Genomic DNA, 52282 nt, shown 5'->3' with positions numbered 1-52282 from the left:
ACGGCTTCGAGTTATATGAGACCCTCCGCCGCGTCAACGAACATTTAGCGCGGTGGCTCATACGTAAATATAAACGACTGCGCCGCAGCTATCGGAAAGCCTTCGCACTGCTCTACAAGGTCAGTCAGACCTATCCGGGCATGTTCAGGCACTGGCGCTGGGGAGCAAAACCACATCCGATCGGGCAATAGGAGCCGTGTGACGCGAGAGTGTCACGCACGGTTCTCGGAGAGCCGGACGGTGCAATCCCGTCCGGCTACTCACCCGTTGAACCAGTGCGCGGAATCTTCGCGCGGGTTGGGCCCGTTGCGCAGGTACCAGCCGTTCAACTCTGGCGGGATGGAGCCGGTCACGGGCAGGTCGTAGGCCGTCAGCTCGTCGGTGACGGGTGCGTAGTTGCCGCGAAGGTGGAACGACGTCGTGGTCATGACACCGCCCGCTCCGCGCGCTCCCGGACGAGGGCCGAGTAACGGATGGTGAACACGACAGGCACCGTGAACGCGGCGACCCGCAGGACGACGACGGGGGCGACCGCGTGCGGCGCGAGCGCGGTCACGACCGCCACCGCGATGGCCTCGACGGTGAAGCTGCTCGCCCACACCGCCGTGATGATGACGTTGGTGCGGCGGAAGATCGGGTTGTGCCACAGTTCCCGCTCGACCATGGTCCGGGCGATGCCCAGGGTGAACGGACGGCCGATGGCCAGCGAGCCCCACGCGGTCAGCGCGAGCCATGCCGACGACAGCGCGAGGATGTCGTCCCGGAACGGCGAGTCAGGGGCGACGAACGCGATCACGCTCACCACCGCGAAGTAGGCCGCCCCGCTGAGTTCGATCACCGTCGAGTCCAGCGGCGCGCCGGTGGAGAGCTCCCAGATCACCAGTGCCACGGCGATGCCGAGCCCGATCAGCGCGCTGGGGCGCCAGTCGAGCTGGGTGGCGAGGACCGCGAAGACGATCCACGGGGCGAAGCTGCGTAGGTAGTTCATTGACTCCTCATCTCCCACATTCCAACTGTGACAGGTCGAAGTTAGAACATCTACTAGAGACCTGTCAATCATGGAAGGTAGGATGGCGGCATGAGCCTTAGATACGCGATGCTTGGCCTGTTGGCCGATGAGCCGGCCAGCGGCTACGACCTCCTGCGCCGGTTCAACGACTCGCTGGCCAACGTGTGGCCTGCCACGCAGAGCCAGGTCTACGGAGAGCTGGCCAAGCTCGCCGACAGTGGCCTCACCACCGTCGGCGAGGAGGGGCCGCGGGGCCGCAAAGAGTACGCGATCACCGACGAAGGCCGCGCTGAACTGAGACGTTGGCTCCTGGAGGTGCCAGTGCAGCGCTCACGGCGCAACGACATCCTGCTGCGTGTGTTCTTCCTCGGCACGGTCTCACCGGACGAGGCCCGCGGGTTCTTCGAGCGCGCCGTGCGGAACGTGACCGCGTACGAGGACGAACTGCGCGCCGTGGAGAAAGAGACCGAATGGGGCGACGGCCCACTGGCGGTCTACGGGCGGATCGCGTTGGAGTGGGGACTGCGGTTCACGGCCATGCACCGCGAATGGGCCGAGTGGGCGCGCACCATCGTGCCCGAGGAGTAGGCGCCCTTTCGCGCTTGCCGGGAAGTGCCGCGAATGAACGATCCAAGCGGTTCCGGCCACTGTTTCCAGCGTGGCCGGAACCGTTGGTACTACGCGGGTTCAGTCGATGTCGGACGGATGCTTCGCCAGCGGCGTGACGTGGATGTCCATGTACGAGAACAGCGGTAGCCCCGACAGCAGGGTGTGCAGTTCGTCGTTCGACTCGACGTCGAAGATCGAGAAATTCGAGTATTCGCCGACGATCCGCCAGATGTGGGGCCATTTCCCGGCCCGCTGAAGCTGTTGGGAGTACTCCTTTTCCCTGGCCACGATCCCGGCGCGGACCTCCGGGTCGAGATCGTGGGGGAGGCGGACGTCCATCCGCACGTGGAACAGCATGGTCAGCCCTGCACCGGGTCGAGCACGAAGCCGTAGTCGACCTTGGCGCTGCCGTCGTCACCTGCGACGGGCGACAGGATCAGTTCCGGCTTCACGGCGCTGGCGATGTCGTCGTCGTTGTGCGGGTCGCCAGGGAAGTAGAGCTGCGCGGTGAGCAGCTCGTGGCCGGGCGCGGAGACCTTGACGTGGAGGTGCGCGGGACGCCAGGCGTGCCAGCCGGCGGCGGCGATCAGCTTGCCGCAGGGGCCGTCGGTGGGGATCTGGTACGGCGCCGGCTGGATGGTGCGGATGCGGAACTTTCCGTCCGGGCCGGTGGCGAAGGTCCCACGCAGGTTCCACTCCGGAATGCCGGGGGCGAACTGGCTGTAGTAGCCGTCATTGTCCGCGTGCCACAGTTCCACCGTGGCGGCCAGCGGGGTGCCGTCGGTGGAGGTGACGCTGCCCTCCCACAGCAGCGGAGTGCCGGACTCGCCGTCGCGCATCGGAATGGTGGCGTCCGCGCCGAGCTCGGGGGCACCCGGGACGTAGTAGGGGCCTTCGATCGAGCCCTTGTTGCCGTGACGGTGGGCGGTGGCGACGTCTTCGACGACGTGCTCGACCCAGACGTCGAGGAAGAGCGGCCACTCGCCGGCCGCGCCGACCTGGATCAGCCACGCCTTGAGGGCGTTGTACTCGTCGTAGGTGACCTTGTGCTTGCGGATCGTCTCGTGGATCGCGCCGAGGACCTCGCGGGCGAGCAGGTCGACCCGCTCCTTCGGGGTGTCCTTCACCGCGTCGAACGGCGACTTGTCCTGGTGGAAGCGTTCGGTTGCGGCGGACCCGGACGCGGCGGCGGTGGCGACTTCGTTGGCCATCTGGTTTCTCCTGTAGTTCGGACCTACTTCGTGTCTTTGCGGTAGCGGGCCAGCTTGTCCGGGTCGATCTCGACCCCGAGTCCGGCGCCAGGGCGGACGTGCAGTTCGCCGCCGGAGATCTGGAGCGGCTCGGTGAGCAGGTCGTCGCGCATGTCGAGGAAGTTGGACAGCTCCCCGGCGCGGCGTGCGGTCAGCTGGTAGGCCGCACCGAAGGCGACCGCGCAGGCGGTGCCCAGCTGGCCGTCGACCTGGTTGCCCAGCACGATTTCGAGGCCGAGCCCTTCGGCGAGGTGGTGGGTGCGCTGGGAGCCGGTGAACCCGGTCCGCGCGGTTTTGATGCTGATCGCGGTGGCCGAACCGCCGAGCACCTCGCGAGTGACGTCGGCCTGGGTGACGGCCGACTCGTCGGCGATGAACGGCACGTTGAGCTGGCCGACCAGCCAGCGCCGGCCCAGCACATCGTCGGCCGGGCAGAGTTCCTCGGCGAAGAGCAGGTCGAGGTCTGCCATCTGCTTCATCGCCTGGAGGGCTTCCGACGCCGTCCAGCCGCGGTTGCCGTCGACGTACAACTCGATGCTGTCGCCGAACTTCTCCCGCAGGGCTCGCACCACGGCGGTATCGAGGGTCACCGGTCGGCGGCCGACCTTCACCTTGAACGTGCGGATGCCGTAGGTCTGGATGATCCGTTCGGCCTCGGCCACCATGCTGGCCGGTTCGTCGAAGCCGAGCATGTGGCTGACTCGCATCCGGTCGGTGTATCCGCCGAGAAGATCGGTGACGGGCAGCCCGACGGTCTTGCCGAAGGCGTCCCAGATCGCCATGTCGATGGCGGCCTTGGCGGTCGGGTTCCCGACCGTGCGCCCGAGGCGAGCGTGGACGGCTTCGCGCTCGACGAGGGTGAGCCCGACGATCTGCGGAGCGAAGACTTCCCCGATGACGGCGACGATCCCGGCCTGCGTCTCGCCATAGGTGAACGGTCGCGGTGGCGCCTCGGCCACGCCGACGACGCCGTCCTCGGTGTGCACGCGGACCAGGACGTGCTCGGCGGTTCTCACCTCACCGGAGGCGAACTTCAGGGGCTTGGTGTAGGGGATGGCGAACGGGATCGCCTCCACCCGTGCGATCTTCATGCGAGTCCCTTGGCCAGGTCGTCGGCGAGCAGGCCGGCCTCGATCGCGGCCACGACCGCCGCCACGGCGGGGTTGCGGTCGTCGCCGCGCCAGGCCAGCGCGAGGTCGATGGAGATGGTGTCGAGCAGGTCCCGGAAGACCACGCCCGCGAGCGGCACGGCGCGGACGCCGGCAGGTACGAGGGCGAGGCCGAGGCCGGCGGCGACGAGCGCGAGGAGCACGGCGGTGCCCTGCGCGGTGTGGGCGCGGTGCGGCACGAAGCCGGCCGCGTGGCAGCCGCGCACCACGGCCTCGTTCACGGTCGAGCGCGGGGCGGCGTACATGATGAAGTCCTCGCCCTTGAGCCGCGTGATCGGCACGATCCGCTCGGCGGCGAGCGGGTGGCCGGCCGGGAGCGCGAGGGAGAGCCGCTCGGTCTCGAGGGTGCGCAGCTCGATGCCGTCGCCGACGGCCGGCGGGCGCAGCAGGCCGAGGTCGAGGGTGCCGTCGCGCAGCCGATCGCACTGCGCCGGGGTCAGCAGGTCGGCGTGGATCTCCAGCGCGATGCCGGGGAGTTCCTGTTTGAGTGCCCGCGCGATCCGGGGCAGGTGCGAGTAGGCGGCGGTGCCGGTCAGACCCAGCCGGACCAGGCCGAGCCGGCCGTCCGCGATCCGGCGGACGCCCCGGACTCCCGCGTCGACCGAGTCGAGGATCCGCCGCGCCTCGGCGAGGAAGAACTCACCGGCCGGGGTCAGCGCGACCTGGCGGGTGGTGCGTTCGAACAGCGGGGTGCCGAGGTCGGCTTCGAGCTGGCGGATCGCCTGCGACAGCGCCGGCTGGGCGACCCGGAGCCGCTCGGCGGCGCGGCTGAAGTGGCAGGTCTCGGCGACGGCCGTGAAATAACGCAGGTGCCGCAGCTCCATTGCTCACTCCTTCCGGCGCGCACCGCCCGCCGGTGGGCTGCTGTGCGCTCCCTCTCACGGTAAGGACCAGCATCCATAAGCGCAAAGACGAATTTGGCCGTTATTGATAGGCAACAGATCTAAATCATGGCCAGCGCCGGGTGGTGTTTCAAAGCGGCGGAGCCGCTTGCGGTGGGCCGTCAGCTTGCACCGCTACCCGCACCGTCACGCAAGCCGCTTCGAACAGTCTCTAGCACGATGTCGAATTGGACCTTCGACCATGTCCCGTCGACCACGCGCCCATCCGGGGTGGAGGTACCCGCGGGTTGCCGCTCGAAGCCCTTCACCAGCGACTCCCTGACCCCGAACACGGTGTCGGAGTCGAGCAGCTCGTCACCGCGCACGAAGATGTGGGTGATCAGCCTTCGGCAGCCGCGGTGACTCACCATGAAGTGCAGGTGCGAGGCCCGCATCGGGGACCGCCCGGTCGCCGCGAGCAACTGGCCCACGGGCCCGTCGTGCGGGACCGGATACGGCGTGGGCGTCACGGCCCAGAACGAGTAGCGGCCCTGGTCGTCCGCGTACAGATGTCCCCGCGCGGCCGTCCGGTCGTCGTCGTATTGCACGTCGTAGCGCCCGTCCTCGTCGGCCTCCCACACCTCGATCAACGCGCCCGCGAGCGGTTTCCCGTCGGTGTCGGTGACCGTCCCCTCGACCCAGCACGGCTCGCCAGGCGCACCGCCGGAGATATCGCCGCCGAGCGGTACCTCGGGAGACCCCTCGACGAAGAACGGCCCGAGGACGGTCGCTTCGGTGGCGTCGCCGTATGCCTGGTGGTTGACCGTGATCGTCTGCATCGACGCGCCGAGCACGTCGGACAGCAGGATGAACTCCTGCCTCTTCTCGTCGGTGATGTGGCCGCAGCGGGTGAGGAAGTCGATGGCCTGGCCCCACTCCTGTTCGGTCAGGCCGACTTCGCGGATGTAGGCGTGCAGGTGGCGCACCAGGCCGGCCATGAGTTGCCGCAGCCGAGGGTCGGGGCATGCGTCGAAGGAGCGCACCACACGCTCGACCAGTTCCTCTTCGCGGGCTCGCTGCTCGATCGGGTTGTTCATCGCGGTAGGGCTCCTTCCCAGGCCGCACGCCGTCGTGCGGTCACGGTCATACCGTAGTCGCGCGGCGCCCTCGAAGCGTCCAAAGTGGACATTAGGCCCCGGTTGCGTTCACGCGGGTGTTCATCGCGGGAGGTCGCCTTCCCAGGCCGCACGCAGTAGGGCGGTCAGGTTCTCGGCGGTCACGGGGGCCGGGTTGCCGGCGGGAACGGCGGCGAGCACGGCTTCGACCACCGGCGCGATCACGTCCTCGGTCATACCGTAGTCGCGCAGCGCGGTCGGAGCGTCCAATGTGGACCGCAAGGTGGCCAGGCCCCGGTTGGCCGACGGCGCCTCGAAAGCCGCGGCGATGCGCTGCTCGGCGTCCGGTGCGGCGGGGCCGTTGAAGGCCAGCACGTGAGGGAGCACAACGGCGTGGGTCTGCGCGTGGGGAAGGTCCAACATCCCGCCGAGCACATGGCAGATCTTGTGGTGCAGGCCCGAACCGGCGGAGGCGAAGGCGACGGCGGAGAGGTAGGCGCCGTACAGCGCGTGTTCGCGCCCCGTCAGCCCGGTCGGGTCGGCGGCCACCTTGGGCAGGCCGGCGTTGAGGGCACGAATCCCTTCGCCCGCCAGTGCCGCGCTGATCGGGTTCGCCCGCGGTGCCCACATCGCGTCGATGGAGTGCGCCAGGGCGTTGAGGCCCGACGCCACCGACATCGCCACCGGCAGCGTGAGCATGAGCGACGCGTCGTACACCACCGTCTGAGGAAGCACTCGCTCGTCCATCCCGGTGGTCTTGCGGCCGGCCTCGGTCAGGCCCCACACACTGGTGGCCTCGGACCCGGCGTAGGTGGTGGGGACGGCGATGATGGGCAGGCCGGTGGTCAGCGCGATCGCCTTCGCCAGCCCGGTGGTGGAGCCGCCGCCGACGGCGACCAGGACGTCCACGTGGTGAGCCGCCGCCACCTCGCGGCCACGGGTGGCCAGGCCGGCCGGCACGTGCATCGCGACCTCGTGGTGCCACACCGCGACCGGCAGCTCACCGAGGATTCGCTCGGCAAGCGCTTTCTGTGACTCCGTCGCGATCACCATCAGCCGGGAGTACCCGCGCTCCCGGACCTCCTCGGCCAGTTGCCCGGCCGCCTCCCCGGAGGCGAACCGGACGCGTTGGGGCAGGGTGTCGTGGACGAAACGCATCAACTGTTCCCCTCGCTGTGCGGGGCCGCCGGGCCGATTCATAACCGCGGGCGCTCGTTTGTGACCAGGAACTTATATCTCAAACTATCCGATTGACAAGTTTATCCGCCGCATGGAGCCTGGTCCAGGTCATGGGCGTGGAGGCGAGGTGGCGGAACACCATTCAAAACGCATGATCAGCACCCATGGTGACAGACCGGGATGCTGCACGGGGGCGGGGAGGCAGGCCGCCGCAGTGATGACGGGCAGCCGACAACGGATGTCAAGGTCTGGCTACCCGCACACGTTCTGAAGAACAAGGTGGAGGCGCTCAGTGTCGAACGCGGTAGACCCCCGAAACACCTTGAAGACCAACGCCGTTGGCGTGCCCGGTGTGCTGTTCTTCGTTCTCTCCGCTCAGGCGCCGCTGACCAGCATCGTCGGCGCAGCGGGCCTTGCGGTGGCGCTCGGCGACGGCGCGGGAGCGCCCGGCGCATACCTCGCCGTCGGACTGGTCGTCATCCTGTTCGCCGTCGGCTTCACGACGATCACGCGCCACGTCGACACCCAAGGTGGTTTCTTCGCCGTCATTCGTGCCGGACTCGGCCTACGGACCGGCGCGGGCGGCTCGTTGCTGGCCCTGTTGTCCTACAACGCCGTCCAGTTCGCGATGTACGGCCTGTTCGGGGCGAGTATGTCCGGACTGCTTTCCCACGAGCTCGGGATGAACTCGCCGTGGTGGCTGTGGGCGGTCGTGGCGATCGCGCTGGTGTGGTTCCTCGGCTCGCGCAAGATCGAACTCGGGGCCCGGGTCCTCGCCGTGCTGGTCGCGTTCGAGTTGTTGCTGTTGCTCGGCTTCGGCCTCGGCGAGCTGTTCACCCGAGGCGTCTCGGCCCTGGACCTGCGGGCGAGCTTCAGCCCGGGCGCGGTGCTGGCCGGTGCGCCCGGCGTCGCGATCATGTTCGCGATCGCCTGCATGTTCGGGTTCGAGTCGACGGCGATCTACTCGTCCGAAGCGAAGGACCCACGGCGCACCGTGCCGAGAGCCACCTACATCGCCGTCGTCGTCATCGCGGCGTTCCTCGCCTTCGTGACCTGGATGCTGGTCTGCTACTACGGCGCCGCGCAAGTTCAGGACGCGGCCACGCAGGCGCTGGGCGACGATCCCGCGCTGTTCGCCCTCACCCCGCTCAACAGCGTGCTCGGCCCGTGGGCGGGAACCGCCGCCAACGTGTTGCTCTGCACGTCGCTGTTCGCCGGAATCCTCGCGTTCCACAACATGATCACGCGGTACTTCCACGCGATGGCCGGCAGCGGTCTGCTGCCAGCGGCTCTGCGGCGCACCAACCGAAACCAGGCACCAGCGACCGCTTCGCTGACGCAGTCGCTCATCGCGGTGGTCGCCATCGCGCCCTTCGCGATCCTGGGCCTCGACCCGGTCGGCCGGCTCTTCAGCTGGTTCAGCGGGCTCGCCGTCGCGACACTGATCGTGCTCTACGCCCTCACATCGACGGCGGTGATCCGATACTTCCGTCGTCACCGCGTCGAAAGGAATCCCTGGACCACGCTTGCCGCACCGGCCTTGTCCGGCGTCCTCATGCTCGTGATCCTGGCGTTCGTGGTCAACAACTTTGGAGTCCTCACCGGCGGCAGCCCGCTCACCAGCGGACTCCTGCTCGCGACCGTCCCGCTCATGTTCTTGATCGGCTGGTTCCGGGTCCGGCGCGGAGCCCGAGAGGCCGCATTACCCGTTACCGCCGCCGAAGCTGCCGACCTCACGTGACCATCCGCGATCTCGACCAAGGAACCGCAATGTCCTTCCCCGCTACGCCCGAGTCCGCCACCGACGAAACCGCCGTGCGTCACCCGCTCGCCGTGCTCACCGCCGAGGAGATCGACGCCGCCAGGCGGATCCTGGACTCGTCGGGACTGATCACCGAGCACACCCGGTTCTCCTACGTCATGCTCCGCGAGCCGGACAAGGCGGACGTCCTTGCCTGGGACGGAACCGAACCGCTGCCGCGTGAGGTCACCCTGCTGGTGACCGAAGTGGACACTCTGCAGCTCAGCACCGTGATAGTCGACCTGACCACGGAAAAGCTTGTCTCACAGGTCTTTCTCGACCCCGCCAAGGTCGGCTTCGGCCCTTGCCTGGACGAGGATTACGAGCTGGTCGACCAGATCGTCAAGTCCGATCCGCGGTGGCTGGCGGCCATCGCCAAGCGGGGAGTCACCGAGGTGGACAAGGTCCGCCCGGTCCCGCTGTCGGCCGGCGTGTTCGGGTACGACGACGAAATCGGCAACCGGGTCTACCGGGTGCTCTCCTTCTACCAGGAGTACCCGACCGACGCCGCATGGGCGCACCCCATCGGCGGGGTGATCGCCCACGTCGACATCAGCGGCCGGAAGGTCCTGCGGGTCGTCGAGACGCAGGTCGAGCACATGCCCGAGGAGTCGGGCGACTACCTGGACCCGGCCGTGGCCGGGCCCCAGCGCACCGATCTGAAGCCGATCTCGATCACCCAGCCCGAAGGTGTCTCCTTCACCGTCGATGACGGGCTCCTCGAATGGCAGAACTGGCGCGTCCGCATTGGTTTCAACGGTCGCGAGGGCCTCACCCTCCACCAGGTTTCGTTCACCGACGGCGGTGTCGAGCGGCCGATCCTCTACCGTGCCTCGGTCGCGGAAATGGTGGTCAACTACGGCGACCCCGGCCCGACCCATGGCTGGCAGAACTACTTCGACCTCGGCGAGTACCAGTTCGGTCGCCTCGCCAACTCCCTCGAACTGGGCTGCGACTGCCTCGGGGAGATCACCTACCTCGACGCGGTGGTGGTCGACGATTTCTGCCGGCCGGTGACCATCCGGAACGCCATCTGCATCCACGAGGAGGATTTCGGTGTCCTGTGGAAGCACAGCGACATCTTCTCCGGCTCGTCGGAAACCCGCCGCCAGCGCCGGCTGGTCGTCTCGTTCTTCGGCACGGTCGGGAACTACGACTACGGCTTTTACTGGTACCTCTACCTCGACGGCACCATCGAACTCGAGGTCAAGGCAACCGGTATCCCGTTCCCGTCCGGTTACGACGGCGAGGACCCGTATTTCACGGAAATCGCGCCGGGGCTGGGTGCTCCGGTGCACCAGCACCTCTTCTCGGTCCGCCTGGATCTCACCGTGGACGGGGTCCGCAACCAGGTGGACGAGCTGGACGCGGTAGGAATGCCGGTCGGCGAGGGCAATCCGTGGGGCAACGCGATCGGCCGGAAGCGGACCCGCCTGCGCACCGAGCAGGAGGCGCAACGGATGGCGGCGAACCACCTCAACCGAGTCTGGGCGATTTCGAGTGCGGAGCGGACCAACCGCCTTGGCCAGCCGACGTCCTACGTGCTCTACCCGGAGGGCCAGCCGGCCCTGCTGGCCGATCCCTCCGCGCCCATCTCGCAGCGGGCCGCCTTCGCGCGCAAGCACCTGTGGGTCACCCGATACGACCGCGACGAGATGTGGCCCTCCGGTTACACGGTCAACCAGAACCCCGGCGGCGACGGACTTCCGGCCTACACCGCCGGGAACCGGTCCGTGGACGGTACGGACATCGTCGTGTGGCACACGCTCGGCCTGACGCACTTCGTACGCCCGGAAGACTGGCCGATCATGCCGGTGGACTACGCCGGGTTCAAGCTCAAACCGCACGGCTTCTTCGACCGGAACCCCACCCTCGACGTCCCGGACCTCAGCGGGCGATGCCACTGCGGCACCGGCGAGTGCGCCTGCGGACATTAATTCAGCGATAGCAACGAAAACTCACGGAGAGCACATGGTCGACGTACCGACTCTGCATACCGATCTGTTTCTTGCCGGTGCCTGGACCGGCGGCGGAGCCGGTACCTTCACCACCCTGAACCCGGCCACGGGCGAGCCGTTGGCCGAGATCGCCTCGGCAAGTGAGGCCGATGTCGACACCGCCGTCAAGGTGGCCGGGGCGGCACTTCGCGGTGCGTGGGCCGCGGTTCCGCCTTCGCAGAAGGGCCTGCTGCTCAGCAAACTGGCCGACCTCGTCGAGCGGGACGCGGACATCCTGGCGACCCTGGAGTCGCTCGACATGGGAGTGCCGGTCGGCCTCGCCGGCACCTTGTTCGTGCCCAACCTGGTCGGCTCCCTGCGCTACTACGCCGGCTGGGCGGACAAGGTCAACGGCGAGGTCGTCACCAACGACGGTTACTTCGGGGCGCCGACCCACGCCTACACCCGGCGCGAGCCGATCGGCGTGATCGCGGCGATCGTGCCGTGGAACGCCCCGCTGATGATCCTCGGCTGGAAACTCGCGCCCGCCCTCGCGACCGGCAACACCGTGATCGTCAAGCCCGCCGAGGATGCCTCACTGTCCATTTTGCACCTCGCGACGCTGATCGAGGAGGCCGGCTTCCCGGCCGGGACCGTCCAGGTGCTCCCGGGCCTCGGCCCGGTCACCGGCGAGGCGCTCGCCCTCCACCCGGGCGTGCGCAAGGTCAGCTTCACCGGATCAACCGAGGTCGGCCGCCGGATCCTGCGCAACTCCGCGGTCAACTTCAAACGGACCACGCTCGAACTCGGCGGCAAGTCGCCACAGATCATCTTCGACGACGCGGACCTGACGTCGGCGATCCGCGGCGCGGCCATGGGAATCTTCTTCAACCAGGGCGAGGTCTGCGCCGCCGGCACCCGGATCTTCGCGCACCGCAAGGTCTATGACGCCGTCCTGGGCGGCTTGAAGGGCGCCGCCGAGGCACAGGTCGTCGGTGACCCGTTCGACGCGGCGACCACGATGGGCCCACTGGTCAATGCCAAGCAGCGCGAAAAGGTGCTGGGGTACGTCGAGCAGGGCAGGGCCCAAGGAGCCACCCTGGTTACCGGCGGATCGGCGCCCGACGGCTCCGGTTTCTTCGTCACGCCAACGGTTTTCGCCGGGACCAACGACCTTACGATCGCCCGCGAAGAGATCTTCGGGCCGGTGGGCACGGTCATCCCGTTCGACCAGGACGCGGAGGCGATCGCACTGGCCAACGACAACGACTACGGGCTCGCCGCCACCGTGTGGACCACCGATCTCGGCCGCGCCCACACCGTCTCGGCGGCGCTGGAGGCCGGCGCCGTGGGCGTCAACGGCTGGTCGCCGCTCGCGCCACAGCTGCCCTGGGGCGGGCTGAAGGCCAGTGGGGTCGGCCGCGAACTGGGCTACGAGGGAATCCTGGCCAACACCGAAGCGAAAACCGTCACGATCGTCCTATGAGGAAAGGTGGTATCCCGTGCGACTTGAGGAGACCGTCGCCGCGCTGGCGCACCGGGTCGAGGTGCTCGAAGCCGAGGCCGAGATCCGCCGGGTTCAGGCGCGTTACATGTTCCTGTGCGACACCCCCTGTCCCGAGTTCGGCGTCCGGGACGACGCACACCGCATCGACCTGATCATGGCCCTCTACACCGAAGACGCGGTGTGGGAGGGCGTCGGCGAGTACTACGACGGCCAGTTCGGCCGCGCCGAAGGAGCCGCGGCCATCCGCCGGCATTTCGAGAAGTTCTGGGGTGAGAAGCGGGATCCGGCACTGCTGTTGAACGCGCACTACCTCACGTCGGAACAGATCGATGTGGACGGTGATCAGGCGACGGGCCAGTGGATCCACATGCAACCGTGGATCTTCTCCGACGGTACCTCGCTGCTGCGGTCGAGCCGGCTCAACAACGCCTTCCGCAAGGTCGACGGTACCTGGAAGATCACGCGCACCCGGACCGAGAACGTTTTCGTCGCGCCGCTGTCCGCGGGCTGGGCGACCGACTACCCGTCGACCTCGGTGTTGATGAAGCCATGATTGGCACTGTGCCAACTCGCGGCTCCCAAGCCCACCAAAGAGCGCGCCGCCGCCAGGCCCCGCTATCGGGGCGGCAGGGCGCCCTTATGGACGAGGTGACTCAAGTTTGTCAGGAGCGCCCTGTCGACACGATCGCGGTCGCGCGCAAACTCGCGGAGGAAGGGCAGCCATGATTGGCACTGTGCCAAGTCGCGGCTCCCAAGCTGACCCGAGAGCGCGCCGACTCGCGGAGGAGCAGCCATGAGCGTTCCCGCGCTGGAACCGTGCCGGCCGGACCCGGTTGTCCACATCGTCGACGACGACGAGGACCTCCGGCAGTCCCTCGTGTTTCTGCTGGAGAGCGTGGGAATTCAGGCCCTCACCTATCCGGATGCGACTTCGTTCCTCGCCGAGTTCGACCCGGACGAACCGGCGGTGATCATCGTCGACGTGCGGATGCCCGGGATGAGCGGCTTCCAGTTGCAGGAAAGCCTGCTGGAGCGCGAATACCCGGCTCCGGTCGTCTTCTGCTCCGCGCACGGCGACATTCCGATGTCGGTCCGGGCGCTCACGCGGGGCGCGGTGGACTTCCTGGAGAAGCCTTACCAGCCACAGAGAATGCTCGAGGTCGTCCAAAGGCAACTGGCCGAGGCGGAACAACGGTTCGAAGATCACGCCTTCCGGCAGGACGTCCGGCGGCGCCTCGAAACCCTGACGCAGCGGGAACGCGAAGTGCTCCGTCTCGTCATCGACGGGATGCCCAGCCAGCACATCGCCCGCGAGCTGGGCACCAGCGTCAAGACCGTCGACGTGCACCGCGCGCGGATCAAGGCCAAGACCGCCGCCGGAAGCCTGGGCACGCTCGTCCGCGACATCCTGGTCAACCGGGTCGCCGTGTGACATACGAGCATCGCCGCATGGAACACGGCCCCGCCCCGGCGAACCGGGCCAATTCGGCCAGGAGAGCGGCGTTGAACCCGCTACCGGTGCCGATGTCAGCACCGACTGGCCTCGGGCGACGCGCGGGGCCGACAGATCGCCAAGACCACCGAGGGCGCCGATGCCGATATCCGGCGTACCTCGTGCGCTCGCCGTCGAACTGGCTCACGATTGGCGTGTCGGAGCAGACCGTCCGGAACCAGCGCGGAGTCTGGCTCCCGGTCGATCGCCTCATCCTGATGCTCGCCATCAACCTAACCCGGTTCGGAATCAACAGCTCGCGCAGCAGACCCGCGCGGTCAATCACGGCAAACCGCACATAGCCGCGTCCCATCGCTGCTACCTTCGACCCCGGTACGACAGTCGGAGGGAAGTCATGGCCAACGACCCAGCCCCCGGTATGGCCGCAGCCGCTGGCGCTGCCGGTGCCCCGGTCGGCGGCGCCATTGTCAATGCCGTCAACGCCGCGCGCGAGGTTTTCTCCGCAGGCATCAGCGACCAAGCAATCAACCAGGCCAAGCAAGCCGCCGAGGGCCTCAAGGCCGCAGCAGGATCCGGACAGGTCCGGATCACCCCGGAGGGCTTCGACATCCTGATGAAGGCGCTTGACCAGTGTGACATGCACGTCCAACGCATGAGTCGGCAGTCGTGGGTCGTGGCACAGGCGCCCATGCTGGGAACGAGCCCGTACGCAGAAACGGTCGCCTCGCATGTCCAGAAGGGCGGACTGGGCAAACCCAGTCCGCCGATGCGGTGATTGAGCAGCTCACCGCAGTTTTCGACGAAGTGCGACAGGCCCTTAACAAGGCCAAGCAGGCATACGAGGACAACGAGCACGCTACTGTGCGGAAGCTGAAGTAACAGATCCGACGCGGAGGATATGGGTGCGCACCGCAGCCCTCACCACAGTCATCGCTGCCGCCGCGCTGGCGGCCGCTGCCTGTACCAGCACGCAGACAGGCCAGGCGTCGCCAACAAGCGGCCAAACTGCCGGGTCAAGCGCGAGCTCATCCCCGTCATCGGGATCCACGAACGGCCTGGTCGGACTCAACGCCTGCACCCTCCTCACCGACGACGAAGCACGACAGGTAGCACCCGGCGCCGGAACGCATACAGATAACGGTGAGCTTGGCGGCGCTGGAACCAGCGACTGCGAATGGACGAAACCAGTGACGAACGGCACGGGCGGGGTAACGTTCGGTATTACCGTACGTCCGGCGCAAGGACTCAAGGACATCGTTCTCAAGCCTCGCGGGAAGCGCACGGACACGACCAGCCCCGGGGGCCGCCCGGCAGCTGTTGTAACGAACAACGAGGGCGAAGGATCCTGCGCCGCAGTCATCGCCGTCGGCTCCGGTCGAATCGATATCAACGCAGCGACAGTCCACGACACAACCCAGGAAATGTGCGCGGTCGTGGACAAGGTCATCGAATACGTCGAGCCGAAGCTGCCAGCGTCGTGACCAATCCCGACATCCAGCAGGTGCGCAACAAGTCGCCGAAGCCTGGCGGGCAGGCCGCCAGTCGAGTCGATTAGTTCGACGGGGACCATGCGGGCGCGTACCGCGAAGTTGTGCGCAGCGGCGGCCAAGCGGGATGATGCAGAACCGGGCGAGCGGTGGCAGCTCCTGCAACGCGACTACGGCTCTACGACGCCTTTCTCGAACGACTCTGATCGCAATCAGCCGATGGCGAGGACGGTGGCACGCTGCTGCTAGAGCTGCACCAAGGCTCCTTCGGTCCAGCAGCCGGTGGTGAGCAGGGCGGCTTCTTCTTGCGGCTGCCCGAGAAGTTGGACGCCGAGCGGGAGCCCGGCGTCGGTGCGCAGGCCCGGCACGGTCACCGCGGGCAGCCCGAGCGCCTGCCAGGCCCGGCTGAGCGCCGGGTCGCCGGTGGACGCAAGCCCCGCGGGCGCCGGGCCCGTCGCGGCCGGCCCCAGCACGGCGTCACAAGATGCCAGGAGCGGCGCCAGTCGCCTTCGCGCTTCGGCCACGGTTTTCCGGGCTTCTTCGTAGTCATGATCCGAGGTCTCCGCCCCGGTCTGGAGCAGTCCGGCCAGTTGGGGACTCAACTGCGAGACGACGCGCAACTCGGTCGCGCGCTCGCGGGCGGCCTCGTAGGCCATCATGACCGGATGGGCCGCCGTCACCTCGGCGATCAGCTGTTCCTCGGGGAACTCCTCGATCACCGCGCCCGCGGCGGCCAGCCGTTCCCGCGCCGTCTCCAGCGCGCTCCGCATCTGGAGACTGACGACGCCCAGTGGCGCAGCGGTCCACAGCAGCAACCGCGGCGGCCGGCTCATCGGCCGCGCGGGATCCGCCGCGCCGGTCAGCGCGGACCAGGCCAGCGCGACATCGGAGACGCCCGCGGCGTACACCCCGTGACTGTCGAAGCTCGGGCTCAGCCCGGCGACCCCGGTTACCGGGAACCGGCCGTGGGTCATCACCAGTGACGCGACACCGCAGTACGACGCCGGGCGGGTAACCGATCCGGCGGTCTGCGACCCGAGCGCCAGCGGCACCTGACCGGACGCGACCGCCGCGGCCGAACCGCTGGAGGACCCGCCCGGTGTGTGGCCGGGCGCGGCCGGGTTCTGCGTCGGGCCGGGAGCGAAGAAGGCGAACTCCGTGGTGACGGTCTTGCCGGCCGGCACCGCGCCGGCCCGGCGCCACGCGGCCACGATCGCGGCGTCAGCCTCGGCCGGTGCGGCATCCGCGCGCAGCGGCGAACCGCATTTCGTCGGCAGGCCGGCGACATCGATGATGTCCTTCACACCGAGTGGCACACCGCCGAGCGGCCCCGCCGCGGCGGCCGGGTCGGGTGCGGGGTCCAGCGCGACCCAGGCCCGCAGTTCCGGCTCGGTGGCCGCGATCCGGGCCCGGCACTGTTCCAGCGCGTCGGCGGAAGTCGTTGTGCCCGCGGCGAGTTCGCCGGCGAGTTCGCGCAACGACCACGGTTTGTTGGTCACGCGGCACCCCACTCCGCCTCGGCCACCCAGTAGTCCATGCCGTTCGCGCTCACCCCGTGGCGCCACTCCGAAGTTCGGCGCAGCAACGGTTCGACCTCGGCCGTCACGGCGTCGGCCGCGTCGGGCCCGTCCTCGGGCACCTGCCAGTGGACCCAGTTCAGCTCGCGTCCTTCAGCGTCGTGGACGAAGAGGTCGACGTGGCGCCAGCCAAAGCCGTGCGTGTCGTTGTAACAGGTCAGCGTCATCCGGTGGCCCTCACCGGCCTGTGCTGGCATCACGCGGTCACCTCCAGGTTGTGGAACCGGCGCTGGAAGTAGACCAGCGCGCCGCTGTCCTGTCTGATCAAAACCTTTTCGACCCGGACGAACAACACCGAGTGCGAGCCCTGGGTGTGTTCGGACATGATCCGGCCGATAACCGAAGATAGCGCGCCGCGCAGGACCGGGACACCGTCTGTGTCGAGGTCCCAGGGCCCGTCGGCAAAGCGTTGGGACGTCGGCACGTTCGTGGCTCCGGCGAAGTGCATCGCCAACGCCTCCTGGTCGGCGCCGAGCACGTTGACGCAGACCCGGCCGTTGGCCAGCAGAATGCCGTGAGACCGGCTCGACCGGTTGACACAGACGAGCATGGTCGGCGGGGAGTCGGTCACCGAACAGGCCGCGCTCACGGTCATCCCGGCCCGGCCGTTCGCGCCGTCGGTCGTGACCACGCTGACCGCGGCCGACAGGTTCGCCATCGCGGCGCGGAACTCGCGCTGGGGTCGGGTCAGCTCGGACACGATTCCTCCTTCGGGCGGGGCGCGAGTGTTCGGGTGTTCTCGCCTGACGTTAGGTGAGCCGGTCACCGCCGGGATATCGAGACTTCCCCGGGCTCGACTGAGGATTTCCCCTACGACCCTTTGTGTGTCAGGTTCCGCTACCCGCACCGCCACGCAAGGCGCTTCGAAACAGTCTCTAGTCCGCGAGGGGCAGTGTGAAGCCGAAGCGTGAACCGCCCTCCTCCCGCCGCCGCGCCCAGATCGTTCCGTGCTGGCGGGTGATGATCCGGTAGCTGAGCGCCAGGCCGATGCCGCTGCCGTGTTCCTTGGCGGTGAAGGATTTCTCGAACGGGTCGTGGGGGAGTCCGCGGCCCTGGTCGTCGACGGTGAGCACCCCGACGCCCTCGCCGGCGCGCGTGGTGATCGTGAGCTGCCGCCGTTCGGGCTCGCAGGCGGCCATCTCGTCGATCGCGTTGAAGCAGAGGTTGAGCACCACCTGCCCGGTCAGCACCCGTTCGCATCGGACCTCGAGCGGTTCCGGGTGGCGCCGCACCACCACCCGGACTCCCAGTGGGGCCGCCCGAAGCCGGACGAAATACAGGCACTGCTCGACCACCTCGTTGAGGTCGACCACCTGCCGGACGTGTTCGAGGTGGCCGACGAACGCGCGCACCGCCTCGACGATGGTCCTGGCCCGCTCGATCTGCCGCACCGCGCTGTCGATGCCGTAGACCAGATCCGCGGAGCCTGCCCCCGTTGCCTGCGCGCGCGCCCGCACCCCGGCGAGGAAGTTGCCGGCGGCGGCGAGCGGTTGGCCGAGCTCGTGGGCGATCGCCATTGCCATGTCGCCCATCGCGGTGTAGCGCGCCAGGTAGTTTTCCCGGTGCAGCTCGCGTTCCCGGCGCATCTCCTCCTGCACCCGGCCGGAGACGTCGTGCAGGATCATCAGCAGGGCCTCGCCGTCCGCCTCCTGCAGCCGCTCCAGGCTGCCTTCCAGCCAGACCGGGTCGCCCTCGTCGCGCGGAACCTCCAGCTGGACCGCGGTGGTCGGGCGAGCCCGCTGAAGGACCTCCGCCCAGGTGGCCGCGCGACCGTCCACCCGCAGCCGGCCGTACGCCGTCAGTGGGCCGAGCGGCTCGTCCGGGTCCGCCCCGATCAGCGCGACCGCCGTGTCGGTCGCGAACCGAAGCGCGCCGGTCGCGTCGAGCATGAGGGCGACGGTCGAGGTGCGGTGCGCGAGGGCATCGACGTAGGAAGTGGTCAGCCGCAGCTCGCGTTCGATCTCCTGTTCCCGTTCGATGTCGCGGAACTGCACCATCACCGCGGGGCCCTGGGCGAGTTCCACGCGCATCGCGACCGCGTCGGTCGGGATCACCCGGCCGGTTTTGGTGCGGTAGTCCCACTGGATCCGGCTGGCGCCGTTGTCGACGGCCTCCTGCAGCCAGGCCCGGCCGATCACCCGGTCGTACTGCTGGGCCGAACTGCTCATGTGGTTCGCCTTGAGCGGCCTCAGTTCGGTGAGGCTCCAGCCGAGCATTTCGCACGCCGCCGGATTGGCCCACAGGATGTTCTTGGTGGCCGCGTCGTGCACGAGCACGCACATCCGGCTGGCGTTCATCATCGCCACGAAATCGTTCGCGGTGAGTTCGGGCGCGCGAGGGTCGACGTGCATCCAGTCAGCGTAAGTCCGGCGTGAGAACCTCGCGCTGAAGAAATCCCCTACGCGGGCGCCAGGCAATACCAATACCGCGTGCCATGGTGGCTTCGTAACGTCGGGAACCACTGAAGGAACGACGAGGAGCAGCAATGGTGCACACCCGCCAGGCAGGACCGCCGGCCGCAGGCAGCTCCGCGAGCGGCGCCGTCACCTTCGACGAGGTTCTCGCGGAGCTGGCCGAGCGACGCGTGGAGTTCCGCGAGCAGCGCTACGTTTCGCGGGACTTCGTCGCCCGGCTCAAGCAACTCGGGCTCTACCGCGCGTCCACCCCGGCGAAGTTCGGGGGCGAACCGTTGCCGCCGGCGGAGTTTCTCGACCGGATCGAGCGGATCTCGGTGGTCGACGGCTCCACCGGGTGGGTGGCCAGCTTCGGCTCCTCCCTCGTCTACTTCGCCGCGCTTCCCCTCGAGACCCAGGCCGAGCTCTACGCCGACGGACCGGACGTGGTCTTCGCCGGTGGCCTCTTCCCGGTCCAGCCGGCCCCGCCCACGGAGCGCGGTTTCCTGGTCAACGGGCGCTGGAAGTTCGCCAGCGGCTGCATGGGAGCGGACATCCTCGGGGTCGGCATCCCCGGCGACGATTCCACCGGCGGCAAGCCGCGCACCGCGCTGCTCCGCCCCGAGCAGGTCGAAATCGTCCAGGACTGGGACGTCGTCGGCATGCGCGCCACCGGTTCCTTCGACCTGGTCGTCCGGGATGTCGACGTGCCGCGGGAATGGACGTTCATCCGGGGCGGGCAGCCCACCGTCGACGAGCCGCTCTACCGCTACCCGACCATCGCGTACGCCGCGCAGGTGCTCGCCGTCGTCGGTGCCGGTGTCGCGCGGGCCGCCCTGGACTACGCGGAGGAAGTCGGCGCTGGGTATGCCGGCGTCACCGGCGCGCCGAAACTGGCCGACCGCGCCTACTATCGCACCGAGATCGCCACCGCCGAGGCCGCGCTCCGTTCCGCCAGGGCGTGGTTCTACGAGTTGAGCCACAGTGTCTGGGAGACGGTCGTCGCCGGGGATGCCGTCACCGACGAGCAGAACGCCCAGCTCCGGCTCGCCTCGGCCCACCTGGCCAAGACCTCCTCCGACGTCGTCGGCAGGCTCGTCGAGATCTCCGGGACCGCACCGATCAACCAGAACCACCCGCTGCAGCTGTTGCTCGGCGACGCCCTGGTTCCCAAGCAGCATGCTTTCCTTGGCCCCGCAATGTATGACGCAGCGGGCGCCGTCCTGATGGGACAGCCGCCCACTACTCCCGGTTTCCGTTAAGCCAAGCCAGATCCGCGACTGCAAAGGAGGAGACCGGCATGAGCGCACAGCCGCTGCGCGTGCTCTTCTGCATCGGCATCAACCAGAACTTCTTCGACCTGCCGAGCGATGGCATCGGCGTCGGCGACGTCTGGCAGGCCTTCGTTTCGATGATGGACCAGCTCAAGGCGCTGCCGGGCGTGACCTTCATCGGGGACCTGGACGACGACGCGCACATGGTCGGCCCCTCCGACGGCTGGCCGTGGACCTGCTACATCCTCGCCGACGTCGACACGCAGGAAACCGTCAAGGCGGCCTGCAATCTCTTCCGCACCACGCCGGTCGGCGAAAGCGAGGCCAAGCTCTGGAAGTTCGCGAAGATCGAGGCGCGCATCGGCCGCGCTCTCACCGTTCGCGAAGACGTCACGCTTCCCACGGAGAACTCTCGATGACCGACGACATCTCCGGCGCCGCACCCGCCGACCTGGTTTTCGGCGACCGGGTGGCCGGCCGCCTCTACACCGATCCCGAAATCTTCGAGCAGGAGATCGCCAAGATCTTCGAGCGCACCTGGGTGTGGGTGGCGCACGAAAGCGAACTGCCCAAGCCGGGCAGTTTCAAATCGACTCATGTCGGCCGCCAGCCGGTGATCGTGACCCGCGACCGCAAGGGCGGCCTGCACACGCTGCTCAACCGGTGCCGCCACCGGGGCGCGAGCATCTGCGAGAAACCCAAGGGCCAGGCCAACGGTTTCACCTGTCCCTACCACGCGTGGTCTTACGGCCTTGACGGGACGTTGCGTGGCATCCCGTACCCCGATGGCTACGAAGGCGTCGTCGACAAGCGCGACCTGTCGCTGAAGAAATTGCGCACCGAGGTTTACGGCGGAATGGTCTTCGCGACCTTCAACGACGACGCCGAGCCGCTCGAGGAATTCCTCGGCGACGCCAGGCCATGGATCGACCGGTTCATGAAGCAGGGCGGCGGCTATCCGATCAAGGTCCTCGGCAAGCACCAGTTCAAGTTCTCGGGCAACTGGAAGATCCAGTTGGAGAACACCACCGACGGTTACCATTTCCCGATCGTGCACCGGTCGTGGATGGCCTCGGTGGACGCCGAGACCGCCGACATGATGTCGTTCATGAAGGATCCCGAGGCGATCACCCACGACCTCGGCAACGGCCACAGCGTCATGCAGATGGTGCCCGAGCACTCCGACCTCGACGCCGACGACGGCAGCGAGGCGCTTCAGGGCCGTTTCGACCACCTCGTCGAGGAGCTGTCGAAGACCCTGGACCCGGGCCAGGTTCGCAAGCTGGTCCGCGCCATGCACGGCACCGGGTTCAACCTCAACCTCTTCCCCAACGTGTCGATGTCGGCGGCGTTCTTCCGCGTGCTCCGCCCCGTCGCGGTCGACGAAACCCGGATCGAGCACGTCGCGATCGGTCCGGATGGCCCGCCGGAGGTCGACCTCGTCAACCGCGAGCGGCTCCGTATCCACGAGCATTTCCAGGGCCCCTTCGGGTTCGGCACCCCCGACGACGCCGAGGGGTGGGACCGCGTCCAGCGCGGCGCACAGGGCGCACCGGAAATGCCGATCATGGTGAACCGCGGACTCGGCCGGGAGAAGCCGAGCCCGGAAGGCTGGCCGACTTCCCACGTCACCGACGAGACCGGCATGCGCGCGGCGTACCACAAGTGGAAGCAGATGATGAGCGATGACTGAACCTGTGCTCGCCACCCCGATACCGACCACCGACCCGCGCGTTGCCCGCGCGATCGACCTGGTCTGGCGCGAGGCGGAATTGCTTGACCGTAAAGAATATGCCGTCTGGAACGGCCTGTACGCCGACGACGGGATCTACGTCATCCCGATCGACCCGGAAACCGAGGATTTCGCCGCGACGCTCAACATGGTCTACGACGACGCACGCATGCGGGAGATGCGCGTGCGGAGGATGACCGAGGGCTACGCCATCGCGGCGGTGGATGCCGCCCGGACGGTGCGCACCGTCTCGCGGTTCGTGCCCGAGTCGGTCACCGACTCCGAAGTCGTGCTGCGCTCGGCACAGGTGCTGATCGCCTACAAGCGCGGCCGCCACGACATCTGGGCCGCCGACCTCCTGCACCGGATCCGCCTCTCGGACGAGGGCCCGGCGAGCGACCAGGTCGCGCTGAAGGTGGTCCGGCTCGTGGACAGCGAAGAAGCCGTTCCCGCCGCGGGGTTCCTGCTATGACCGCGAAGGCACAGGTCGCCGTCGTCACCGGAGGCGCCGGCGGGCTGGGTGAGTACATCGTCCGCCGCCTGCATGCCGATGGCTACCAGGTCGCGGTGGCCGATCTCGACGGCAGCGCCGCCGCGGCACTGGCGAGCGAACTCGACGGCACCCGCGCCACGGCACGGGGATATGCCGTCGACGTAAGCAGGCGCGCGGCCTTGGAACAACTGCTGGCCGACGTCCTCGCCGATTTCGACGACGTGCACGTCCTGGTCAACAACGCCGCCCGCACCCAGGCCAAGCCGCTGATGGAGATCACGCCGGACGAACTCGACGCCGTCATGGCCGTCAACTTCACCGGCACCTTCGCCGCCTGCCAGATCTTCGGCACCTACCTGGCCCGGCAGGGCTACGGCCGGATCGTCAACCTGGCGTCGCTGGCGGGCCAGAACGGCGGTACCGCGACCGGTGGCCACTACGCGTCGTCCAAGGGCGCGATCATGTCGGCGACCAAGGTCTTCGCCCGCGAACTCGCTCCCCGGGGCGTCACGGTGAACGCGGTCTCACCCGGCCCGCAGGACAGCCCGATGGTGCGCTCGATCGTCGGCGAGGAGAACCTCGAAGCCTTCTCCAAGAACATCCCGGTCGGACGGCTCGGCGACCCCGCGTTCATCGCCAAGATGGTCGCCTTGCTCGCATCGCCGGACGCGGCCTCGGTCACCGGCGCCTGCTGGGACGCCAACGGCGGCTTGTACATGCGTTAGCCAATGATGGCTTGGTTTGCGTAGCGGTGCCGGAGCGGAACCCGAGACGGTCCCTGGCTCCGGGATCGCCTCCTCATGAATGTCCAATTCACCACGTCGGCGCCGTCCTCACCAGGAACCGCCTCAGAACCCGCGGCGGTGCCGGTTGGCGGCCCACAGCAAGCGGCTTCGCCGCTTTACAAGCACTAGGCGGTGGAGTGTCGATGGCGAACATCCTGGTTCGGGTCGCGGAGATCGTCGACGAGACCGCTGACATCCGGACGTTGCGGCTGGCACGCGAGGACGGCGAAGCGTTCGTCCCGTACCGGGCCGGCGCGCACATCGACGTCACCGGTCCGACCGGACTGGTGCGGCAGTACTCCGTGTGCAGCCCGCCCGAGGAGACCTCGTCACTACTCATCGCGGTCAAGCGTGAGCCCGGCTCGCGGGGCGGCTCGGTGGCGCTGCACACGGTGTCCGTCGGTGACCACCTCAAGGTCAGCGAGCCACGTAATCTGCTGACGCTGGCCGACGACGCGGACCGGCACGTGTTGGTCGCCGGCGGGATCGGGGTTACCCCGCTGCTCAGCCTGGCCTACGAACTGCACCGGCAGGGGGCCGAGTTCGAGCTTCACTACTTCGCCCGCTCGCGGGCGGAAGCCGCCTTCACTGACCTTTTGGAGCACCGGGCCGAGTTCCGTGACCGGGTGCACCTCCGTTTCGGCGTGCCCCGCTCCGGACAACCCGCCGTGCTCGCCGATGTGGTCCCCGCGCTGACGCCGTCCAGCCACGTCTACACGTGCGGGCCGGAGGGCTTCATGGATCAGGTCGCGTCGGTCTTCGCGCCCGTCGTGGGTGAGGACCACGTCCACGTGGAGCATTTCGTCGCCGCCGAGATCGACACGAGCGGGGACCAACCCTTCACGGTCGAACTCGACACCGGTGAGGTCTTCGAGGTTCCCGCCGACAAGTCGATTCTCTCGGTCCTGACGGAGAACGGCATCGAAGTGTTCTCCTCGTGCGAGGAGGGCACCTGCGGCTCGTGCGTTTCGGGCCTGCTCGAAGGAAAGGCCGACCATCGCGACAACTGTCTCTCCGTGGCCGACAAGGCCGGGGGCGACCAAATCGCCCTGTGCGTCTCCCGCGCGTTGAGCGACCGGCTGGTGATCGAGCTGTACTGACCCGGCCACCAGCGCGCCCCCCGCACGCCCAGAGTCATTACGCTTCTCAAGTGAATGGACTCGGGGAGGCAAGCGATGGCCGGGCTGGCTTATGGAAGCGGTCGGCAGGCGCTTCTTGAAGCGGCGATCCGTGTCGTCGCGAGGGAGGGGTTGCGCGGACTGACCTACCGCGCGGTGGCGGCCGAGGCGGGCGTCACTCACGGGTCGGTCCGATATCACTTCGGCGACTGGAACACCCTCGTCGAAGAGGCACTGGTGTTCTGTGCGGAACGAAGCGTCAAGGGCGCGGAGCTGACGTCGGATCAGCCCGGGTTCGAGGAGTTCGCCAGCGGGCTCGTCTCCCTGGTCGCCGCCGCTCCCGAGGCACAGGCATTCCAGTACGAACTGACGCTGGAGGCACGCCGCCGCCCCGAACTGCGCTCCGCGATGGAGCGCGTCAACGACACCTACCGTGCCGCCGTCCACCGGGAACTGGCCCGTAACGGCCTCACCGATCCCGACTTGGCGGAGGTCGTCTTTGCCACCATCGACGGTTTGGTGTTTCACCAGACGGCCTTCGGGAACACCGCCCGCACTGAGCGGGCCGTCAACGCCCTGCGCTCGCTGCTGAGCGCCAGTGCGCGCGCCGAATAGTGCGGTGCTTTCAAAAGGCGCCAGACGCCTCGGGTGGAGACACGGACTTCGGCATGTTGGTTCGACGGCTTCGCTGACGATAAGGGATTCCTTCAATCCGGTCGGGGAAATCTCCACTGGAGGAGCACGAAACCCGTTCTTACGTTTGTGAAGCGCAGGTGCGCGGATCCTTGGGAGCGCACCGGCCGACCGGTTCTACGCCCGCCGACCGAAACCCGACAAGGATCCAGCAATGACCGCGAGCACCGTCGCTCCCGCCCGCCGTTCCAGTTTGGGCCGCCTGGCCTTCGCCAGCGGCGTCGGCACCTCTCTCGAGTTCTACGACTTCGCGATCTACGGCACGGCCACGGCGCTGGTGTTCACCGACACCTTCTTCCGCACCAACGATGCCTGGTTCGGGACCTTCATGGGACTGGCCACCTTCGGCATCGGCTTTCTGATGGCCCCGATCGGTGCGGTGCTTTTCGGGTGGATCGGCGATCGCTACGGCCGGCGCCGCGCGCTGCTGTTCAGTTTCGTGGGAATGGGCGCGGCCACGCTGTTGATGGGGCTACTGCCGACCTACGCCCAGATCGGTGTCGCGGCGCCGCTGATGCTCGTCTTCCTCCGCCTCATACACGGACTTTGCCGCGGCGGTGAGACCGGGGGAGCGGCGGTGTTGGCGATCGAGCACGCTCCGCCGGAGAAGCGCGCGCGATATGGCGTGTTCACCGCGCTCGGCTCTCCGGTCGGCTCGATCCTGGCCAACGTCGCGTTCGCCCTCGTGCTGTTGGCACCCGCGCAGAGCGTCCAGAGCTGGGGCTGGCGGCTGCCCTTCCTGGTGGGTGGGGTCGTACTGGTGATCGGCATCTGGATCCGCAAGGGCGTGGCGGAAAGCCCGGTGTTTAAGGAGATGAAGCGCCGGGAGGGCGAGAAGCTCCGGCGGCAGGCGCCCGTGGTCCAGGTCTTCCGGACCAACTGGCGCCGGGTCCTGCTCGCGGCCGGCGTCAACATCGGGCTCAACTCGAGCACCTTCGCGCTGTCCATCTTCATGCTCTCGTATGCCACCGCACCCGCACCCGCCGGTCTCGGCCTGCCCCGTCAGTCCATTGTGAACGGCAGCATCGCCGGCCTGGTGCTGCACGGCGCCGCGAACGTCCTGGCCGCGCTCCTGTCCGACCGGATCGGCCGCCGCCCGGTGATGATCGGCGGCGCGCTCGCCTCGATCGCATCCGCGCTCGGCATCTTCCACCTCGCCCAGCAGGGCACGGTGACGTCGGTGAACATCGCGATCATGATCGGCTTCTTTACGACCGGCCTGCTGTTCGGCCCGATGTACACCTACTTCACCGAACTCTTCCCGCCGGAGCAGCGGCAGACCGGCATGGGCATCGCGTTCCACACCGGCGCGGTCCTCGGCGGCGGCATCTCGCCGATGATCGCCAACCGGATCATGGCGAGCACCGGCAACGCGCTGAACATCGGCTACTACCTCGCCGGGGCCTGCCTGCTCACGCTGATCTGCCTGTTCATCCTGCCCGAAACGGCCCCCGCCCGAACCCGGAACTCGGACGCTCGAACCCGGAACTCGGAGACCTGAACCCGGAACTCGGACGCTCGAACCCGGAACTCGGACGGCCGGTCCGGTATGGACACCGACCCGCTTCGCCGGAACGCGCACCAGCGACGCCATTGTTCCCCTTGTGTCAGTTCGGCTCCGGGATTTCGGTCAGCTGGTGCCAGCCTTGGGGGGTGAGGGCGTGGGCGGGTGTGCCGGTGGGGGCGAGGCGGTGCCACAGTCGCGGTGCGACGAGCAGGCAGGCGGTGATGGCACCGACGGGGAGGGCGGTGGCCGGGTCCGAGCGGATCGGGAGTAGTTCTTCCGTGCTGCCCGAGTACCAGCCGCGGCGGGTCGTGGCGTCGAGTAGTTCGCGCAGGATGGCGCCGCGGCCTCGGCCCACCTCGGCGTGGCGGAGGATCGCGGTGAGCAGGGTGTGTGTTCGGATGCCGGGTTGTGGTGAGGGCAGTGGTTCCGTCGGTTCACCGCAGGAGACGGCCAGCCAGCGGTGGACGAGGCCGGCGCCGGCGAGTTCGGCGTTCACGGGTTCGACGAGGCGTGGGTTGAGGTCGATGTAGCGGGCCTGGCCGGTGGCCTCGTCGAGGATGGCATCGGCGGACAGCGGGCCGTGCCAGTGCAGCGTCGCGCCGAGTTTCGCCAGGTGTTCGTGGACGTCGGGGAGCAGGAGCGATTCCTTGGCCGATGCGCTGCCCTGTACGCCTTCCCGTTTCCGTACGCAGGTGTGGATACCGGCCAACCCGCCGTGGTCGAAGAGTGCCTGAACCATCAGCAGCGGGCCAGAAACGGGTTGCTGCACGAGGACGGTGCCGCCGGCGCTGAAGGTGTCCTTGATGGCGGGGAGGGTGGCGATGCGGCCGAGTTGGTCGACCGTCTCGGCGAACCACACGCCTCTGCTCGAGGTGGCGACGGGCAGTTTGACGTAGGCGGGCAGTCGTTGGCCGAGCAGTCCGCGTTCGTCGGTCACGAGTGCGGTGTCCGGTTGGGGCAGGCCGAGTTCGTCAAGGAGCCGGCTGGCCGCGGCCTTGTCCTGCACGGTGCGGACCGCGGCGAAGTCCGGCACCGCCAGCCTGGTCAGTTCGGTGAACTCGTCGCGGTAGCGGGCCAGCGCGACGAGTTGTTCGTGGGTGGGCAGCAGGACGTCGTAGGCGCCCTTGGTCAGCACGTCGCGCAGGGAGTCGAGGTAGCGCAGCGGGTCGGCCGCGAACCGCGGGCTGGGGTGGCGGCGTCGCACCCATCGGGACAGCGCGGTGAGGGAGAAGCCGCCGCTGTCCATGACATCCACCTCGTGCCCGTGCCAGCCGAGGACGGTGAGTACTTCCCGGGCGGAGTTGCTGGACGCCTCGGTGAGGAGGATGCGGTAGCGCGGGAGGTCAACCATGTGTCACTGCTTTCTGTCGTTGTTTCGGTTGACGCCGGGCCAGGGCGCCGAGCACCAGCGCCAAGCCGCCGGCCAGCCAGAACGCCAGGATCGACGTCCACGCCGAGCGGTAGTTCCCGGTCCACTGCAGGACGAGGCCGAAGGCGGCGGGGCCGATGAAACCAAGGCACCGGTTGACCGTCTCGAAGATGCCGATGTACTCGGGCACACGATCGGCCGGCACCAGCTGGATGAAGATCGAGCGGGACAGTGCGTAGGTGCCGCCGACCACGAAGCCGGCGGTGACGCACAGCGTCATGAACGCGGAGAACGACCGGTCCGGGATCAGCGCGCCGGCCACGATCACGGCGACCCAGACGGCCACGATGCCCAGCAGGATGCGGCGGCCGCCGTAGCGCTCGGCCAACCGGCCCGCGGCGATCGCGCCGGCGAAGGCCACGAACTGGACCAGCAGCACGGCGGTGACCACGTTGTCTTCGGCGAGTTCGAGCTCGATCGCCGCGTAGGTCCCCACGAGTGAGGTCACGCTCTGCAGTCCGTTGTTGTAGAGCAGGAACGCCACCAGGAACCAGGCGGCGGCAGGGTGGTTCCGCAGCTGCCGGACGGCCGCGAACAGCGCCCGATAAGCCCTGCTCTCTTCGGCCGACACGACCGGAGGCGGGGTGCCGTAGCCGCGGAGCAGCCACACCGAGACGGTCCCGAACACCAGCCACCACAGGCCGGCGGCGAGCATGATGATCCGCACCGCGTGCGGCTCGGTGAGTCCCCAGTCGGCGTGGTTGGCGTACACGACCAGAGCGACCGTCAACACCGCGGCGCCGCTGAGGAACCCCGCCGCTGACGCGTAGGCGGAGGTCCGGTCCCGGTGTTCCGGGGGCGCGAGGACCGGCAGGTAGGTGTTGGCGACCGTGATCGAGCCACCCAACGCCATCGTCGCCACTACGTACAGTGAGCCGCCGAGCCCGTAGTCGGTGTCACCGATCCAGTACATGCCGATCGTGGCACCGGCCCCGCAGGTGGACAGCGTGCCGAGGAGCAGCCCCTTGTCGTGCCGCCTGGTCAGCACGGCGGCCGAGGGCAACACCAGGACCTGCAGGAACACCGACAACGCGACCAGGTACGGGTAGAACGAACTGGCCAGCACCGGGATCCCCAACGGGTGCAGGTACCCGTCGCCGTCAGCGGCGCGCTCGCCGACCTCGGTGATGAATGGGCCGAAGAAGATCGAGGTCACGGTCGTGGTGAAGACGGAGTTCGCCCAGTCGTAGGCGTACCAGCCCACCCGGCCACCACGCCGCCCCTCATCGTCAGTAGCAGTCACATCAGCCCCCGAGTTCGATACTTTGAGTATTGAATACCGAAAGTATGCTAACCTCAAGATCATGAAAGCGGAACAGGAGGGGCCCACCCCCCGCACACCCAGGGCAGAGGTTCGGCGCCGGCTACTGGCCGCCGCGACCGAGGTGTTCGCCGAACGCGGGTACGTCGACAGCCGGCTCGACGACATCGCACACACCGCCGGGTTCACCAAGGGCGCGATCTACTCGAACTTCGGCAGCAAACAGGGGCTCTTCGGGGCGGTCCTCGGCGAACGCGCCGAAGAGGAACGCGTCACCCTCCTCAAGGAGCTGCGCGACGATCCCGCCTCGGTGCCCGGCCAGGCCGCCAGGGTCATCACCCGGCGGGTGGTCGACGACCCCGAACGGGGCCAGCTCGGTCTCGAGTTCGCCGCCCGCGCGGCCCGCGACGAGCAGGTTCGGGATGTCCTCACTCAGCTGCGACGCACCCAACGCGACGCGGCCGCCACCTCGATCGCCGAGGTCACTGCCCACAGCGGTCTGCGCCTGACCGTCGCCCCGGAAGTAGCGGCGCTGATCCTGCACTGCCTCACCAACGGCCTGTCGATGGAACACCTCGCCGACCCGGAACAGGTCGACGCCGAGGCCGTCGAGTCGGCCATCGCCACCACCATCGCCGCCCTGACCGTCCCGCCGGAGCAGGACTGATGCCCGCGAAGATTCGAGCCCTGCTCGCGGCCGTCGTCGTGCTCGGCCCCGTTCTCGCCGCGTGCGCCGGGTCGGTCGACGACGCGGCGCCCGAGACCCGAACCTTCGGTCCGGTCGATACCCGGCTGACCATCACCAAGGACACCGGCCGCCTCGACGTCCGCACCGGCGACGTCACCGAGATCACGGTCACCCGATGGCTGGCCGGCGACCCCGCCAACGTGACCTGGGAACGCCGGGACAACCAGCTCACGCTGGCCACCGACTGTGGCTTGGCCAACCCGTGCGAGGTCCGCTACGAGGTGCTCGTCCCCCACGACACCGCCCTGACCATCACGGGCGACAACGGCCCGATCACCGTCGAGAACATCACCGCCGACCTCGACCTGACCAGTACCAGCGGAGACCTGCGCGCCACCGGCATCACCGCCGCACGCGTCCGGGCCAGCGCCGAGAGCGGCCAGGTCGAGCTGTCCTTCGCCGGCGTGCCCGACGACGTCACCGTCACCACGCAGAACGGCGCCGTGACGGTGACGACCCCACCCGCCGACTACCGGGTCACGACCGACACCGACAACGGCGAGGTCCGCAACGGCATCCCGAACGATCCGAACAGCGCCCACGTGATCTCGGTCCGGACCGACAACGGCGCCGTCACGCTGCGCACCGCGGCACAGTCATGACACGCCAGATGTCGGCCCCGCTCCACACCGTGTCCCCGCTCCACACCGGCGTGTCCCCGCTCCAGGTCAGCGAGTTCCGGGTTCAGGTCAGCGTGTCCCGGGTTCAGGCTGGCGAGTTCCCGGTTGAGGCCAGCGAGTTCCGGGTTCAGGCTGGCGAGTTCCCGGTTGAGGCCGGCGTGTCCCGGGTTCAGACCGGCGTGTCCCCGGTTCAGGTCAGCGAGTTCCGGGTTCAGACCGGCGAGTTCCGGGACAACTGCTGGATCACGCGATCCAGTTCGGGAGGATCTTGCCACCGTCGAGGGTTGCGCATGCCGGCACGCCGGCCTCCGGGGCGCTCTTGTAGACCCTGGTGCTCGCCGGTGCGCACACGATGGCCGTCATGCCATGGGTGTCGTCGGCGAAGACCTGACGTTGCGCGTCCGCGGGCATGATCACGGTGTCACCGGAGGTGACGGTGACCGTCTCGTCGGCGAGGTTGATCCGCGCGCCGCCGTCGAGCACGGTCCACACCTGGTCGGTATCGAAGGCGTGCAGTGGTCCGGCGGCTCCAGGTGTCATGTCCACCCGCCACACCGATTGCCGGCTGCCACCCTGGGTCGGTGATGCCAGCGTGGTCATCACGGCGTTGGGGGTTTCTGTTCGACGGCTGTCGGCGTTGAGAATGACTGGCATGACCTCAGCTCCCAGTAAGGTAGACAACGAAGTTGTCCATATAGTCAACCAGGTTGTCTACCATGTCAAGTGACCCGCCCGGCTACGAACTGCCGCTGCTCCTGTTGTTCGGGTTTCGCAGCCTGATCGACGATCTGCACGCCGAGCTGGCGCGCCAAGGGCACCCCGACGCACGCCCGATGCACGGGTTCGTCTTCCAGGCCATCGGCCACGATGGCACCACCGCGGTCGAGTTGGGTCGCGCGCTCGGCATCTCCAAACAGGCCGCCGGCAAGACCATCGATACGCTGGAACGACTGGGCTATGTCTACCGCGAGCGTGATCCCCAGGACGGCCGCCGGATGACGGTGCGGCTGACCGACCGCGGTGTCGACTCCCTGGTCAAGTCGGTGCGGATCTTCGACCAACTGCGCGCGCAGTGGGCGAAAACCCTGGGGGCCGAGCGCCTTCGCGCCCTGGAAGACGACCTGCGCAAGGTAACCCCACCCGACGCGGCACGGCTGGACATGCCCGGCTGGATCACCACCTCCTGACCACGGCTTGGCCGGTAACGGTGGTGACGCGCACGTGCGGGGCACACCTCATCGGGCGCTTCGTGTTCCCAGGGCCCGGCGGGTGATGGCGCGGAATTGCCACACCGTGCGATACAGGTCGAATGCGCGTCCGGGAACGCGCAACATCGCGGGTGCCACGGTCACGGCGCCCATGGCCAGCGGAGGCGTGATGAATCGGCAAGCACACGAACCGTCCGGGATGATCGCCGCGGTGTCCGGGGCGCTGGGCACGGTGCCCGGTGCCGACACGGTCCGGAAGGCGGCCGACGAGGTGTTGAGCGCACTCGGCCGGATCTCGCCCGGCTCGCGGCGCACGGCGGTGTATGCGGGCGTGGGTGTGCTGGGCGTTCTCGGTGTGGTCAGCTGGCCGGCCGCCGCCGCGGTGGCCGGGGTGGTCTGGCTGACCCAGCCGAGACCGAAGTCGTCGCGGCCCGGCGACCCGCGGAACGGGCAGGCCACCGGCGACCGGGTGCGGGCGTCGAGCGGGCGGGCCGCCGCGGAGCCGAGTTCCGGCCGGTGAAGGTCGTCGAGGTGGTGACCGGCGTGGGTGGGCGGGTCGCCGTGGGGACCGCGGCGGTGGCCGGTGCCGCGGCGCGGGTGGGTCGGGTGGCCCGCGACGTGGTCACCGGCTGTGCCGAATGGTGGCGGGCGGGTACCCGGCTGCACGTGCGGGTCGGCGTCGATCCCGACGTGTCGGGCCGTGACCGGGCGAGCCTGGACAAGGCGGGCGCGCTGGTTGCCCGGGCCGTGGCGCAGCGCCCCGATGTTGTTGCCGCTCATTGGGATTGCGGGCTGACGCGGTTGGTCGTGCGGCTGGCCGAGGGCGCCAGGACCGGCGCGGTGGTGGACGAGGTGGCCGTGGTGGCGGCCGACCACGGGCTTGTCCTCGATGGCGACACGGCCGGCGAGGTGCCGCACCCCGGTGAGGTCAGCTCGGCGCGGACCGCGGCCGCCGGGCTCGTGCTGGACGCGGTGGGCATCGTCACCGCGGTCCTGACCCGGGCGGCACGCTTTCCCCGCACGCCCCAGTGGATCCCGGCGGCGGTCACGGTGGTGCGGGAGGACCCGCGCATCAACCGGTTGCTGGGCGCGCGGTTGGGTCGCACCGGTGCCGAGCTGGCGCTGGCCACGGCAACGGCCGCGGCGTATGGGGCCGGCCAGTCTCCGATCACGCTCGCGCTCGACGCCGGGTTGCGGGCGAGCCAGCTGGTGGAGGCCGTGACACGCGTGGCGGCGTTCGAGGCCGCCCACGACCGGCTTTGCACGCCGAACCGGCTGACCGTGGGTGGCTCGGTCGCCCGGCCGGTACGGGAAACACCGGCGCAGCGCTACGCCACGACGGCGGTGTCCGCCAGCGCGCTCGCCGCGGGGGCGACCGCCGTGGTCACCCGTGCTGCCACCGCGCCGGCCGAGGTGATCCTGGCCGGCTCGCCGAGAGCCGTTCGCTACGGCGAGGCCGGCTTCGCCGCCGGGCTGGGCACCGTGCTGGCCCGCAGCGGTGTGCTGGTGCGCGACGTGGAACGGCTCCGGCTCCTGGAGACGGTCGACACGCTGGTGCTGCATCCGAGCGCGCTGGCCTGCGCGGGGGAACCAGACCCGTTGGCCGAGGCGCTGCTCGACGCGGCCCGGCGCGCCGACCTGCACGTGATCACGATCGAGGACCCGGCGCTGGGGGAGTTCGCGAATCTGGCCGACGAGGTCGTCCCCGCGGCGGAGCCACTGGACGAGGTGATGCGCCGAGCGCGGGCCGACGGTCACGTGGTGCTCACCGTGGCCCGGGTGCCGGCCCGCAACGATGACGGCCACCCCGCGGAGGCCGACCCCGAGGCCCTGGCCGCGCTGTTGGGCAGCGACGTCGCCGTCGCCGTCGTGGACGAGGGCGGTGCCGTGGCGTGGAGCGCGGACCTGCTGGCATCCGGGTTGCCCGGGGTGTGGCGGGTGCTCGCCGCGATCCCCGTGGCGCGTGCGGTCGGCCGCCAGTCAAGGGCCCTGGCCAGGGCCGGTGCCGTGTTCTCCGGACTGCTGTTGGTCACCGACGGCCGCGCCCGGCCCGGGCTGCCGTTGCCACGGGAGTTGCGGCTCAGCCCGGTCAACACCGCGGTCGCGGGCGCGTTGCTGGTGGGCTGGGGCGGCGCGCTCCGGGTCGCCACCCTCGCGCCATCCGCGATCGCCCCACGGGTGCCTTGGCACGAGCTGAGTGGCGCCGAGGCGGTGTCGCGGTTGGCCGGGCACCCGAAGCGGGCGAACACCGCGCTGTCCCGGGCAATTGTCCATCGGCTGACGGCTCCGGCGCGGTGGTCGCTCCGGGCGGCGGGTGTCGTGCGGGCCGAGCTGAGCGACCCACTCACACCGGTGCTCGCGGTGGGTGCCGGCGCCTCCGCCATCGTCGGGTCCACTGTGGACGCCGCGTTGGTGACCGCGGCGATGGGGATCAACGCCGCCGTCGGCAGCGTGCAGCGGCTGCGGGCCGAGTTCGCGCTGGCCGGGCTGGCGGCAGGCCAGCGACAGCGAGCACGGCGGGTGACCGACCCGGATACGGCCGCGTGCACGACCATCGATGCCACCGCGCTCCGGGTCGGCGATGTGATCGCGGTGGAGGCCGGGGACGTGGTGCCCGCCGATGCCCGCCTGATCGAGGTGAGCGGCCTCGAAATCGACGAGTCCGCACTGACCGGCGAGTCGCTGCCGGTCATCAAGCAGGCCGAGGCCACCCCCGGTGCGCCCGTCGGCGAGCGTCACTGCCTGGTGTTCGAGGGCACCACCGTGGTGGCCGGGCACGGCACCGCGGTGGTGGTCGGGACCGGGGAGCAGACCGAGGCGGGCCGGGCGGTCGCGCTGGCCTCGCGCACCCCGCCGGCTCAGGGCGTCCAGGCGCGCCTGCGGGAGCTCACCCGCACGGCGGTGCCGTTCACCGTGGTCGGCGGCGTCGCGGTCACCGCGCTGTCACTGCTGCGCGGCCGCCCGGCGCAGGAGGCCGTCAGCGGTGGAGTGGCGGTCGCGGTGGCCGCCGTGCCGGAGGGCCTGCCGCTGGTGGCCACCGTCGCGCAACTGGCCGCCGCCCGCCGCCTGAGCAGGCACGGCGTGCTGGTGCGCAACCCGCGTGCGCTGGAGATGCTCGGCCGGGTGGACACGGTGTGCTTCGACAAGACCGGCACACTCACCGAAAACCGCCTCCGGGTCGTCCGGGTGACCGGAGGAGACGGCGCCCCGCTCGGCGTGACCGAACCCGGCGCGGACCCGGTGCTGCGTGCCGCGGCCCGCGCCTGCCCCAAGGACCACAACGGCGAGGCCGACCACGCCCACGCCACCGACGAGGGTGTGCTCGCGGCCGGGCCGCCCGACCCGGACTGGACCCAGCTCGACGGACGTCCGTTCGAGGCCAGTCGCGGCTACGCCGCCGCTGTCGGCTTCGCTGATGAGGAGATCCTCTTCGTCGTCAAGGGCGCGCCCGAAGTCGTCCTGCCCTGCTGTCGCGACACCGGCTCGGACTCCGCCCGAATCGCCGATCAGCTCGCCGCAGAGGGACTGCGGGTCCTGGCCATCGCGCAGCGCCGCGTGGCCGGCCAGGAAGCGGGGGAGGTCGCCGACCAGCCCCCGAAAGACCTGGAGTTCCTGGGTTTTATCGCCCTCGCCGACACCGCTCGTGCTGGTTCGTCGCGGTTGATCGCGGGTCTGCGCGCGGCCGGGACCCGGCCGGTCATGCTCACCGGCGACCACCCTCGAACCGCGCACGCCATCGCCACCGAACTCGGGTGGCCCAGCGAGGCCAGGGTCGTCACCGGCGGCGAACTCGCCGCGACGGACCGGAACGGTCGCGCCCGGCTGCTCTCCGGCGCCGACATCATCGCCCGCGTGGCACCCGAACAAAAACTGCAGGTGATCCAGGCGCTCGCCACGGCGGGACGCGTGGTGGCCATGGTCGGCGACGGGGCCAACGACGCCGCGGCGATCCGGGCCGCCGACGTCGGCATCGGCCTCGCCGCCCGAGGTTCGGCCGCCGCCCGCAACGCCGCCGACCTCGTGCTCACCACCGGCGAGGTGACCGAGCTGGTGGACGCGGTGACCGAGGGGCGCGCCCTGTGGCACAGCGTCGCCGACGCGATCAGCATCCTCGTCGGCGGCAACGCCGGCGAGGTGGGCTTCACCGTGCTCGGCACCCTGGCCTCGGGCAGGTCCCCGCTCTCCACCCGCCAACTTCTGCTGGTCAACCTGCTCACCGACATGTTCCCCGCCATGGCGGTGGCGGTCACCCCCAGCGACACCGGCACCCCCGCCGGGACGGCGGAGACCGCCCCCGTGGGGACCGCCCAGCTCGGCACCCCACTCAACGACCAGATCCGTCAGCGCGGCATCGTCACCGGGCTCGCCGCCACCACCGCCTGGGCCATCGGCACGCTCACGCCCGGCACCTTTCGCCGCACCAGTACCATGGCGCTCTGCGGAGTCGTCGGTGCCCAGCTCGTCCAGACCCTCACCGGCCGCCGGCACAGCCCGCTGGTCCTGGCCACCACCCTCGGCTCGGCCGCCGCCCTCGCCGGGATCATCCAAACCCCGGTGGTCAGCCACTTCTTCGGCTGCACTCCGCTCGGCCCGGTGGCCTGCGCGGGCGTCGGCGCCGCGGTCGCCGTCGCCGCGGCCGGACCGCGGCTGGTCCCGCCCGTCGAGCGACTGGTCACCGACCTGGCACCCCGGATCCAGGCAGCGCTACGACCGTCACGCGAAGTTGCGGGTTAGCCGCCGGCCGTCCGTACCTTGCCCGGCCGGACGAGGCTTTTCAACATCGCGGCCGCCAGCACGAAGAGCCCGGCTTCGACAACCAAGCTGAGGATGCCCAACGGTTCCAGCCAGTTCCCGATGTCGTCGCCGTAGCCGGGCAGGCCGGTTCCGCGGGAGAACAGGTAACACACCAGCGGACCCGCCGAGATACCCAGTGCCAGGAACCAGCCGAGCCCGACGAAGCCGGCGAGCAACAAAATCGCCGTCACGATTCCGGCGGCCTCCAGAACGTAGAAGAGGATACCGACGTAAGGCGGTGTCATAGACCCCGGAAAGCCGCCTTGGTCGATCACGTGAATCACCGATATCGCAACGGAAAGTAACGCGCCGATGCTTCTGGCCGCGAGGTTACGGGGTAGCGCCGGTTGTACTGTCTCCTGTTGCCTGTGCTGTCCTGACATCACACGCTCTTCCTCGTTGATGACGAACGGTTGACCGGATACCCGAAACGTTCGGCATGCACTCTTGGCGAGTGGCCAGGGCGACCGCCTACTGGATCAGCACAGCGATGAGGGCGGCCAGCAGCAGCCCGACGTAGGCCAGCGCGTGGAGACGGTCAGGCACGCGGGGCAGCAGCCGCCTGGCCACCGCGATCGTCGGCAGTGACCCGGCGAGGAGCAGCGCGCCCGCGAGGAGATCGACTCCTGCCGACCCGTCCGTGGCCGGGATGCTCAGGTACACGGTCGTCGCCACCAGGGCGACCGGCAGGCTCAACGGGTTCGCCATCGCCACGGCGTGCGCCATCGGCAGGCCGCGCCTGCGCAGCAGCGGCACCGTCATCACGCTGCCGCCCACGCCGAGGAAACTCGCCATGGCACCGATCGCGACACCGCCCAGCGACGCGGTCAGGGAACCCAGCGGGCGCGGAGACCCACCATGCAGGAACCCCCGCCGCACCACGCTGTCGATGATGGTGATTCCCAGGTAGACGGCGAACAGCAGGTGCAGCAGCCCGTCGGGGGCGGCGGTCGCGGCGGCCGCCCCGAGCGCTGCCCCGATCGCGACGTAGCCGGCCAGCGGCCAGAGGTAGTCACGGCGCAACCGGCCCGACCGGTACTGCGCGAGGGTGCCACCGGCGGCGTTCACGACCATGACTGCCACCGAGGTGCCCACGGCGACGTGCATCGCCGCCGGCCCGGACGCGGTGACGGCGTACACCACCGGCACGGTGACGAAGCCGCCCCCGAACCCGAAGAGCACCGTGGTGACACCACTGAGGCAACCGAACGCGACGAGGATGACCGAACTGCTCAGCACGTGTCTCGACCGTAGGCCGCAGGCCCGTGGCGGGCATTCGACGACAGGACGTCTTCTGTCGAGTTTCGGACACAACTAGCCTCGTGAGCGTGCACGACATCCACATCGACGAAGTCGACGGTCTCGACCGAGATGTCGTGGCGATCGGCACCACCTACCCGCCGGGCAGGCTCCTGCCGGCCCACCGACACCGCCGCGCCCAGTTCCTCTACGGCGTCACCGGGTCGATGAGGGTCGAGACCGCGGACGGCACCTGGACGGTTCCCCCGCATCGCGCGGTGCTGATCCCGCCCGGAATCGAGCACACCGTCCTCATGGACGGCGTCAGTACCCGCAGTCTCTACGTCGAACCCCTTGCCGTGCCCTGGTTTCCGCACCGTTGCCGGGTCGTCGAGGTCTCGCCATTGCTGCGCGAGCTGGTCTGTGCCGCCGTCGACATCGAGCCGAATTACGCACCGCACGGTCGCGACAGCACCCTGCTTTCCCTTGTCTTGCAAGAGATCCGCCGCTGTGTGCCCCTCCCGCTCGAACTTCCGTTACCCACGGACACCCGGTTGCGGGCGCTGTGCCGGAACTTCCTCACCCAACCTCGGATAGACGTTCCACTCGACGCGTGGGCCGCCAGTCTGCACGTCAGCGTTCGCACGCTGCACCGCCGGTTCGCGGCCGAAACGGGGACCGGCATCGCGATCTGGCGACGTCGAGCCTGCGTCCTGCACGCCCTGCCGAAGCTCGCCGCCGGCCGCCCCGTCGCCGAGATCGCCGCCGACCTCGGCTACGCGAACCCGGGCGCGTTCACCACGATGTTCAAACAACTTCTCGGCACCCCACCCAGCGCCTTCCGGGACCGGGGAGCCGCGATTGCACGAATCCGCCCCCACGATGGCGCGTGAATCTGGTAGATGTTGCGCTGATCAAAACCGCCCGTCAGACCCGAGGGAGGCACAGGATGTCGACGATGGACACCGGCGGCCCGATCGTGACGCTGGATTCGGAGACGTCGCAGCGACTTCTGCAGGAATCGATGGGCCGGCCCCACGTCGGCCGGGTCTACGACTACTACCTCGGTGGCTCGGCGAACTGGGCGGTCGACCGGGAGTTCGCCCGGGAGCAGATCGCCCGCTACCCGGACCTCCCGTGGCTGGCCCTGCAGAACCGCCAGTGCCTGGCGCGGATGGTCGAATACTGTGTCCAGCAGGGCATTCGCCAGTTCGTCGACATCGGGTCCGGCATCCCCACGCAGGGCAACGTCCACCAGGTCGCCGAACGGCTGGCGCCCGGCGAGTGCCGGGTCGCCTACATCGACAGCGACCCGGTGTCGGTCGCGCATTCCCACCTGCTGCTGGAGAAGTCCGGCCGGCTCGACCGGCACATCGCGATCAACGGAGACCTGCTCGACGCCGAGCGGGTGTGGGCGGCGGTGGTCGACTCCGGGTGCATCGACCCGGGCCGGCCGGTTGCCCTGCTGATGATGGCGGTGCTGCACTTCGTTCCGGACGAAGGCCCGCACGGGACGCTGGATGAGGCCTTGGCCGGCTATCGCGGGCAACTCGCGCCCGGCTCCTGCGTCGCGCTGTCGCACGGCACCTTCGACAGCATGGGCGAGCAGCAGCGGGCCGCGCTCAAGAACGTCGCCGACGACTACGACGGCAAGACCACGACGAGGGCCTTCACGCGCACCCGGAAGCAGATCGAGGCGTTCTTCGGTGGCTGGCCGCTCGTGGAGCCAGGGTTGGTGTGGACATCGGAGTGGGTGCCGAGCGGGCTGGACCTGGAATCCGTCGCCGGCTTCGGCGGCGATCTCGAACCGTCCCGGTCACGGTTTTTGACCGGCATGGCACGGAAACCGGCCACCACGGCGTAATCCACGGCCGCCGGCTGGACTCGCTCCCATCACGGCCAACCGGATGGATACGCCCCCACCCCAGGAGATCGTCGACGATCGGCGTGCCCTACCCCATCCACGAGGCCTTCTGCCGGTCAAGGCCAAACCTTGATAAGTGACCCCTTACTGTCGAAATTTGGCATGCACGGGTCACTGATGCGAGCCCGATGACCACGACCAGTGCACCTGGTACACCTGGCATCGTTCCAGCGCTGCACTGGACAGGTGTCGCTTGCCGCGCGGTGGGCCGCTGCCGGGTGCGTCCGCCGGAAACGCGGAGGTACGCGGTTCTCTATGGTCTTCTTCTGTCTGCTCCACCTGGTGCGGACAGCGCAGAAGCGGAGAAAAGTTTATGGGCACTTTCCGCTTCTGCGCTTCTTTACTTCGAGCTCGGCCCATCTTCCGGCGTGTCCCCGGTTCCGGCGCCCGAGTTCTCGGTTCAGGCCCCCGAGTTCCGGGCTCAGGCCCCCGAGTTCTCGGCTCAGGCACCTGAATTCCCGGCTCAGGCCCCCGAGTTCTCGGTTCAGGCACCTGAATTCCCGGCTCAGGCCCCCGAGTCCGCGGTTCAGGCACCTGAATTCCCGGCTCAGGCCCCTGAGTCCCCGGTTCAGGAACCCGAGTTCTCGGTTCAGGCCCCCGAGTTCCCGGTTCGTGCGAAGTCCTCGTCCCCTTCGCTGAACCCCTGGCCGCGCCCGGCGCATCGGTTGCGCGCGGCCGACCGGACTGGTAATATATCGAACATCTGATCTACCGGCTGTGCCGTCGAGAGTGCGGTCCGGGCATGGGCGCGTGAGCGCGGCGACTCCCGCATACATCCTCACGACAGTGAAAGGCACGGTCACCATGTCCGATACATCCGGCGAAGTTCTGGCGTCTCCATACTGGCTGCATGCGCCCTGTCCATCCTGGTGCGACGGAGTCCATGAGGACAGCGACCTCATCGTCGACCGAAGGCATCGCAGCGGTTGGGGCAAGCAGATCCAGCTGTCCACAATGGAGCCGGCTGCGGTCGACCTTGGCATTGTGGACGATCAGGTGCGGTACGAATCATGCCTGCTCGACGTTCGGCTCGATCAGGGTTACCGCGAGATCGAGCCTCGGATACGGGTCGCGGAGGTCCACCATCGAAGCCGATTCGTCCTCACGTTGACCGAAGCCGAACAACTCGGCAAGGCCCTCACCGAGGCGATTGCCCTCACTCGGGCCGAGTGAAAAGCACGCCCGCCCACGGGTAGCGCCCGATCAACTGGCTGTCCAAGTGCTCGGCAGGTGGGCGCGACGGTGTGAGTGTGGGGCTCGTAGCCTGCCCGATATGACGCCCCTCAGCACAACTCATTCCTCGCAAACCGTTGGGGCCTGAGGAAATCCAGGCCGTCGCCGCGGAGAACGGCTGGACATCGGTAGATGTGAATCAGCCCGAGGGGCCCATCGAGGAACTGGCGTGGATTCTCGGACTTGTCGACGTCGACAGCCCCGAGGACACCGAAGATGTCGAAATGGTGGTGGTCCGCTGGATTGAAGATCAGCGTTTCCAGGTCGACTATCTCGCGGTCTAGGGAGATCAGGCCGAGTCGTTCGCTGAGTGGCTGCGCGGCGAACTTCCCCTTCACTCCGACCACTCCCTGTCGCAGATGACGGCGAACATACGCGACGACATGGCTCTCATGCGTGCTCTGCGCCGGCTGGGCATCAGCCACGCGGGAAGGGGGTTCGACAGTATTTCGTACGACTTACTGCGTTGGGCGCTTCACGACCCCGAGCCGGTGGTCCGGCGGACCGCCCCGCTCGCCGCGTCCATCCTGAACTGGTCTCAACTCGTGCCCCTGCTGACGTATGTGAGCGAGACCATCTCAACTCGTGCCCCTGCTGACGTATGTGAGCGAGACCGAAAACGATCCGGCCGTCAGGGAGCAGGCCGTGACCACCCTCGACATCGTCCGCGATCGCATTGCCCGCCAGGGCTCTGCTCCGCCGAAGGGCAGCGGCGAGTGACCCCTGGTGACAGTGGCGATGGCGGGAGCGGTGGCGCGCCTGGACGCGACTCTCGATCAGTAGGTCGCAGACACTGCACCTCGCCACGGTTCCGGGCTAGGGTTGTGAGTCCTTTCCCCAGCGTTGCGACCAGGTTGCGAGTTGCCGGAGCGGGGCGGGGGTGAGCCGGTAGGTGCGCCGGCCGCGGTCTTCGGTGTAGCTGACCAGGCGTGCCTCGCGAAGGATCCGCAAGTGCTCCGACACCGTGGATTGGCAGCTGTTGAAGGATGCGGCCAGCTCGCCTGCCGTTCGGGGGCTTTCCGCGAGCAGGTCGATGATGCCGCGTCGTGTCGGGTCGGCGACGGCACGGAAGACGTCATGAGACGCGGTAGGGCGAGCCACAACCCTATGTCAGGTTTTCGCCGAAACCCGAAACGAGGGAGGACACCCGTGCAGCGCATCACCGTCGTCTCCGTGCCAGTCTCCGACCAGGAGGCCGCCAAGACGTTCTATACCGAGCAGGTCGGCTTCAAGCTCATCACCGAATCCCGCTTCGGCGACGAACTGCACTGGATCCAGGTCGGCCCAGCCGACGGTGAAGCCTCGCTGACCCTGGTGACCTGGTTCGACTCGATGCCACCCGGCTCCCTGCGTGGTCTGGTCATCGACTGTGCGGACCTGCAGGCCGACTACGAAGCGATGCGCGCTCGCGGTGTGTGCTTCCTCGGCCCGCCCGAGCAGCAGCCCGGCGGTGTCTTCGCCATTTTTACTGATCCCGACGGCAATCAGATCAGCCTGCGACAAGCCGGCAGCTCGACCGGTGAGGAACAGGGACTCATCCGCCGCTAGCCATAAACAACAGCTCGCTACAGGGGATCGAACAGGGCCAACTCGTCGGGTTCGGGCCGCTGGAACAGCCGCGACGCACGTTCCAGCGCGGCCCGCGTGATCTCAAACGTGCCCGGCTGCGCTGCGTGGTTGCGGCGCGACAGGCGCTGCCACAGCTCCTCGATCGGCGGGTCCAGCACGCACAACACCACGCTCGCGCTCATGGCGCGCGCCTGGGTGCGGTAATGATCGCGCTCCGGCCGGGACCACAGTCCCCAGTCCAGCACGACGTTGCAGCCCAACAACAGCACGCGCAGGGCGGTGGTCCACTGGACCCGCTCCACCGGGCCGCGCAGGGCATCCAGTGCGTCCCCGGACAGCCCGGGATGCAACTCGTGCAGCCACTCGTCCGCGGTCAACCGCAGCGCTGAGCGTTCGCGTTCCAGGCGCTTGGCCAGGGTGGTCTTGCCCGAGCCCTGCAGCCCGCGGGTGAGGAAGAGGGTCGCCACACCGTGGACGCTACGGTCGGCACGCTGACCGGGCCGCCCGGGTCTGGGCACCGGGCCGGCTGTTTGCAAGAAAGAGTCGCAGCCCGGTTCACAGCCGCTCAGTCAGGCCGACGCGGCATGTTCTTGTGCCTGCCGGTGCCAACTGCGCGCCGCTATTTTCCGCGCGCCCGTCTTGTTCATCCGCCAGCGGGCCATCGGCACGCTGACCCGGAAGTAACTCGCCACCAACTGGTCGGACCAGCCCTTCAGCGCGGCTGTCCGGGCGGCACCGGTGGGAATCAACAATTCTCCGGACAGTTCCGTGGCTTCCTCCTCGATTTCGGCGACGGCCGCGCGGCATCCGGTGTCGTCGGTGAGCGTGAAGCTGAACGGGTGCTCCAGGAGCACGTGCGCCATTTCGTGTGCGACGGTGGCCCGGCGCCGCCGCGGGTGATGGACGTGGTTTTCGATGATGAAGGCGCCGCTGGGCTGCAACGGCACGAGTGCGCCGGAAAAGACGTGCGGCCGTTTTTCGGTGAAGTACCGCACGGATTCCGGGGGCAGGCACGGGTGGGAGAGGTCCATGACCTCGATGCCATAGAGTTCGGCGAGCGCATACGGATCCAGCGCCGCGAACACGCCGATGCCGAGTTCTTCGCGCACTTCGAGGGTGATCTCGCGCGCTTCCTTCCTGAAGCCACGCCGCAGGGCCATCTCAACGTCCCTTCTTCTTGGCTCTGAAGTGACGGATGGTCATGTTGACCATGTCGATGAGGTGCTGCCGGTCGTCCTCGGCGAGTTCGTCCTGAGCCCGCAACAACGGCGCTATCTGGGCCTCCAGCGAAAGCTTGCGCCGCTTCGGTCGCTTCTCCTCGGGCCAGATCATGAAGGTCTCGGCCGGCATGCCCAGCCACTGCACCAGTGCGATGAAACCGTCGAGATCCGGCCGGTGGCCGTTGCCCATCCGGCTCACCAGCGACGTGCTCACCCCCGACTCGGCCGCGAGCTGTCGCCATGACAGCCCGTTCGCCTCCCGTTCCGCATCCAGCGCCGCATAGAGCTTGCCTGCGTCCAACCGTCCAGTCATCCCTTCACCCTCGCCGAGGCGTGACGACATCGCCACAGGGATGTACCATCATTACAATATGTTGCTCTACTGCAACAGTCGGTAAGGGAGGGGTTTTCGTATGGCGCGCAAGGTTTACTGGGTCTCCCCGGTTCTGGGCAGCTGGGACGTGCTGGCCGGGGACAAGGTGGTCGCGCACCACGAACGCAAGCGGGACGCGGTGGCGGCCGGCGCACGACTGGCCAGAATGGACCGGCCCAGCGTGCTGAAGATCCGCCGGAGAGACGGCTCGCTGGAGAGCCGGCGCCTGTACGGCAATGACCCGTTGCCACGTCCGGACTGAGGGCAGGGTCCTGATCATTTTGTCGAACATGAGTTCGAGCTTAGGGGTGGGGTCCGACAATTTCGGTTGGGTCGGCCCTGCCCCGAGTTCGACTGCCGGGAGATCCCGCTATCCGGCCCGGCGCTCGTCGGAGCGTTCCCGCTGCCACTCGAGCGCGAGCCGCGTTCGGTTCGCGCATCCGGTCTCCGCCAGCACCTTGGTCACGTGTTTCTTGACCGTATCGACGCCCACGAACAGCCTTCGCGCGATTTCGCGGTTCGTCAGTCCCTGTGCCACCAGATCGGCGACTTCCGCCTGTCGCGGGGACAGGCGTGAGTGCAGCCGCGGGGCCGGAGCGTGCTGCGCGTTCAGTCGAAGCAGGTTCTCCAGTTGCCTGCTCAACACTTGTGCGATCGCGAGATCCCGTGGTCCGAATGCGCCCGACTCCCGCGACAGCAGGCCGATGCCCCCGGACAGCGGCCCTGCGCGCAGGAAAGCCACCAGCTTGGCGTGAATCCCGCTGCGGAACAGAAATGACTCGAGGTACTGCCGGCCACCGGGAAGCCCGTCCGGGTCGAGGCGATCGAGGGTGACCACGCGGTCCCGGCGGTAGTGCTGCCGGGCGGCGTACTGGGCGAACGGGTCCGATGGGCGGGCCCGCTCGACGTAGGCGCGCAGGACGTGCTTCGGCAGGCCGCCGGCCACCGGTTCCTGGTCGGCGAACAGGTCGCCGATCGTGCGGCCGACGAAGAACGTCGTGTGGCGGTAACCGAAATGCCGGCCGAGCGACTCCACGGTGGTTTCGCGGAACGCCGCGAGGTCGGGCGCGCGCCCGCAGTCTTCGACCAGGTTCAGCACGCGCGTGAGCGTCGCCGCGTCGAGCGGGTCTCCGATCTGGTGGCGCGCCGGCAAAGACGGACTACGACTTCACGAGACGGGCGATCGCGTTGGAGGCTTCACGCACCTTCACCTCGGCCTCCTTGCCGCCGGCCCGCGCGGCATCGACGACGCAGCCCGCCAGGTGCTCGTCGAGCAGTTCGAGCGAGAAGGCCTGGAGTGCCTTGGTGGCCGCGGAGACCTGGGTCAGGATGTCGATGCAGTACTTGTCTTCCTCGATCATCCGCTGCAGGCCGCGAATCTGCCCCTCGACCCGGCGCAGGCGCTTGAGGTAGGCGTCCTTTTCCGCGCTGTAGCTCGCCATTTCACTGCCCGCCTTCGTACTCGGTTGCGCCCAGCATACCCGGTGCCTGTATCCGTCTGTCTAAAACCTGTTCATCTGATTATGCTGTCAGATATGCGCGCGCTCGCCAGGCGGGACTGGCTGACCATGGCTTGGATGGCCGCCTTCATCGGCCTTCTCAACCTGGTCGGCTGGGGCGTGTTGACCATGTTCGTTGCCTCACAGATCGGGTTGGGTGTCACGGCGTTCACCCTGGGCATGCGGCACGCGTTCGACGCCGACCACATCACCGCCATCGACAACACGACCCGCAAGCTGATCGCCGAGGGCAAGCGGCCACTCTCCGTGGGCTTCTGGTTCTCTCTGGGGCATTCGACGGTCGTGTTCGTCCTGTGCCTGCTGCTCTCGCTCGGTGTCCGTGCGGTGGCCGGGCAACTCGAGGACGACTCGTCCGGCCTGCACCAGGCGACCGGCCTGATCGGCACTCTGGTCTCCGGGGCGTTCCTCTGCCTGATCGGGCTGATCAACCTGGTGGTGCTGACCGGGATCATCAAGGTCTTCCGCGGCATGCGCACCGGCCGGTTCGACGAGGCCGAACTCGAAGCACAGCTGAACAACCGCGGCTTCCTCAACCGGATCCTCCGCCGCGCCGCCGGCGCCGTCCGGAAGCCTTGGCACATCTACCCGGTGGGCGTGCTGTTCGGGCTCGGCTTCGACACCGCCACCGAGATCGGCCTGCTCGTGCTCGCCGGTGGCGCGGCCGCGTCCGCCCTGCCCTGGTACGCGATCCTGGTGCTGCCGGTGTTGTTCGCGGCCGGGATGACGCTGTTCGACGCCGCCGACGGCTGCTTCATGAACTTCGCCTACGGCTGGGCGTCCGCCCGGCCGGTGCGCAAGATCTTCTACAACCTCACGGTCACCACGCTTTCCGTCGCGGTCGCGCTGTTGATCGGGGTCATCGAGCTGATCTCCGTCCTCGTGCAGAAGCTGCACATCTCGTCCGGACCGCTCGCCGCGATCGGGAATCTCGATCTCAACCACGTGGGCTTCGTGCTCGTCGGCCTGTTCGTGGTCACCTGGGCGGTCGCGCTGCTGACGTGGCGGTTCGGCCGGATCGAGGAGAAGTACCTGCCGTCCCCGGGCTCGTAGAATCGACCGGTGTCCAGTTACGTGATCGTTTCGTCCACTACGGACAGTGAGGATGCCGCGCGGGACCTGGCGGCGGGGGCGGTCGACGCAAAGCTCGCCGCCTGCGCGCAGATCGTCGGCCCGATCACCAGTGTGTACCGATGGGAGGGTCAGGTGCGGACCGACACCGAGTGGCGCGTGGAACTCAAGACGGCCGCGGATCGCCTCGCGCCACTGGTCGAGTTGCTCAAGGCGAACCATTCCTATGACGTTCCGGAGATCATCGCGACGCCGATCGAGGGCGGCAGCGAGGATTACCTGGCCTGGCTGGTTTCCGAAACCAGGGGATAACCCTGCGCGTTCGCCCGTCGACGACTTGGCGGTGTCATCCGTCGCGATCTCGGCGTGCTGTGCGGCGTTTAACGGGCGGGTGACGTTCCTGCAGGATAACGGGGTGTGGGGGCGGATCCCCCGCAACACAACGGGAACTTTTGGTAAATGGGAGTTGTTGTCCGGACATGGCGAGAAGACTTCCCCTCGTGCCGCTGGCGGCGCTGGGCGCCGTGCTGTGGGCGGCACGGGAGATTCCGGCCGCGATGGGCGGGCGACCGGACCGGGAGCTGTTGAAGCGGTCCCCGCAGTTCAGCGACGGCCGGTTCCGTAACCTCGCGCCGTCGGTCGCCCCCACCGCGCAGGAGGGTGGCGGCCTGTTGCGTGAGTTGCTGTTCGGCGGCCAGCGACGCCGACCGGCGGGCCCCATCCCGCTGGTCCCGCCGCGTCCGGACAGCCCGGTCGACGGCCTGCACATCACCTGGTACGGCCACTCATCGTCACTGATCGAGATCGAGGGCAGGCGGGTGCTGGTCGACCCGGTGTGGAGCCTGCGTGCCTCGCCGTCCCGCCTCGTCGGGCCGCGCCGCTTGCATGCGCCACCGCACCGTCTCGAGGACCTGCCCCAACTCGACGCGATCATCGTCTCGCACGACCACTACGACCACCTGGATACCGCGGCGGTGCGGACCCTGCTGCGCACCCAGTCGGCGCCCTTCGTGGTGCCGCTCGGGGTCGGCGCGCACCTGCGGCGCTGGCGGGTCCCGCTGGACCGGATCATCGAACTGGACTGGCACGAGGGCACCGACATCGCCGGGCTCCGCATCACCGCGGCGCCGGGCCAGCACTTCTCCGGCCGGGCGTTCGTTCGCAACAACACGCTGTGGGCGTCCTGGATCATCGCCGCGCCGCAGCGGCGCGTGTTCTACACCGGCGACTCCGGATATTTCCACGGCTACGCCGGGATCGGCGCGAAGTACGGCCCCTTCGACGCGACGTTGGTGCAGGTCGGTGCCTACCACTCGGCGTGGGCGGACATCCACATGACCCCCGAGGAAGGCGTCGCCACCCACCTCGACGTGCGCGGTGGCCTGCTGATTCCCGTGCACTGGGGCACCTTCCGGCTCGCCATGCACGCCTGGAACGAGCCGGCCGAGCGAACCTGGCGGGAAGCCAAGGCCCACGAGGTCGCGCTCGCCGTGCCGCGCCCCGGGGAACGGATCGACGTCGACGACCCGCCCCCGGTCGAACCCTGGTGGCAGGCGCTCGGCTGACCCAACTCGTTGCGGCGCAAGGGCATCCGTGCCGCCGTTCGAGCAGTACCTCCCCCGGAGTCGTCGCTGCCCGTGCCAAGATCATCGTATGATGGGACGCACGCATGCGCTGACCGGCTGGTGTGCCGGACTGGCCCTAGCCCCGACGATCGGCGCCACGACGGTGCATCAGGCCGTCGCCTTCGCCGCCACCACGGCGGGCTACGCGTTGCTTCCCGACCTCGACCACCCTGGCGCACGGGCCTCGAAGCTGCTCGGCCCGATCACGAAAGCGCTGTCGTGGCTGCTACGCAAGGCCTCGGCCGGCTTGTACCAGCTGACCAAGGGGCCACGGGACGAGCGGGTCAAGGGCACGCACCGGCATCTCTCGCACACCTTCCTGTTCGCCGCGCTGATGGGGCTGGCGGCGCTGTACGGCACGCGGGCCGGCGGCTGGTACGCCGTGGCCGGCGTGGTGCTGTTCGGTGTGGTGCTGGCCGCGGACGCGCTCGGCGACTGGCTACTGCTCGTCGCCGGGGCGGTCACGGCGTGGTGGGCGTTCACCGCGGACGTAGATGGCGAGTTGGAGCAGCTCACCGGCTGGCTGGGGGTCGCGGTCGCCGCGGGCTGTGTGACGCACTGCCTCGGTGACGCGATTACCGAGCACGGCTGCCCGTTCCTGTTCCCGCTGCCGATCGCGGGGGAAACCTGGTACGAGGTGCGGCCGCCGTCGTTCCTGCGCTTCCGGACCGGGAAGCGGGTGGAGAACCAGGTGTTGTTCCCCGTGTTCGTGGTGCTCGGGGTGCTGCTGGTGCCCGGCGTTTGGGCCACCATCATGCACCTGTTCGAGCATCCCGTGACGCAAGCCGGCAACTGACCAGGCGTCCGCCGCCCTGTCGGATGACCAGGCCCGTGAGGTGGAGGAGAAAATCGCTGGACGCCTGGCGGGCAACGGCTCCGAGAGGGTGCGGAGGCCGCGCCCGGAGCACGTAGAATCGGGCGCCGATGAGCGAAAAGCCGACCCTGCGTGCCGATGCCCGGCGCAACCGTGCGCGCGTGCTCGCGGCCGCGCAGGAGGCCTTCGCCGACGAGGGCACGTCGGTGCCGCTCGACGAGATCGCCCGCCGCGCCGGTGTCGGCGCGGGCACCGTGTACCGGCATTTTCCCAGCAAGGAAGCGCTGTACGAGGCGGTGGTGCTCGACCGCATCGGACAGTTGGGGCAGCAGGCGAGCGAGTTGCTCGGCGCCGCGGACCCGGGTGCGGCCTTCTTCGAGTTCTTCGAGGTGGTGGCGACGCATGCGGTGTTGAACAAGGCCCTGTGCGAAGCGATCGAAGCGGGCACCGGTTTCGGGATGAAGACCGGTTCCGAGCAGCAAGCCGGCTTCCGGGCGGTGTTCGGTGACCTGCTCGCCCGCGCCCAGGCCACGGGCGCGGTCCGGGCCGACATCGAGCCCGGCGACCTTCCCGCGCTGCTCGCCGGCTACCTCGCCATCCAGCGCCAGGCCGCCCCCGGCCGCCCCCTCGCCCGGATCATCTCCGACGGTCTCCGCCCCTGACCCGCCCACCCCCGCGCGAGTCCCCCATTCCCGTCGTGCGTGTCCCACACTCCGGTCGTGCGTGTCCCACGTTGCCGTCGCGTGAGTCCCACGTTGCCGTCGTGCGTGTCCCACCTTCCCGTCGCGCGAGTTCCGGGCTCAGGCACCGCCGTGGCCGGGCCGCGTGACCGTCCTCATCGGACTCGGCGGGAAGCCGGCCGCCGAGATCCGGTGACGTCCGTCACGGCTGGTTCGCCAGCGCGAGATACTGGACGTCGAGATATTCCTCGATCCCCTCGGCGCCGCCTTCGCGTCCGAAGCCCGAAGCCTTGACACCACCGAAGGGCGCCGCGGCGTTGGACACCAGGCCAGTGTTGACGCCGACCATCCCGGTCTCCATGGCCTCGCCGACCCGGATGGCGCGATCGAGATCGCGGGTGAACAGGTAGGCCACCAAGCCGAATTCGGTGTCGTTGGCCAGGTGCACGGCCTCGTCTTCGGTGTCGAACGTGGTGACCGGGGCGACCGGACCGAAGACCTCCTCGCGCAGGATGCGGGCGTCGGGTGGGACGTCGGTCAGCACCGTCGGTGCGTAGAAGAAACCCTTGCCGTCCAACGGTTTCCCACCCGTGGTCGCGTGCGCTCCGCGTTCGAGAGCGTCGTCGACGAGTTCGATCACCTTGTCCCGCTGCGCGGCGTTGACCAGCGGGCCGACCTGAACGCCGTCCTCGGTGCCGTGCCCCACGCGCATCGACGACATCTCTTCGGTCAGCCGGTCGACGAACTCACCGGCGACCGAGGACTGCACGTGGAACCGGTTGGCCGCCACGCAGGATTCGCCGTTGTTGCGCATCTTCGCGGTCACCGCACCCTTGACCGCCTGATCCAGGTCGGCGTCGGAGAAGAGCAGGAACGGCGCATTTCCGCCGAGCTCCATAGACGTCCGCTGCAGGTTCGGGGCACATTGCTCGACCAGCTTGCGACCCACCTCGGTGGAACCGGTGAACGACAACTTCCGGATGCGCGCGTCCGCCAGCACCGGGCCGGAGACCCGGCTCGCCGAGGTGCTCGGCAACACGCTCAGCACACCGTCGGGCAGCCCGGCTTCCCGTAGCAGCGCGGCGAGGTTGAGCATGGACAGCGGAGTCAGCTGGGCAGGTTTGACGATCGCGGTGCAGCCGGCCGCGATCGCCGGGCCCAGCTTGCGCGTGCCCATGGCCAGCGGGAAGTTCCACGGCGTGATCAGCAGGCACGGGCCGACCGGATGCCTGGCCACGAGCATCCGCCCGCCGCCCGCCGGGTTGCGCGCGTACCTGCCCTCGATGCGGACGGCTTCCTCGGAGAACCAGCGGAAGAACTCCGCCGCGTAGGCGACTTCGGCGCGCGATTCGGTGAGGCTCTTGCCCATTTCGAGGGTCATCAGCAGCGCGATGTCCTCGGCGCGGTCGGTCATCAGCTCCCAGGCGCGGCGGAGGATCTCGCCGCGCTGCCGGGGTGGCGTCGAAGCCCACTTCCGCTGGTTCGCGACGGCGATCTCGACCGCTTCGCGGACGTCGGATTCTCGAGCGTCGGCGACCTCGCAGAGTTGCTGCTCGGTTCCGGGGTCCTGCACGGCGAACCGGCCACCGCCGTCTCGCCACTGGCCGCCGACGAACAACTGCTTGGGCACATTCTCGATCATTCAACCGGGATACCCGGTCACGGGCGAGTCGAACCGGACACGAGCCGGCCGGCGGGGAGGTCGCGCATCCGGCGTAACGGCGAGAACACCAGAAATACCATCGAAAACATCAACCCGGCCGCCGCTATCCACAGTGTGGTGCGAAGACCGGTGCTCGTGGCGAGCACCCCGCCGAGCAGGCTGCCGAGCGGAGCCACGCCGAAGATCAGGAACTTCATCGTGGCGTTCAGCCTGCCCCGCAGTCCTTCGGGAGTGGTGGCCTGCTGGAAGCTGACCTGCAGCACGTTCATCACGGTGATGGCGAAGCTGGCGAGGAAGGTGCCCAGCGGATACCAGACCAGCTGCCAGCCGGAACCGGTGAGCGGCAGCATCGGATAGCCCAACGCGAACGGCAAGGCGGCGAGCC

General features: G+C 68.7%; 56 protein-coding genes and 2 pseudogenes (1 of these 58 running past the window's edge). 32 read left to right on the top strand and 26 right to left on the bottom strand.

Annotated elements, in window-relative coordinates:
* Nucleotides 1-191 (top strand): annotated as a pseudogene (locus A3CU_RS53845) (hypothetical protein); the annotation flags it as partial.
* 72 nt (nucleotides 192-263) lie between these two features.
* Here the strand turns inward: A3CU_RS53845 and A3CU_RS52190 are convergent.
* Nucleotides 264-428 (bottom strand): annotated as a pseudogene (locus A3CU_RS52190) (carotenoid oxygenase family protein); the annotation flags it as partial.
* Nucleotides 425-988, bottom strand: a complete 564-nt coding sequence (locus A3CU_RS0104720) for a hypothetical protein (RefSeq protein ID WP_027941296.1) — start codon at nucleotides 986-988, stop codon at nucleotides 425-427. The gene A3CU_RS0104720 and the pseudogene A3CU_RS52190, both read right to left, overlap by 4 nt.
* Before the next feature lie 90 nt (nucleotides 989-1078).
* On the opposite strand from A3CU_RS0104720, the gene A3CU_RS0104715 reads away from it, so the two are divergent.
* Nucleotides 1079-1597, top strand: a complete 519-nt coding sequence (locus A3CU_RS0104715) for a PadR family transcriptional regulator (protein ID WP_027941295.1) — start codon at nucleotides 1079-1081, stop codon at nucleotides 1595-1597.
* Between the two features lie 99 nt (nucleotides 1598-1696).
* Here the strand turns inward: A3CU_RS0104715 and catC are convergent, their stop codons facing one another.
* The 6 genes from catC to A3CU_RS0104685 form a co-directional block, all read right to left on the bottom strand.
* Nucleotides 1697-1975, bottom strand: coding sequence for a muconolactone Delta-isomerase (gene catC / locus A3CU_RS0104710; protein ID WP_027941294.1), 279 nt, complete (start codon nucleotides 1973-1975; stop codon nucleotides 1697-1699).
* Between the two features lie 2 nt (nucleotides 1976-1977).
* Nucleotides 1978-2829: a catechol 1,2-dioxygenase gene (gene catA / locus A3CU_RS0104705; RefSeq protein WP_027941293.1), complete on the bottom strand. Its 852-nt coding sequence runs from the start codon at nucleotides 2827-2829 to the stop codon at nucleotides 1978-1980.
* Nucleotides 2830-2852: 23 nt separating this feature from the next.
* On the bottom strand, nucleotides 2853-3959 hold the full coding sequence (locus tag A3CU_RS0104700) for a mandelate racemase/muconate lactonizing enzyme family protein (RefSeq protein ID WP_027941292.1): 1107 nt from the start codon (nucleotides 3957-3959) through the stop codon (nucleotides 2853-2855).
* Nucleotides 3956-4861 carry a LysR substrate-binding domain-containing protein gene (locus A3CU_RS0104695; protein ID WP_027941291.1) on the bottom strand — a complete coding sequence of 302 codons (906 nt, stop codon included), beginning with the start codon at nucleotides 4859-4861 and terminating at the stop codon, nucleotides 3956-3958. The genes A3CU_RS0104700 and A3CU_RS0104695 overlap by 4 nt, the downstream gene beginning before the upstream one ends.
* A gap of 179 nt (nucleotides 4862-5040) precedes the next feature.
* Nucleotides 5041-5955, bottom strand: coding sequence for an intradiol ring-cleavage dioxygenase (locus tag A3CU_RS43450; protein ID WP_043840593.1), 915 nt, complete (start codon nucleotides 5953-5955; stop codon nucleotides 5041-5043).
* 120 nt (nucleotides 5956-6075) lie between these two features.
* On the bottom strand, nucleotides 6076-7131 hold the full coding sequence (locus A3CU_RS0104685; RefSeq protein ID WP_027941290.1) for a maleylacetate reductase: 1056 nt from the start codon (nucleotides 7129-7131) through the stop codon (nucleotides 6076-6078).
* Nucleotides 7132-7444: 313 nt separating this feature from the next.
* Between A3CU_RS0104685 and A3CU_RS0104680 the strand changes: the two genes are divergently transcribed.
* The 7 genes from A3CU_RS0104680 (at nucleotide 7445) to A3CU_RS50875 (ending at nucleotide 15331) form a co-directional block, all read left to right on the top strand.
* Entirely contained in the window at nucleotides 7445-8893 is a 1449-nt protein-coding gene (locus tag A3CU_RS0104680; protein WP_027941289.1) for an APC family permease, read from the top strand.
* A 29-nt stretch (nucleotides 8894-8922) separates the two neighbouring features.
* Complete coding sequence (locus tag A3CU_RS0104675; protein WP_027941288.1) at nucleotides 8923-10890, top strand: primary-amine oxidase; 1968 nt, start codon at nucleotides 8923-8925, stop codon at nucleotides 10888-10890.
* Between the two features lie 34 nt (nucleotides 10891-10924).
* On the top strand, nucleotides 10925-12376 hold the full coding sequence (locus A3CU_RS0104670; RefSeq protein ID WP_027941287.1) for an aldehyde dehydrogenase family protein: 1452 nt from the start codon (nucleotides 10925-10927) through the stop codon (nucleotides 12374-12376).
* A gap of 16 nt (nucleotides 12377-12392) precedes the next feature.
* On the top strand, nucleotides 12393-12950 hold the full coding sequence (locus A3CU_RS0104665) for a nuclear transport factor 2 family protein (protein ID WP_027941286.1): 558 nt from the start codon (nucleotides 12393-12395) through the stop codon (nucleotides 12948-12950).
* Nucleotides 12951-13190: 240 nt separating this feature from the next.
* On the top strand, nucleotides 13191-13829 hold the full coding sequence (locus tag A3CU_RS0104660) for a response regulator transcription factor (protein WP_043840592.1): 639 nt from the start codon (nucleotides 13191-13193) through the stop codon (nucleotides 13827-13829).
* Between the two features lie 415 nt (nucleotides 13830-14244).
* Nucleotides 14245-14625, top strand: a complete 381-nt coding sequence (locus tag A3CU_RS0104650; RefSeq protein WP_156960224.1) for a hypothetical protein — start codon at nucleotides 14245-14247, stop codon at nucleotides 14623-14625.
* A 127-nt stretch (nucleotides 14626-14752) separates the two neighbouring features.
* Nucleotides 14753-15331, top strand: coding sequence for a DUF3558 family protein (locus A3CU_RS50875; protein WP_169739591.1), 579 nt, complete (start codon nucleotides 14753-14755; stop codon nucleotides 15329-15331).
* A 251-nt stretch (nucleotides 15332-15582) separates the two neighbouring features.
* Here the strand turns inward: A3CU_RS50875 and A3CU_RS0104640 are convergent, their stop codons facing one another.
* From A3CU_RS0104640 to A3CU_RS0104625, 4 genes are all read right to left on the bottom strand, one after another.
* On the bottom strand, nucleotides 15583-16836 hold the full coding sequence (locus A3CU_RS0104640) for an amidase (RefSeq protein ID WP_043840591.1): 1254 nt from the start codon (nucleotides 16834-16836) through the stop codon (nucleotides 15583-15585).
* Nucleotides 16833-17111 (bottom strand): hypothetical protein, encoded by a 279-nt coding sequence (locus tag A3CU_RS0104635; RefSeq protein ID WP_027941281.1) that lies wholly within the window; start codon nucleotides 17109-17111, stop codon nucleotides 16833-16835. Before A3CU_RS0104635 ends, A3CU_RS0104640 begins: the two co-directional genes overlap by 4 nt.
* Nucleotides 17111-17614: a flavin reductase gene (locus A3CU_RS0104630; RefSeq protein WP_027941280.1), complete on the bottom strand. Its 504-nt coding sequence runs from the start codon at nucleotides 17612-17614 to the stop codon at nucleotides 17111-17113. Before A3CU_RS0104630 ends, A3CU_RS0104635 begins: the two co-directional genes overlap by 1 nt.
* Before the next feature lie 175 nt (nucleotides 17615-17789).
* On the bottom strand, nucleotides 17790-19265 hold the full coding sequence (locus tag A3CU_RS0104625; RefSeq protein ID WP_027941279.1) for a PAS domain-containing sensor histidine kinase: 1476 nt from the start codon (nucleotides 19263-19265) through the stop codon (nucleotides 17790-17792).
* 134 nt (nucleotides 19266-19399) lie between these two features.
* Here A3CU_RS0104625 and A3CU_RS0104620 point away from each other — a divergent pair, with 134 nt between their 5' ends.
* From A3CU_RS0104620 to A3CU_RS0104585, 8 genes are all read left to right on the top strand, one after another.
* A complete protein-coding gene (locus A3CU_RS0104620; protein WP_027941278.1) occupies nucleotides 19400-20569 on the top strand; it encodes an acyl-CoA dehydrogenase family protein in 1170 nt (389 codons plus the stop codon).
* Between the two features lie 38 nt (nucleotides 20570-20607).
* Nucleotides 20608-21000: a hypothetical protein gene (locus tag A3CU_RS0104615; RefSeq protein ID WP_027941277.1), complete on the top strand. Its 393-nt coding sequence runs from the start codon at nucleotides 20608-20610 to the stop codon at nucleotides 20998-21000.
* Entirely contained in the window at nucleotides 20997-22274 is a 1278-nt protein-coding gene (locus tag A3CU_RS0104610; RefSeq protein WP_027941276.1) for an aromatic ring-hydroxylating oxygenase subunit alpha, read from the top strand. Before A3CU_RS0104615 ends, A3CU_RS0104610 begins: the two co-directional genes overlap by 4 nt.
* A complete protein-coding gene (locus A3CU_RS0104605) occupies nucleotides 22267-22785 on the top strand; it encodes an aromatic-ring-hydroxylating dioxygenase subunit beta (protein ID WP_027941275.1) in 519 nt (172 codons plus the stop codon). The genes A3CU_RS0104610 and A3CU_RS0104605 overlap by 8 nt, the downstream gene beginning before the upstream one ends.
* Nucleotides 22782-23531 (top strand): SDR family NAD(P)-dependent oxidoreductase, encoded by a 750-nt coding sequence (locus tag A3CU_RS0104600; protein WP_027941274.1) that lies wholly within the window; start codon nucleotides 22782-22784, stop codon nucleotides 23529-23531. Before A3CU_RS0104605 ends, A3CU_RS0104600 begins: the two co-directional genes overlap by 4 nt.
* A 203-nt stretch (nucleotides 23532-23734) precedes the next feature.
* Nucleotides 23735-24691 carry a PDR/VanB family oxidoreductase gene (locus tag A3CU_RS0104595; RefSeq protein WP_027941273.1) on the top strand — a complete coding sequence of 319 codons (957 nt, stop codon included), beginning with the start codon at nucleotides 23735-23737 and terminating at the stop codon, nucleotides 24689-24691.
* A gap of 75 nt (nucleotides 24692-24766) precedes the next feature.
* A complete protein-coding gene (locus A3CU_RS0104590) occupies nucleotides 24767-25324 on the top strand; it encodes a TetR/AcrR family transcriptional regulator (protein WP_027941272.1) in 558 nt (185 codons plus the stop codon).
* Nucleotides 25325-25556: 232 nt separating this feature from the next.
* Nucleotides 25557-26903, top strand: coding sequence for an MFS transporter (locus A3CU_RS0104585; RefSeq protein ID WP_027941271.1), 1347 nt, complete (start codon nucleotides 25557-25559; stop codon nucleotides 26901-26903).
* A gap of 106 nt (nucleotides 26904-27009) precedes the next feature.
* On the opposite strand, the gene A3CU_RS0104580 is transcribed toward A3CU_RS0104585, so the two are convergent.
* Entirely contained in the window at nucleotides 27010-28260 is a 1251-nt protein-coding gene (locus A3CU_RS0104580) for an ATP-grasp domain-containing protein (protein WP_027941270.1), read from the bottom strand.
* Complete coding sequence (locus A3CU_RS0104575) at nucleotides 28253-29581, bottom strand: MFS transporter (protein WP_027941269.1); 1329 nt, start codon at nucleotides 29579-29581, stop codon at nucleotides 28253-28255. Before A3CU_RS0104575 ends, A3CU_RS0104580 begins: the two co-directional genes overlap by 8 nt.
* Nucleotides 29582-29642: 61 nt before the next feature.
* On the opposite strand from A3CU_RS0104575, the gene A3CU_RS0104570 reads away from it, so the two are divergent.
* Nucleotides 29643-30266 carry a TetR/AcrR family transcriptional regulator gene (locus A3CU_RS0104570; protein ID WP_027941268.1) on the top strand — a complete coding sequence of 208 codons (624 nt, stop codon included), beginning with the start codon at nucleotides 29643-29645 and terminating at the stop codon, nucleotides 30264-30266.
* Nucleotides 30266-30949 (top strand): DUF4097 family beta strand repeat-containing protein, encoded by a 684-nt coding sequence (locus A3CU_RS0104565; RefSeq protein ID WP_043840589.1) that lies wholly within the window; start codon nucleotides 30266-30268, stop codon nucleotides 30947-30949. The genes A3CU_RS0104570 and A3CU_RS0104565 overlap by 1 nt, the downstream gene beginning before the upstream one ends.
* Nucleotides 30950-31210: 261 nt before the next feature.
* On the opposite strand, the gene A3CU_RS0104560 is transcribed toward A3CU_RS0104565, so the two are convergent.
* Nucleotides 31211-31621, bottom strand: coding sequence for a cupin domain-containing protein (locus A3CU_RS0104560; RefSeq protein ID WP_027941266.1), 411 nt, complete (start codon nucleotides 31619-31621; stop codon nucleotides 31211-31213).
* A 62-nt stretch (nucleotides 31622-31683) separates the two neighbouring features.
* Between A3CU_RS0104560 and A3CU_RS0104555 the strand changes: the two genes are divergently transcribed.
* From A3CU_RS0104555 to A3CU_RS55075, 3 genes are all read left to right on the top strand, one after another.
* Nucleotides 31684-32154, top strand: a complete 471-nt coding sequence (locus A3CU_RS0104555) for a MarR family winged helix-turn-helix transcriptional regulator (RefSeq protein ID WP_027941265.1) — start codon at nucleotides 31684-31686, stop codon at nucleotides 32152-32154.
* 190 nt (nucleotides 32155-32344) lie between these two features.
* Nucleotides 32345-32695 carry a hypothetical protein gene (locus A3CU_RS54305; RefSeq protein WP_052371440.1) on the top strand — a complete coding sequence of 117 codons (351 nt, stop codon included), beginning with the start codon at nucleotides 32345-32347 and terminating at the stop codon, nucleotides 32693-32695.
* Complete coding sequence (locus A3CU_RS55075) at nucleotides 32692-36909, top strand: cation-translocating P-type ATPase (protein WP_052371439.1); 4218 nt, start codon at nucleotides 32692-32694, stop codon at nucleotides 36907-36909. Before A3CU_RS54305 ends, A3CU_RS55075 begins: the two co-directional genes overlap by 4 nt.
* Here A3CU_RS55075 and A3CU_RS43435 read toward each other — a convergent pair.
* A complete protein-coding gene (locus A3CU_RS43435) occupies nucleotides 36906-37214 on the bottom strand; it encodes a hypothetical protein (protein ID WP_211246337.1) in 309 nt (102 codons plus the stop codon). The two genes, A3CU_RS55075 and A3CU_RS43435, sit on opposite strands and share 4 nt — an antisense overlap.
* A 226-nt stretch (nucleotides 37215-37440) precedes the next feature.
* A complete protein-coding gene (locus A3CU_RS0104535) occupies nucleotides 37441-38208 on the bottom strand; it encodes a sulfite exporter TauE/SafE family protein (protein ID WP_027941264.1) in 768 nt (255 codons plus the stop codon).
* Between the two features lie 89 nt (nucleotides 38209-38297).
* Here A3CU_RS0104535 and A3CU_RS0104530 point away from each other — a divergent pair, with 89 nt between their 5' ends.
* From A3CU_RS0104530 to A3CU_RS0104520, 3 genes are all read left to right on the top strand, one after another.
* A complete protein-coding gene (locus A3CU_RS0104530) occupies nucleotides 38298-39101 on the top strand; it encodes an AraC family transcriptional regulator (protein WP_027941263.1) in 804 nt (267 codons plus the stop codon).
* A 56-nt stretch (nucleotides 39102-39157) separates the two neighbouring features.
* Nucleotides 39158-40072, top strand: a complete 915-nt coding sequence (locus A3CU_RS0104525; protein ID WP_245616873.1) for an SAM-dependent methyltransferase — start codon at nucleotides 39158-39160, stop codon at nucleotides 40070-40072.
* 864 nt (nucleotides 40073-40936) lie between these two features.
* Nucleotides 40937-41305, top strand: coding sequence for a DUF6907 domain-containing protein (locus A3CU_RS0104520; RefSeq protein WP_156960223.1), 369 nt, complete (start codon nucleotides 40937-40939; stop codon nucleotides 41303-41305).
* 110 nt (nucleotides 41306-41415) lie between these two features.
* Here A3CU_RS0104520 and A3CU_RS0104515 read toward each other — a convergent pair whose 3' ends face one another.
* Together A3CU_RS0104515 and A3CU_RS43430 are read right to left on the bottom strand one after the other, a co-directional pair.
* Nucleotides 41416-41790 carry a hypothetical protein gene (locus A3CU_RS0104515; protein WP_156960222.1) on the bottom strand — a complete coding sequence of 125 codons (375 nt, stop codon included), beginning with the start codon at nucleotides 41788-41790 and terminating at the stop codon, nucleotides 41416-41418.
* Nucleotides 41791-42181: 391 nt separating this feature from the next.
* Nucleotides 42182-42466 (bottom strand): ArsR/SmtB family transcription factor, encoded by a 285-nt coding sequence (locus A3CU_RS43430; RefSeq protein ID WP_052371436.1) that lies wholly within the window; start codon nucleotides 42464-42466, stop codon nucleotides 42182-42184.
* Between the two features lie 48 nt (nucleotides 42467-42514).
* On the opposite strand from A3CU_RS43430, the gene A3CU_RS0104500 reads away from it, so the two are divergent.
* The gene (locus tag A3CU_RS0104500; protein WP_027941259.1) at nucleotides 42515-42913 is read left to right on the top strand and encodes a VOC family protein; all 399 of its coding nucleotides are present in this window, start codon (nucleotides 42515-42517) and stop codon (nucleotides 42911-42913) included.
* Between the two features lie 17 nt (nucleotides 42914-42930).
* Here A3CU_RS0104500 and A3CU_RS0104495 read toward each other — a convergent pair whose 3' ends face one another.
* The 3 genes from A3CU_RS0104495 to A3CU_RS0104485 all read right to left on the bottom strand — a co-directional run bounded on the left by A3CU_RS0104495 (nucleotide 42931) and on the right by A3CU_RS0104485 (nucleotide 44467).
* Complete coding sequence (locus A3CU_RS0104495; RefSeq protein WP_027941258.1) at nucleotides 42931-43401, bottom strand: P-loop nucleotide/nucleoside kinase family protein; 471 nt, start codon at nucleotides 43399-43401, stop codon at nucleotides 42931-42933.
* Between the two features lie 102 nt (nucleotides 43402-43503).
* Nucleotides 43504-44094, bottom strand: coding sequence for an ImmA/IrrE family metallo-endopeptidase (locus A3CU_RS0104490; RefSeq protein ID WP_027941257.1), 591 nt, complete (start codon nucleotides 44092-44094; stop codon nucleotides 43504-43506).
* A gap of 1 nt (nucleotide 44095) precedes the next feature.
* Complete coding sequence (locus tag A3CU_RS0104485) at nucleotides 44096-44467, bottom strand: helix-turn-helix domain-containing protein (RefSeq protein WP_027941256.1); 372 nt, start codon at nucleotides 44465-44467, stop codon at nucleotides 44096-44098.
* A gap of 100 nt (nucleotides 44468-44567) precedes the next feature.
* On the opposite strand from A3CU_RS0104485, the gene A3CU_RS0104480 reads away from it, so the two are divergent.
* On the top strand, nucleotides 44568-44789 hold the full coding sequence (locus tag A3CU_RS0104480) for a DUF2188 domain-containing protein (protein ID WP_027941255.1): 222 nt from the start codon (nucleotides 44568-44570) through the stop codon (nucleotides 44787-44789).
* A gap of 108 nt (nucleotides 44790-44897) precedes the next feature.
* On the opposite strand, the gene A3CU_RS43425 is transcribed toward A3CU_RS0104480, so the two are convergent.
* Both A3CU_RS43425 and A3CU_RS0104470 read right to left on the bottom strand, forming a co-directional pair.
* A complete protein-coding gene (locus tag A3CU_RS43425) occupies nucleotides 44898-45626 on the bottom strand; it encodes a helix-turn-helix transcriptional regulator (protein ID WP_211246336.1) in 729 nt (242 codons plus the stop codon).
* 61 nt (nucleotides 45627-45687) lie between these two features.
* On the bottom strand, nucleotides 45688-45969 hold the full coding sequence (locus A3CU_RS0104470) for a metal-sensitive transcriptional regulator (protein WP_027941254.1): 282 nt from the start codon (nucleotides 45967-45969) through the stop codon (nucleotides 45688-45690).
* A 93-nt stretch (nucleotides 45970-46062) separates the two neighbouring features.
* On the opposite strand from A3CU_RS0104470, the gene nicT reads away from it, so the two are divergent.
* From nicT to A3CU_RS0104445, 5 genes are all read left to right on the top strand, one after another.
* Nucleotides 46063-47097: a Nickel transporter NicT gene (gene nicT, locus A3CU_RS0104465; protein ID WP_027941253.1), complete on the top strand. Its 1035-nt coding sequence runs from the start codon at nucleotides 46063-46065 to the stop codon at nucleotides 47095-47097.
* A 9-nt stretch (nucleotides 47098-47106) separates the two neighbouring features.
* Nucleotides 47107-47427, top strand: coding sequence for a divalent-cation tolerance protein CutA (cutA, locus tag A3CU_RS0104460; protein WP_027941252.1), 321 nt, complete (start codon nucleotides 47107-47109; stop codon nucleotides 47425-47427).
* 167 nt (nucleotides 47428-47594) lie between these two features.
* Nucleotides 47595-48680: an MBL fold metallo-hydrolase gene (locus A3CU_RS0104455; protein WP_027941251.1), complete on the top strand. Its 1086-nt coding sequence runs from the start codon at nucleotides 47595-47597 to the stop codon at nucleotides 48678-48680.
* A 91-nt stretch (nucleotides 48681-48771) separates the two neighbouring features.
* Nucleotides 48772-49536 carry a metal-dependent hydrolase gene (locus A3CU_RS0104450; protein ID WP_027941250.1) on the top strand — a complete coding sequence of 255 codons (765 nt, stop codon included), beginning with the start codon at nucleotides 48772-48774 and terminating at the stop codon, nucleotides 49534-49536.
* A 128-nt stretch (nucleotides 49537-49664) separates the two neighbouring features.
* On the top strand, nucleotides 49665-50216 hold the full coding sequence (locus tag A3CU_RS0104445; protein ID WP_027941249.1) for a TetR/AcrR family transcriptional regulator: 552 nt from the start codon (nucleotides 49665-49667) through the stop codon (nucleotides 50214-50216).
* 220 nt (nucleotides 50217-50436) lie between these two features.
* On the opposite strand, the gene A3CU_RS0104440 is transcribed toward A3CU_RS0104445, so the two are convergent.
* Together A3CU_RS0104440 and A3CU_RS43420 are read right to left on the bottom strand one after the other, a co-directional pair.
* On the bottom strand, nucleotides 50437-51876 hold the full coding sequence (locus A3CU_RS0104440) for an NAD-dependent succinate-semialdehyde dehydrogenase (RefSeq protein WP_027941248.1): 1440 nt from the start codon (nucleotides 51874-51876) through the stop codon (nucleotides 50437-50439).
* Nucleotides 51877-51893: 17 nt separating this feature from the next.
* On the bottom strand, nucleotides 51894-52282 hold the final stretch of the coding sequence (locus A3CU_RS43420; protein WP_245616872.1) for an MFS transporter. 886 nt of this gene lie beyond the right edge of the window; the window shows 389 of its 1275 coding nt (coding positions 887-1275); the start codon falls outside the window, past its right edge; the stop codon is at nucleotides 51894-51896.

The sequence above is a fragment of the Amycolatopsis taiwanensis DSM 45107 genome (assembly GCF_000519205.1).
In the GTDB taxonomy this organism is placed as follows: domain Bacteria; phylum Actinomycetota; class Actinomycetes; order Mycobacteriales; family Pseudonocardiaceae; genus Amycolatopsis_E; species Amycolatopsis_E taiwanensis.
The sequence above is the reverse complement of the archived record's forward strand: the minus strand, read 5'-3'. Positions and strand labels throughout refer to the sequence as shown.

Bases quoted from the DNA above. Each gene is read 5' to 3' on its own strand.
- A3CU_RS0104480 (WP_027941255.1), top strand. From the start codon at position 44,568: ATGGCGCGCAAGGTTTACTGGGTCTCCCCGGTTCTGGGCAGCTGGGAC.
- A3CU_RS0104595 (WP_027941273.1), top strand. From the start codon at position 23,735: ATGGCGAACATCCTGGTTCGGGTCGCGGAGATCGTCGACGAGACCGCT.
- A3CU_RS0104600 (WP_027941274.1), top strand. From the start codon at position 22,782: ATGACCGCGAAGGCACAGGTCGCCGTCGTCACCGGAGGCGCCGGCGGG.
- A3CU_RS0104720 (WP_027941296.1), bottom strand. From the start codon at position 988: ATGAACTACCTACGCAGCTTCGCCCCGTGGATCGTCTTCGCGGTCCTC.
- A3CU_RS0104635 (WP_027941281.1), bottom strand. From the start codon at position 17,111: ATGCCAGCACAGGCCGGTGAGGGCCACCGGATGACGCTGACCTGTTAC.
- A3CU_RS0104520 (WP_156960223.1), top strand. From the start codon at position 40,937: ATGTCCGATACATCCGGCGAAGTTCTGGCGTCTCCATACTGGCTGCAT.
- catC (WP_027941294.1), bottom strand. From the start codon at position 1,975: ATGCTGTTCCACGTGCGGATGGACGTCCGCCTCCCCCACGATCTCGAC.
- A3CU_RS0104715 (WP_027941295.1), top strand. From the start codon at position 1,079: ATGAGCCTTAGATACGCGATGCTTGGCCTGTTGGCCGATGAGCCGGCC.
- A3CU_RS0104605 (WP_027941275.1), top strand. From the start codon at position 22,267: ATGACTGAACCTGTGCTCGCCACCCCGATACCGACCACCGACCCGCGC.
- A3CU_RS0104650 (WP_156960224.1), top strand. From the start codon at position 14,245: ATGGCCAACGACCCAGCCCCCGGTATGGCCGCAGCCGCTGGCGCTGCC.
- A3CU_RS0104700 (WP_027941292.1), bottom strand. From the start codon at position 3,959: ATGAAGATCGCACGGGTGGAGGCGATCCCGTTCGCCATCCCCTACACC.
- A3CU_RS0104450 (WP_027941250.1), top strand. From the start codon at position 48,772: ATGGGACGCACGCATGCGCTGACCGGCTGGTGTGCCGGACTGGCCCTA.
- A3CU_RS0104685 (WP_027941290.1), bottom strand. From the start codon at position 7,131: ATGCGTTTCGTCCACGACACCCTGCCCCAACGCGTCCGGTTCGCCTCC.
- A3CU_RS0104610 (WP_027941276.1), top strand. From the start codon at position 20,997: ATGACCGACGACATCTCCGGCGCCGCACCCGCCGACCTGGTTTTCGGC.
- A3CU_RS0104670 (WP_027941287.1), top strand. From the start codon at position 10,925: ATGGTCGACGTACCGACTCTGCATACCGATCTGTTTCTTGCCGGTGCC.
- A3CU_RS0104565 (WP_043840589.1), top strand. From the start codon at position 30,266: ATGCCCGCGAAGATTCGAGCCCTGCTCGCGGCCGTCGTCGTGCTCGGC.
- A3CU_RS0104675 (WP_027941288.1), top strand. From the start codon at position 8,923: ATGTCCTTCCCCGCTACGCCCGAGTCCGCCACCGACGAAACCGCCGTG.
- nicT (WP_027941253.1), top strand. From the start codon at position 46,063: ATGCGCGCGCTCGCCAGGCGGGACTGGCTGACCATGGCTTGGATGGCC.
- A3CU_RS43435 (WP_211246337.1), bottom strand. From the start codon at position 37,214: ATGACACCGCCTTACGTCGGTATCCTCTTCTACGTTCTGGAGGCCGCC.
- A3CU_RS0104560 (WP_027941266.1), bottom strand. From the start codon at position 31,621: ATGCCAGTCATTCTCAACGCCGACAGCCGTCGAACAGAAACCCCCAAC.
- A3CU_RS0104470 (WP_027941254.1), bottom strand. From the start codon at position 45,969: ATGGCGAGCTACAGCGCGGAAAAGGACGCCTACCTCAAGCGCCTGCGC.
- A3CU_RS0104455 (WP_027941251.1), top strand. From the start codon at position 47,595: ATGGCGAGAAGACTTCCCCTCGTGCCGCTGGCGGCGCTGGGCGCCGTG.
- A3CU_RS0104490 (WP_027941257.1), bottom strand. From the start codon at position 44,094: ATGGCCCTGCGGCGTGGCTTCAGGAAGGAAGCGCGCGAGATCACCCTC.
- A3CU_RS0104525 (WP_245616873.1), top strand. From the start codon at position 39,158: ATGTCGACGATGGACACCGGCGGCCCGATCGTGACGCTGGATTCGGAG.
- A3CU_RS0104570 (WP_027941268.1), top strand. From the start codon at position 29,643: ATGAAAGCGGAACAGGAGGGGCCCACCCCCCGCACACCCAGGGCAGAG.
- A3CU_RS54305 (WP_052371440.1), top strand. From the start codon at position 32,345: ATGAATCGGCAAGCACACGAACCGTCCGGGATGATCGCCGCGGTGTCC.
- A3CU_RS0104590 (WP_027941272.1), top strand. From the start codon at position 24,767: ATGGCCGGGCTGGCTTATGGAAGCGGTCGGCAGGCGCTTCTTGAAGCG.
- A3CU_RS0104440 (WP_027941248.1), bottom strand. From the start codon at position 51,876: ATGATCGAGAATGTGCCCAAGCAGTTGTTCGTCGGCGGCCAGTGGCGA.
- A3CU_RS0104580 (WP_027941270.1), bottom strand. From the start codon at position 28,260: ATGGTTGACCTCCCGCGCTACCGCATCCTCCTCACCGAGGCGTCCAGC.
- catA (WP_027941293.1), bottom strand. From the start codon at position 2,829: ATGGCCAACGAAGTCGCCACCGCCGCCGCGTCCGGGTCCGCCGCAACC.
- A3CU_RS0104695 (WP_027941291.1), bottom strand. From the start codon at position 4,861: ATGGAGCTGCGGCACCTGCGTTATTTCACGGCCGTCGCCGAGACCTGC.
- A3CU_RS0104585 (WP_027941271.1), top strand. From the start codon at position 25,557: ATGACCGCGAGCACCGTCGCTCCCGCCCGCCGTTCCAGTTTGGGCCGC.
- A3CU_RS0104555 (WP_027941265.1), top strand. From the start codon at position 31,684: ATGTCAAGTGACCCGCCCGGCTACGAACTGCCGCTGCTCCTGTTGTTC.
- A3CU_RS0104660 (WP_043840592.1), top strand. From the start codon at position 13,191: ATGAGCGTTCCCGCGCTGGAACCGTGCCGGCCGGACCCGGTTGTCCAC.
- A3CU_RS0104615 (WP_027941277.1), top strand. From the start codon at position 20,608: ATGAGCGCACAGCCGCTGCGCGTGCTCTTCTGCATCGGCATCAACCAG.
- A3CU_RS43450 (WP_043840593.1), bottom strand. From the start codon at position 5,955: ATGAACAACCCGATCGAGCAGCGAGCCCGCGAAGAGGAACTGGTCGAG.
- A3CU_RS0104620 (WP_027941278.1), top strand. From the start codon at position 19,400: ATGGTGCACACCCGCCAGGCAGGACCGCCGGCCGCAGGCAGCTCCGCG.
- A3CU_RS0104485 (WP_027941256.1), bottom strand. From the start codon at position 44,467: ATGACTGGACGGTTGGACGCAGGCAAGCTCTATGCGGCGCTGGATGCG.
- A3CU_RS0104445 (WP_027941249.1), top strand. From the start codon at position 49,665: ATGAGCGAAAAGCCGACCCTGCGTGCCGATGCCCGGCGCAACCGTGCG.
- A3CU_RS0104625 (WP_027941279.1), bottom strand. From the start codon at position 19,265: ATGCACGTCGACCCTCGCGCGCCCGAACTCACCGCGAACGATTTCGTG.